Here is a 57,671-nt window from a genome sequence, read left to right as displayed (position 1 = left end):
TCGCTCTATGACCGAGCTTGCTAAGCTGCACCATATCAGGGTGATACTGTGTGCTTACCTGCCTGTATTTGATTATCCATGGCGCAAAGGCATTGAACCTGCCGGTAAGATCATGGCGCTCAATAAGCTCATCAAAGCCTACGTTGCCGAAAATAACCTGACCCTGCTGGATTATTTCAGTCCCCTTGTTGATGAGCGCAACGGACAAAAGCCCGAACTCACTACCGATGGGGTACACCCCAACGCCGCAGGTTACCGGGTGATGGCTACAGTTACGGAGCAGGCCATTGCCAAAGCTTTAAAATAGCTATTGCAGTACAGGCTGGTAGGCCGCGTTGTTCTGTTTACGGAATGCTGAAGGATTGATGCCCTTGTGCTTTTTGAACAGGCGGTTCAGGTGACTTTCGTCGGTAAAGCCCAGCTCCCGAACGATCTCATTGATACGCATATCACTGTGCTGCAGACGGGTTTCTACCAGTTTAAGTTTGTAGCTGGAGATGTATTGCTGCAAGCTTTCGCCGGTATGTTTTTTGAAATAACGACCCAGGTAGGCCTGTGCTATCCCAAAATGATCGCTGATGAGTTCGGTACGCAGCTTTTCGGGCTCGTAAATATTTTCCTGTATATAGCGGATAATATCCACCGCAGGCTCATTGCTCAGTCCGGTGACCTGGCAAGAGCTGACAGGCATCATGGTCATATTGCGGGCCACAATAGTGAGTATGGTGTTCACCAGTTGTTTGATTAATTCGGTATAATGGGCCTCGCGATTTACCTGTTCGCGAATGATGCTTTCAACCAGTGTTTTTACCAGTGGCTTATCACCATTGTTACACAATAAACAACCCGGCTGGTGACTGGCATGTTGTAAAATAAATTCCATTTGTTGCAGCCAGTCGTTCTTGGCTTTGCGGTCCTGTTGCTGGTTGCGGATATAGATATCGTTAAAGCGGATAAAGAAAAAGCCCGTTGTGGTTTTGATCTCGAAGGAGTGGCAATCCTGCGGGGTTATCAAAAATAAATGTCCCTGGTGATAATCGAAAGTGTTCTTATTGATGCATTGTGTACCCGTGCCGCTAACAATATAAATCAGCTCAAAAAAACTATGCTGATGCGCCTTTTGAGGGTTTTCATTAAGTTCTTTATAAACTATCTCAAACTCCTGGTGTAAGTTTTCCTGATACATATACACAAATGTACAGCATTTGGTATTATTTGTACAAATAATGAACTGTGTCATCTGTATAATTTTGTACCATAAAATTAAAAAAGAACATGAAAGCGATCATATTAAAAGGATTTGAAGGTGCTGATGATTTACAGATAGCCGAAGTACCGGTTCCTGAAATTGCAGATAACGAAGTATTGGTACAAGTAAAAGCCATCAGCGTAAATCCTGTCGATGTAAAAACAACTATTGGTAAAGGTATGTCGGGCCGTTTAAAAAATGAAGACCCGCTTATCCTGGGTTGGGATATATCTGGCATTGTAACCCAAAAGGGCAGCGCGGTTACCGGGTTTGAAGTAGGCGACGCCGTATTTGGCATGGTGAATTTTCCGGGCCATGGCAGGGCCTATGCCGAATATGTAGCCGCTCCGGCCAATCACCTGGCGCTAAAACCTACCAATATCAGTCATGAAGAAGCCGCCGCCGCAACCCTGGCCACACTTACAGCTTTACAGGGTTTAACCCATAAAGCCAATGTACAGCCTGGTCAAAAAGTGCTGGTACATGCCGCGGCTGGTGGGGTTGGTAATTATGTGGTACAGATAGCTAAACACCTGGGTGCTTATGTGATCGGGACTTCATCTGTTGCCAATAAGGATTTTGTGCTGAGCCTGGGTGCCGACGAGCATATCGACTATAAAGCCGTACGTTTTGAGGAGGTGCTGCACGATATCGACCTGGTGTTTGATGCCATCGGCGGGGATAACATCGATCGTTCTATCGAGGTAACCAAAAAAGGCGGTACGGTAATCAGCATACCATCGGGCATCGGCGAAACTGTGACCGAAAAAGCAAAGGCCAGGGGAATTCATGGGTACTTTTTCCTGGTTGAATCAAACGGCGATGATATGAAACAAATAGCCCAATGGCTGGAGCAGGGTATCATCAAATCCTATGTATCGCAGGTGTTTCCGTTTGATCAGATGGCTGCGGCTCATCAACAAATTGCCAGCGGTAGAACCCGGGGTAAAGTAGTGGTGACCGTTTAAAAGAATTAAATAACCATGCTATCGGGTAGTGCGGTTATTCAAGCCTATTTCCCCAGCACCGGCAATATCAGCCTGCTGGGGTATTGGCATTATGGTAGTTTGAACCATAAATTTACAACAATTATAACCGACCGGAAACGAACAATATAATGTATCAAAATAGCACACGTTTAAATAAATTATCGTTTTAATACATTGATAATCAATTAAATAAAACGATGGCATTTGCTTTGATATCAATTATGCAAGTAGTGAGGTTATTATGAAACAGCGTAAATATTTGGAGCGACGTACGTTTAACCAGGATCGTTTTGATATTTTAATAAAACGACAAAAAAGCGGGAAAGCCACCTTTAACGAGCTTACAGAATTGGACGCCATTGTGAACCGCGACCCTACCATACGTGAAAGTATTTTAGAAGAAATGCAAGGGGTAAATGAGCCTCCGGATGAGCCGAAACAAGAGGATATACTAACTGCTACTCCCGTAAAAACTCAAACCTTGCTGGATAGGATCACTTCTTTTTTTAAGCGCTTATTTACGCATATGGGCGATCCAAACCCTGCTTTATTGGCTTGAAATAATGGTTTATAATGTCGACTTGATCTTTTTGCGGTATTCATTAGGCGAGCTCCCCATCAATTTGGTAAACATCCTCGAAAAGTAATACTGGTCCTCGATCCCCAGGCTAATAGCTATATTTTTGATAGACATAGCTGTAAACGAAATGTACTGACATGCTTTTTGCACCTTAAGTTGATTAAAATATTCGATAGGGGCATAGCCGGTTTTGGCCCTGAAAAGCGCCGAAAAATGCGAGGTTGATAAATTGGCAAACGTAGAAAGATCATCAAGCCGGAGGATCTTGCTGATGTTATCCTGCATAAAACTGATAGTTTTCTCGACCACATTGTTATCCGTATTTTCTTCCAGCTGATTGAATTTATCTTCATAGATCAACGAGGATAAGAAATGCGAAAATATCATGTTCACATAGCGTAAAGTATCGCCGCTGTAGCCTTTCTCAAGGTTATGGCAAATATCCTCAAATAGCTTGATACGGTTCTCGTTGTAAGACAAGTAGGGTTTGTAGTTCTCGGAGTTTTGGAGGATCAGATCAATAATAAAAGCCGATATTTCGCCTTTAAAGTGTATCCAGTAAATGGTCCAGGGTTTATCCATATTAGCGGCGTACTTATGGGGAGTATTGGCCGGTATGGCTATAAATTGTGATGGCGATACTTCTACCTTCTTTTTATTGATCTCCAGCCAGCCATAACCTTCTGTGCAATAGATGATAATATGCTGGTTGATACCATTGGGCCGTTCGGCATAATGATGACTGGCTTTTGGGTAATACCCTATATCAGTAATATACACCTGTTTGGTTACAGGGTCTTTACTTAAAAAGTTGGCTATGATCTTTTTGGGCAACACAATAAGTTTTTGCCCTTCAAAACCTTCGCGCCTTCTTAACGCTGTGCTTTTTATCATTTTTTGCAGGGATATATAGGGTATTTTAACTGGTTTGGAATATGGTACACAACATTACTCAAAAAAAACAAAAACACCATAAAATATTTCATTTTACGGAGGATGGTATTGTACGACGAACAGGTGGCAGATGTTTTATCTGCCTGTTGTTTATATCCTAAAGCAGAAAATTGCTAAACCAAAGGTTAAATGTTTATTCTACATCAATTATGGTGGTTGTCATAAAAAAGTCCATCATTATCGTAACATTAACTATTTTTTAATCTGTTTTAATCTGTGAGATTTACATCGTAACCAATTGAACGTAGTATCCATATTTAAGAGTGCCTGCCCCGCCGGATTGTAGATGACGGTCTGCCTGTTAACGATTGATAATATGATTTACCGGTATAAACTATGATGAAAAGATTACTCCGCCCCTTTACTATTGTCGTTTTATTAATATGTGGTCAATGGGCATCCGCGCAAAAGACCATTACCACGCTGGATAAGTTGGAAGTGACCACCGGCCACGTGACTATTAAATTGGATGCTCATACCGGTATGGTGAATTATGTATTCCCCAGCGGCATCCGGATCGAAAATACAGTAGCCTACATCAATGACTTAAAATCGGGAATTACCTCATCGGCCGATTTTACCGATCATCAATATACTACCGCCGAGGTTCATGATAATATAGGCACCGGCCGGCAGATAACTATTACGCATAGCGATCATAAGCACTCATTTATACTGGAGCAGCGTTTTACCAATTATGAGGGTCATCCTTATACCCTGATCAGTTTAATCGCTAAAAATAAAGACTCGAAAGCGGCTCCCTTAGAAACCCGCGATATTAGTCCTATAGCCGTGCTTCCTCAATATAAAGGCAAGTTATATATTCCCGGTACCGAGCCCCGCATACTGGATATGCCTTTTGATAATGACGACTGGACACCGACATTAGAAAGAAGCTGGCCCAAAGTAGGGGGGCCTAAAACCACAGGTATTACTTATGAGTTCGCAGCCATTTATGATATGCTGAAAAACTCGGGCCTGGTTATCGGCAGTGTAAAGCACGATTTCTGGAAAACGGGCCTGGCTTATCAAACCTCAACAGAATTGGGTTATGTGGATTCGCTCCGGGTTTTTGGTGGCGCATCTACCCCCGATGATCCTAAACTACAGCCAGCCTATGGTGGTAACGACGGCACGCATGACCTGGTGGCACATGGTACCGCGGTTGGGCAGTCGGTTAGCTCGCCTACTATATTTTTATGCGCGATGGATGATCTGCATGAGGCTTTTACACAGTACGGACAGGTAAATTCGGCCATCAATGGGAAACAAACCTGGAATGATAATGCCCCGGTATACTGGAATAGCTTTGGGGTGGAAGGCGTGCTAGGCTATGAGGGTGTGATGATGCCGCCCGCTGTTGAAAAGATCTCTGATTTTGTGCATACGCTAACCAATTTCAGTGGCTATTCTAAACCGGTGATGAGTATTGACTCTTATGATCAGGGTATTTACTCGACCGAAGTTTTGGCCAATCTGGGTAAATATTTCGCTAAAAATAACCAGCAAATGGGCTTTTACTTTATCCCTTTTGCTATGTGGAACTGGAAGGATGATATTGATGGAAAAAAGATAGCCGGATCAAATTATCTGCTCAAAGATGTACTACTGCATGATAACGAGGGTAAACCTATTATGTATAAAGATGGCAAATGGGGGGCTTACGCGATGGATCCCACGCATCCGGCTGTTCGCCTGTATATCATACAGCAATTGAAAAAAGCCAAAGCCATCAACGCTAAATTTCTAAAAATAGATTTTCTGACAGGTGGTGCGCTGGAAAGTACCACCCGCTATAATAAAAATATCCGCACAGGTATGCAGGCTTATGATTATGGTATGAAAACACTGCGCCACCTGGTTGATTCTATCTTAGGAAAAGATATTTTTATTAGCCAGGCCATATCGCCTATGTTCCCGCATCAGTACGCGCACACCCGTTTTATATCAACAGATGTGTATTCGCACTTGAGGGATGATCAGCCGGGCTTCCCGCATTATGGTAGTACCGGGGCTTCACTGGCTACAGGCTCACACATGGGTTGGGTGCAGGGTACTTTGTTTCCATATACCAATCTGGATGTGAGCATCATGAAAAATTTTCAGAAAAACCCCGACCTGAGTGAGCAGGATATCAAGGTAAGGTTATATGCTATGATGGTGATGGGAAGTATCCTGGGCGATGGTTCCGATTTCAGGCACCCGCTGGCGGCAACCCGCGCGCAGACATTTTTAAACAATAAGCAGATAGCCACGTTTTTTAGTCACCCTAAAGCATTTATACCGTTGAAAGCTGCAGATGGCGAAACGCTGGATCAGCAATTGTCATTTTACCTGCCCGGTGAAAATACTTTGTTGGCCCTGTTCAATTTCGACAGGCAAAGGAATTTTGAGCAGGTTTTAACCCGCTCGGCCCTGCACCTGGATGCCGGCAAAGCTTATCAGTTTAAAGATCTGCTGACCGATGCTGTAATAGGTGAATTAAAAAAGGGCGATACCGAATTTAAACTGAGCGCTGCACCTATCGATGCGGTGATGATAAAATTAGTCGCGATAGATAAAGCGACTAAATAATACCGATATTATGCTTAAACCAGTAAAACATATCCTAAACAATGAGTAGTTCAAAAACATTCAATAGTAGTTATATTATCGGGATCTCCTTTATTTCGGCCCTGGGCGGATACCTTTTTGGGTTCGACTTTGCCGTGATCTCGGGCGCTTTACCATTCCTGCGTACCCAATTCGCGCTCGACCCGGTGTGGGAAGGATTTTTGACCGGCTCATTAGCATTAGGATGTATTGTAGGCTGCCTCCTTGCTGGTAACATGGCAGATAAGTATGGCCGTAAACCGGGACTGATGGTAGCCGCCCTGATCTTCGCGGTATCGTCCATCGGCATAGCCTTTGCGCAAACCCTTACTTATTTTATTGTGCTGCGTTTTGCAGCGGGTATAGGCGTAGGCATGGCTTCCATGCTTTGCCCCATGTACATTGCCGAAGTTTCACCAGCCGAAGTGCGTGGCCGTAATGTGGCTATCAATCAGCTTACGGTGGTGATTGGTATATTGATAACCAACCTGGTCAATTATTTCCTGGCTGATCATGGTCATGATGCCTGGCGTTGGATGTTTGGCTTAGGTGCTGTGCCCTCTGCCGTGTTCCTGATCGGGGTAACCTGGCTGCCGGAAAGCCCGAGATGGCTCATGAAATCGGGTCAGGTGGCCAAAGCCCAACAAGTGCTCAACAAAATAGGATCGGTAGATTTTGCCGATACTACCATGAAAGCCATTGAAAAATCATTGGCAGGAAGTACGGCCAAGCAATCCTACAAAATGGTGTTCGAAAAAGCCGTTCGCCCGGCGGTGGTGGTGGGTATTACGCTGGCTGTGTTTCAGCAGTTTTGCGGTATTAATGTGGTATTCAACTATACCTCCACCATATTTGAGTCGGTAGGGGCTAATCTGAATCGTCAGCTGCTGGAAACCGTATCTATTGGCGTAGTGAACCTGGTATTTACCCTTTTAGCTATGTGGCAGGTGGATAAGTTGGGCCGTCGTCCATTGATGCTGGTAGGTTCGTTGGGCTTATCCATATTGTACATTGTGCTGGCCGTTGCCCTGCAAAATCATTTCCCGGCGGGATTGGTATCCATATTTGTGTTACTGGCTATCAGTACCTATGCCATTTCATTGGCTCCGGTTACTTGGGTACTTATTTCAGAGATATTTCCTAACAAGATCAGGGGTGTAGCCTCCTCGGTAGCTATTGTGTCGCTATGGGGCGCTTACTTTATATTGGTTTTCACGTTCCCTATACTGGCCAAAAAGTTAGGTACCTATGGGCCATTTTACCTGTATGCGGGTATCTGTTTCCTGGGTTTCCTGTTTGTAAAAGCGCGTGTTAAAGAAACCAAGGGCCAAACCCTCGAAGAACTGGAAGAAAATTTAATCAGACATTAATCATCAAAAAAATATATATGCATCATTCTAATGTATCCGTTTGGGAAGAAAAAGTTGTGATCCCTACGTATGGTGTGGGCAAACCCGATAAAAACCCGATGTTTTTTGAAAAACGCGTTTACCAGGGCAGCAGTGGCGTAGTATACCCCAATCCGGTGATCGAAAAAATTGCCGACGAAAAAGAAGATAAAGAATACACAGGCCTGTTTTTGGAGAATAAATACCTGAAAATAATGATCCTGCCGGAACTGGGCGGACGAATCCAGATGGCTTTCGACAAGATCAAACAGCGTCATTTTATATACTATAACCAGGTGATCAAACCGGCGCTGGTAGGTTTAACCGGTCCGTGGATCTCTGGTGGTATTGAGTTTAACTGGCCGCAGCATCATCGCCCAAGCACTTTTGATCCCATTGATTATACTTTAGAAGAGCACGCCGACGGCAGTAAAACTGTTTGGGTGAACGAGGTAGAACGCATGTTCCATACCAAGGGGATGGCTGGTTTTACGCTTCGCCCGGATACGGCATATATTGAGATCAAAGCCAAATTGTTTAACCGATCCTCCTTACCACAAACTTTCCTGTGGTGGGCAAACCCGGCGGTGAAGGTGAACGATTATTACCAGTCGGTTTTCCCGCCCGATGTGAACGCGGTATTTGATCACGGTAAACGCGATGTATCTGATTTTCCTATCGCTACCGGTACCTATTACAAGGTTGATTATTCGCCGGGTACCGATATTTCGATGTATAAGAATATTCCGGTGCCCACCTCATACATGGCTATCAACTCGGAATATGATTTTGTGGGTGGTTATGAGCACGATTCACAAGGTGGTTTGCTGCACGTGGCTAATCATCATGTATCGCCCGGTAAAAAACAGTGGACCTGGGGTCATAGTGATTTTGGCCAGGCCTGGGACAGGAACCTCACCGACGAGGACGGCCCTTATATAGAATTAATGACAGGTGTATTCACCGATAACCAGCCCGATTTTAGCTGGCTGATGCCTTACGAAGAGAAAACTTTTACGCAGTATTTTCTGCCTTACCGCGAACTGGGTATGGTAAAAAATGCCAGCAAAGATATCCTGCTGGCGCTAAGCAAAGATGGTGATCAAATAACCATCAAAGTACAGGTAACTTCCGCACAAAGCGGTTTGAACATCAGCCTGAGTTACAAAGGGGAAACATTGTTTGCCCATACAACTGATATTAACCCTGAACAGGTTTTCGTACAGGAAGTACTCGTTAAAGGCAATGTGAATGAGAACGAATTATTGCTGATCATCACCAACAGTAGTAAACAGGAGGTATTACGTTACGAACCTGCCAAAAACAAAAAGAACGAGATGCCTTTACCTGCAAAACCCGCACTGCCCCCGGCTGATGTGGAGAGTGTAGAACAACTGTTTTTAACCGCGCAGCACCTGGAACAGTATCGCCATGCTACATACAGCCCTATCCCGTATTATGAGGAGGCCTTACGCCGGGAACCCACAGATATTCGCAATAATAATGCGCTGGGTAAATGGTATATCCGCAAGGGGCAATTTGCCAAAGCCGAGCCTTATTTGCGCCAGGCGGTGGAAACCAGCATACAACGTAACCCTAATCCTTATGACAGTGAGCCTTATTATAACCTCGGTCTTTGCCTGAAATTTTTAGGCAGAGCCGATGAGGCGTACACCGTTTTCTACAAATCAACCTGGAGTAATGCCTGGAAAGATACCGGCTTTTTCTGCGTGGCGCAGATAGATATGGCGCGTGGTCATTATGCGTTGGCGCTGGATCACATCAACCAATCATTGGATAGGAACGCCGCCAACAGTAAATCGTACGTGATCAAAGCGGCAGCTTATCGTAAGCTTAATCAGGTAGATAAAGCGTTGGCTACTATTGGCACCGCTTTGGAGCGTGATGGCTTTAACCTGGGCGCGATATTTGAAAAAGTACTGGCTTACAGGATAAACAATGATGCTGATAAAACAGATGAGAGCCTGAACCAATTGCTAACGCTTTCACGTCACGACGATCAGAATTTCATTGAATACGCCCTGGATTACGCCGCGGCTGGTTTATATGACGAAGCATCGCAACTATTGCAACTGGTTGTAAAGCCTGCCGAATCAAACCCCATAGTTTATTATACTTTAGGCTGGTTGAGCCATCAGAGCGGTCGCAAGGCCGAAGCTGCTGAATGGCTGGCAAAAGCTGCCAAAGCAGACCCATACCTGTGTTTTCCTAACCGTTTGGATGAGATCGGTATTCTGCAGCTGGCCATTGAACTTAACCCCGCCAATGCCAAAGCACCTTACTATTTGGGTAATTTGTTTTATGATAAACGCCAGTATGACGATGCGGTCATTTATTGGGAAAAATCGGCCAAACTGGACGATAAATTCCCGACAGTTTTCCGTAACCTGGCTATCGCTTATTTCAACAAACAAAATAACGAGCAAAAAGCCCTGGAGTATTTTGAAAAAGCGTTTGCGCTCGATAAAACAGATGCCCGTGTATTGATGGAGCTTGATCAGCTCTATAAAAGATTGAACAGATCACCAGATGAGCGTTTGAAATTCCTGGAAAATAATCTGGCTGTAGCCGATCAGCGTGATGATGTTTACCTGGAAAGGGTAACGCTGTACAATCTTTTGGGCGATCATGAAACCGCTTTGAACTTGTTGAATAGTCGCCAGTTCCATCCGTGGGAGGGCGGCGAAGGTAAGGCATCCGGTCAGTATGTATTCGGTCTAATAGAGCTGGCTAAAAAATATATGGAAGAAGGCTTGTACGAAAAAGCCATTACTTTCCTCAACAATGCTAAGACCTACCCGCATAACCTGGGCGAAGGTAAATTATACGGAACCCAGGAGAACGATATTGATTACTGGCTAGGTTGTGTCTATGAGGCAGCGGCTCAGCCGGAGCAGGCTAAAAAATACTTTGAACAGGCTACCATTGGTTTAGACGAGCCATCTGCAGCTGTGTTTTATAACGATCAACAGCCCGATAAGATCTTTTACCAGGGATTGGCCTGGAAAAAACTGGGTAATACAGAGCGCGCCAACAGCATATTTAAAAAGTTGGTTAACTACGGAGCGCAACACGCCGATGATGAGGTGAAGATCGATTACTTCGCCGTATCGTTGCCCAACCTGCTGATATTTGATGATGATCTGAACCTGCGCAACCGCATCCATACCAGTTTTTTACAGGGCCTGGGCACATTAGGACTGCATGAACTGGATATCGCGCAACAAATGTTGAACAAAGTATTGCAGCTGGATGCCACGCATGCAGGGAGCAAGATCCATTTGGATATGGCCAAACAGTCGGCAGGTGTAACCAATTAATACTATTTTAATCCCCGCGTCAATACATCTGATGCGGGGATATTGGATACAGCACAACTAAAACCGAAAAAAGATTAAGACTACGTTTCTGCGGAAACACGATCAGGTAAATGGAAATAGCCTGTACAGCTATAAAATGAATAAAACTACTAGCAGAATAACCTGCCAACATTGGGGCGAGTATACAGGCGAACCTGTGTATCTTTTTAAAATGGAAAATGCAGATGGCGCCTATGTGGAACTAAGCAATTACGGGGCCACGCTGGTTTCGGCCGTAGTGCCAGATATGCATGGCGTATGTAGTAACGTGGTTTTGGGATTCCCATCGTTGCAAGCCTATCTGGATGATGACTGTTATATTGGTTCAACCATTGGCCGTTATGCCAATCGGATAGGAGGGGCCAGTTTTAAGCTCGATGGTACAACCTGGCACCTGGAAAATAATGATGGTGAAAATACCAACCATGGGGGTAGTAATGGTTTTAATACCCGGGTATTCAAATATGCGGTTACCGCCGAAGGCCTATTTTTTACTATCCGTAGCTCCGACGGTGATGGGGGATATCCCGGTAGCCTTGAACTCACCGTGCATTATATGTGGACGGATCTGAATGAGTTGATCATCAGTTATTACGCGTCGACAGATAAAAGAACGATTGCCAATTTTACCAATCATGCCTACTTTAATTTGTCAAATGACGGGACTAAAATATTCGACCATACATTGACCATCCATGCCGGTAGTGTGCTGCAAAACGACGCGGATTATATACCTACCGGCGTTGTTGAACCTGTGGGGAACAGGAGACTTTCAGACACATCCATCAAAAATAAAATGATGATGAATGAAACTCATATTACGGGATTAAACGATTGCTATATATTGGATGAGCAACCCGGTACTTATCATAAACTGGCGGCCGAGCTAACCGAAAAAAGGTCGGGCCGTAAGTTGGAGATATTTACCACTTACCCAGCCCTGATGGTTTATACCGGCGATTATTTACAAAGTGGACATTTAGGGCATCACCAAAATCCATACAGACCCTTTGATGGTATATGCCTGGAATGCCAGCATTATCCGGATAGCCCCAACCATTCCAACTTTCCTACAACAGTTTTAAACCCTGGTGATACTTATCATGAAAGTATCATTTACAAGTTTGGTATTATAACGCTCTAAGGGCCTCACCCGCAATTTTTTATAGCTGGTTTATAGTAAGGAATATATAATGGACAAAACCACGCTTGAGTTGTAAATTCATAAAATTGTCCATCTTTTTTGAAAGTTTATCCATTTTTAAATGCGATGCTTCCACTTACATTTACAATACCAATTGTAAACTAAACCAAATATGTATGTAAAAACTCGACTACCACATCAGCGGGAAAGCGAACGCCGATATAGCCTTAATTCAGGTGATCTGGTAATCCTATATGCTTAATTATTAGGTGATTGTTATTAAAAGTCTTGGACTCAAAAAAAGACTTAACAGGATTTCTATGGCCTGTTTGGAACTGATAATGATCAAACCCAAAGCATCGGATTGTACCAGATCAAAACCTGGCTTTTTGTATCAGAAAAATGCCGTTGAAGCGGCAATCACAGTTCGCAAATTTCCACAAGCTATCCGGTGAATAACACAAATCCAATTTGATTAAACCCTGATTAAGTAAAATAATTTTTATGAACCAAATTTTATGAAGCAATCTTACATTTTTAGTAAAGCACTTTTTAAAAAGTATGAGAGGCCCGGGCGGTTTTTGATAAGATATTGCTTAGTGTTTTTAACATTAGCCTTATTTTATGGTACAGCTCACGCGCAAACAAAAATTACGGTTACCGGTGCCGTGTCCGATAGCGCCCATGTTAAGTTACCTGGTGTAACTATCTCTGTGGTGGGTAATTCCCGTGTTGGTACTGTAACAGATGGCAACGGAAGGTTCATCCTGGATGTTGACGACGGTGCAGTATTGAGGATCTCTTTTGTGGGCTTCAAGGCACAAACATTTACCGTATCGGCACAGAACAAGATCTTCAATGTAGCCCTTAAGGAAGACAAGCTGCTTGCCGACGAAGTAGTGGTTACCGCTTTTGGTAAAAAGGAGCGCAAAGAGGCCCTGGTAGGGTCGGTTACCAGTATAAAACCCGGGGAGTTGAAAATTCCGGCGAGTAACCTCACTGCCGCACTTGCCGGGCAGGCGGCGGGTATTATAGCCTACCAGCGTAGCGGTCAGCCGGGGCAGGATAATGCCTCGTTCTTTGTGCGTGGGGTAACCACCTTCGGTTACAAACAGGATCCGTTAATCCTGATCGATAATGTGGAGCTCACCACCACAGACCTGGCCCGTTTGCAGGTTGATGATATTGCCAGCTTTGTGATATTGAAGGATGCCAGCGCCACCGCGCTTTATGGAGCAAGGGGTGCCAATGGCGTTATTTTGGTGAGTACAAAAGAAGGTAAGGAAGGTCCGGCTAAGATCAATTTCCGCTCTGAGTATTCCTCCTCGCAGTCAACACAAACGCCTCAATTGGTTGATCCTATCCAGTACATGAACCTGTATGATGAGGCCTCCTTAACCCGAGACCCCACATTGCCATTGCCATTTACGCAAACGCAGATCAATAATACCCAAAACACCATTAATCATGGTCCGGGTAACAATCCCTATGTATACCCGGCTGTCGACTGGCTGAAGATGTTATTTAAAAAGAACGCTACCACCATGCGTAACAACATGAGTGTGAGTGGTGGTACGGGTTTGGCTAAATACTATATCACAGGTACTTATAATGTGGATAACGGGGTGTTAAATACCGATATCCGCAATAACAATAACAACAACGTCAAATTCAGGAATTACCAGTTGCGCTCAAACGTGAACATCAACCTCACCAAAACAACCGAGATCATCGTACGGTTATGGGGTAATTTTAACGAGTATAACGGCCCGATCACGAGCGATGGTTCTTTTGCTTCCGATTTATATAATGTGGCCATACATACCAGCCCGGTATTATTCCCGGCTTATTTTGAGCCCGATGCCGCCAATTTAAACGCGCAGCATATTCTGTTTGGTAACGTAGGCGGTGTGGATGGTACCAGCAGCAACCGGATCTTATATAATAACCCTTATGCCGCTTTATTGCGCGGGCATAAAAATTCGTCGGAGTCACGGATGCAGGCACAATTGGAGCTGAACCAGAACCTGGGCTTTTTGACCGATGGGTTAAAATTCAGGAGTATATTCAGTACCAACAGGCACTCTTATTTTGATTCGCAGTTAGCCTACAGCCCTTTTTATTATAACGTAGGTTCCTATGATAAACAAACCAATAACTACTCACTAACCTGGCTTAACCCGCAGCCTACCGGCTCTAATGTAGCGCAGGAATATCTGTCATATTCCAGGAGCACGCCCAATGCCGATACTTTTTTCTATCTGCAAACCTCGCTTGATTATAATAAACAGTTAGGTAGCCATAACATCAATGCCACGCTGATCGGTACTGCTCAGCAAACTGTTTATTCAAACGCTATAGATCCAAAAACCAACCAGATCTCCTTACAGTATTCGCTGCCTTACCGTAACTTAGGTTTAGCTGGCCGTGCAACATACGGCTACAAAAGCAAGTACTTTGCCGAGTTTAACTTTGGCTATAATGGTTCCGAACGTTTTTCAGACAGTCACCGTTATGGGTTTTTCCCAACCATTGGTGCCTCATGGGTGGTATCCAACGAAAAATTCTGGAATCCTTCATTTATCGATCGCTTAAAGTTCCGCGCAAGTTATGGTTTGGTTGGTAACGATGCTATCGGCGCGCAGCGTTTTTATTACCTGTCTGATGTGCACTTTAATGAGGGTTATAATTATGCCCAATTCGGGTTTAATAACTCTTATGAGCGTAAGGGTTTAACCATAGTAAGTTATGATAATAATAACATCACCTGGGAAACTTCAAGGCAACTCAACGCTGCCGTTGAAATCACCTTGTTGAAAAACCTGAACATTACCGCGGAGTTTTATAAAAATCATCGTTACAACATCCTGCGTGATCGTGTGGTGCCGGCAACCGAGGGTTTCGAAACTTCTATAGCCACCAACTTAGGCCAGGTTGATTCAAAAGGTATCGACTTATCTGCCGATTATAAACAAAACTTCAGCAATGGTTTGTGGGCATCATTCAGGGGGAACTTTACTTACTCTACCAACAAATATAAATACATAGAGGAGCCCAATTATGCCGAGCCATGGCGCCATTTTATTGGTCAGCCTATCAATCGTGGTTATGGTTATGTGGCCGAACGGTTATTTGTTGATGACCAGGAAGCCCGCAATTCACCAACCCAGTTAATGACAACTACCGATGCTTATGGTAATACCATTACTGGTTTGCCGCCAAAAGGTGGGGATATCAAATACCGGGATCTTAACCATGATGGTAAAATAGACAATCTCGACCTTACCTTCCTGGGTTATCCGCAAGTGCCCGAGATTGTGTATGGTTTTGGTTTCTCAACCGGTTTTAAAGGCTTTGACCTTTCCGCGTTCTTCCAGGGACAGGCAAGGGTATCATTCTTTATCGATCCTACCAGGGTAAGTCCTTTTATACCCAGCCCTGATAAATATATTTATGGCAACACACAAGTGCTGCAAGCCTTTGCTGATAGCCATTGGTCCGAAGAAAACCAGGATCTGTATGCCTTATATCCAAGGCTTGGTGTAAATACCGCCCCCATAACCAATAACCTGCAACCCAGCACCTGGTGGCTGCGCAGCGGGAGTTTTTTGAGGCTTAAATCCTTAGAGGTGGGGTATACGCTGCCGGCACGCATATCAAAAGCCATGAAGCTGTCTAACTGCCGCGTATATTTTAACGGGTTGAACCTGCTTACCTGGAGCCCCTTCAAGTTATGGGATCCGGAGCAGGGCGGAAACGGATTTGCTTACCCTATCCAGAAAGTATTTAACGTAGGTCTGAATGTGAATTTATAATTACAAACCGATTTAAAAAGAGAACGATATGAGATCATATTATAAATTATTACTGGCAATAACGCTTTGTACAACAGGGGTATCCTGCAAGAAATATCTTGACGTTACCCCCAGCAATGTTGGTACGCTTGATTATGCCTTCCGGAACCGTAACGAAGCCGAAAATTACCTGTTTGCCTGCTACTCCACCATGCAGCAAACCTCAAACGTAATTTACAACGCGGGCTTTACAGCTTCGGCCGAGATTGTTTATCCCAATAACCTAACCGCCAACTTTTTCAGCCAGCAGGGTTTCGATCTGATCCGTGGTGTACAAACTACCGGTAACCCTATATTAAACTACTGGGGCAACAGTAATGGCGGCGCGGCTATTTTTCAGGCCATCCGCAGGTGTAACATCATGCTGGAGAATATTAATAAACCGATAGACCTTTCGGCCGATGAAAAAAAGAGATGGATAGCCGAAGTGAAATTCCTGAAGGCATTCTATCATTATTACCTCATCAGGATGTACGGCCCCATCGTTTTAATCAAAGACAGTTACCCTATTGATGCTCCGCCAGATACTTTAAAGCGTAAAAGGGCATCGGTTGATGAATCATTTAGCTACGTAGTGTCGTTATTGGATGAGGCCATACCTGATTTGCCGCCAACCATCCAGAACCAGGCACAGGAGTTTGGCCGTATTACCAAATTTATAGCCATGAGTGTAAAGGCCGAGGTTTTAACCACAGCCGCCAGTCCTTTATTTAACGGTAACCCCGATTATCAAAGCTTCAAGGATAAAACAGGTAAAAGTTTATTTTCTGCTGCTTATGATGCTTCCAAATGGCAAAAAGCCGCCGATGCCTGCAAAGCTGCCATCACCGAATGCGAGGCGCAGGGCATCAAATTATATACGCTGCAACCAACCGGCAACATCAACGTGTCTGATGAGCTGAAACAAATTTTAACCCTGCAATTGGCAGTAACCGATAAATGGGAGCAGAACCCGGAGCTGATATGGGCTTTGAATTACACCTTTAGTTACCAGGGCTATGTGATACCTAAATTAACCAGCCAGTCGGTGGGTATGGCAAATACTTATCCATCCAACTGGGCTGTGCCATTGGCCGAATCGGAGTTGTTTTATACCAATAACGGCGTGCCCTTAACGGAGGATAAAAATTTTGATTATAGCAACCGCTTTACACCCCTGGTTGGTGATGAAGCCAATCAGCATTATATTGAACAAGGATACGAAACCGCCCGGGAGAATTTTAACCGTGAAAGAAGGTTTTACGCTTCTATAGGTTTTGATGGCGGCATTTGGTTTGGTAATGGTGTAACCGATGAAAGCAAGGCGTACTATGTGCAGGCTCGCGGTATTTTTGGTTTGGCAGGCCCTAAAAGCTTTAACTCTACTAATATCACCGGTATATGGCCAAAAAAACTGGGCAATTACCTCACCGTAATGGATCAAACCTTTACTACGGTTGATTATCACCTGCCATTGATCCGCTTATCCGGTTTGTATCTTTTATATGCCGAAGCTTTAAACGAGGCACAGGGCCCAACAGCTGATGTGTACAACTACATTGATAAAGTGCGGACAAGAGCCGGATTGAAAGGCGTGCAGGAATCATGGAGCAATTTCTCAAAAAATCCGTCAAAGCCTGCTTCAAAAGAAGGTTTACGCCAGATCATACACCAGGAAAGAAGAATAGAGCTGGCCTTTGAAGGACAGATAGGCTGGGATCTGCGCAGATGGAAAGAATTACAGGAAGTTTTAAGCCGGCCGATACAAGGCTGGAATATTAACCAGGGTACATCTGCCAATTATTACCGCCCAACAAATGTGATCACCCCGGTTTTTGGTTTGCGTGATTATTTATGGCCTATCAGCTCAACAGACCTGGTGGTAAATGAAAACCTTACCCAAAACCCATACTGGTAGAAGCATCAGTTATGAAGACATTATTTATAGTAATTAATATAACATATCAATTATGAAAAAAATTAATAACGGCAGATACGCATTATCGATACTTTATGTACCGGTTTTGTTCATCATGCTTTTAACTTCCTGTAAAAAAGGTGAGTCGAGCGTTGAGGTAGTATCCAACGATAAAACTAAACCGGGGGTGGTTACCAATGTAAAGGTCGAAAACCTGAACGGTTCGGCCCGTATAACTTATACGCTGCCCAGCTCCCAAAACCTGTTATATGTTTTGGCAACCTATAACATCAATGATAAAGTAGTAAGGCAAACCAAATCAAGCTATTATACCGATACCATAATGGTTGACGGCTTTGCCAAAGCTAAAGAGTACACGGTTACCTTAAACGCGGTAAGCCGGGCCAATATCATGTCTGATGCGATAACGGTAAAGGTTAATCCTAAAATACCTAACTATTTGCTCATTAATGATAACCTGGCTATTACGCCAGATTTTGGCGGGGCCAACTTTTATGGTTTCAATCCCAATAAAACCCCGGTGGCCATACATATTTTATCCTATAACGATGCTACCAAAGGTTATGACGAGCAGGATCCGCAGTATTTAAGCAACGATACGGTAAATATATCGGTGCGTGGCTTTTCGGTAAAGAATACCAGGTTCGCGGTTTTTACTACGGATAGGTTCGGCAACGTGTCTGACACGGTAACCAAGGAATTAACGCCTTTGTTTGAGACCCAGTTGGACAAGACCAAATTCTTTACCTATCACCTGGGTACCGATAGCCCGATAGGATATGGCTGGGAATTCAAATACTTTTTTGATGGCAGCCTGGGCGATCCCGGATGGCATACCCTGAGCGCTCCTTTAAAAATAGGCAGCTTTGGCATTGGGCAGTTATCAAAAATAAGCCGTGTAGTGTTGTATAACAGGCTACCCGATATATGGGGTTACCAAAATAGCCGTCAGTTTACCATTTGGGGCTCTACTAAAGATAACCCGGCCGATTATCCATCATGGCCTGCTAGCGTTACGGCTGTGGGTACTGTGCTGGGCGATTGGATAAACCTGGGCAATTTTGTAGTGCCATTGCCACCATCGGGCGCACCGCCAAACCAGGCAACTGATGCCGACAAAAACACCGCGGGTACCAATGGCTTTAGCTTTAATATGCCAAATGTAAGCCAGATGCCTGCCGTTAAATATGTGCGTTTCCAGTGTACACAAACCTGGGCCGGACTTGATTATGTGCATGCCAAGGAGATCACCTTGTTTGGCGCGCCTGTACAATAAACCGTTAATTAAAAAATTAAAGAAATGAAAATAGCATTCAACCTTACTGTTTTCTTATTCATGTGTTTGGCAATTGTCGGTTGCAAAAAATATGATACGGATTATAAGTCATTTTTAGATAATCATGAGATAACCTATCCAGGGCTGGCATCCGGGTTTACTTACCATGCTGGTAATTTGCGTACCGTGTTGGTTTGGCATCCCAGCCCTGATCCCAGCATTAAAACATACGTGGTAAAATGGAACAATGGTCGTGATTCATTAAAACTGGATGCCACCAGTCACGATCCGGCAGATTCCATACAGCTGAGTATCCCTAATCTGCAGGAGTATGTGTACAGCTTTCATCTGCTCACTTATGATGATAAGGGCAACCCCTCTATCGGTCAGGACCTGAATAACGTGCGCGTTTATGGGCCCGCCTATCAGTCTACCTTATTAAACAGGGCCTATAACACAGCTAATCCTTATGTTATCCATAATGATGGCTCCGTAACCCTTAACTTTAATAAGGCCGATACCGGAAATGTGGCTACCACTGTAAAGTACACCAATAAACTGGGAGCCAGCGAAGAACGCTCCTTTGTGGCCGACAGTAGCTCGATCACCCTGCCCGACTATAAGTTTGGAACGGAGGTTCAATACCGGTCATCATACATCCCGGTAAAAAATGCTGCCGATATATTTAACGCCCTGACTTATGATAAGTTCCCAACAATTATCGGCGTTGCAGAGATGGATAAGAGCCTGTTTAAGGCAGTTTACCTGCCAACGGATGTAGGCTCGGCCTATGGCTGGGAACTTTATTTCTTATGGGATAAGAGCACCAATGAGCCGGGCTTCCATACACCAGGTACCGACTTCCCCATCTGGTTTACCATCGACCTGGGACAATCGGCCTCCTTATCACAATTAAAGCTGTGGCAAAGGATGTCGGCCCTGTATGATGTAGGCAATGCCAAACGCTTCGAGGTATGGGGAACCAACAACACGCCAGATCCATCTGGTAGTTGGAACGGCTGGACCCAGTTAGCCAGTTTTACTTCTTATAAACCTTCGGGCTTACCTCGGGGACAAAATTCAGACGACGATAAAAAGTTTGCTGAAGCCGGCGAACCTTTCAACTTCCCGGCAAATGGCCTTACGGTACGTTACATCAGGTTTAAGATCCTGGAAACATGGGGCGAAACCAATTATTTCCACGCCATTGAAATATCAGTATTTAAGCAATTAAAATAGTTTAGAAATCTTAAAAAAGGAGTAGCTGTTATCAGCTACTCCTTTTTTATTGAAGAATACCCGATGAAGTGACCGCTATCTTAAAAAGGGTGTCATGCTGAGCTTGTCGAAGCATGGTGGGCGGGCCTCTGCGCTCTACCCTTCGACAAGCTCAGGATGACGCCCCCTTTTTGTTTTTTTATTGAGCATACCCATCAAAAGCCCCACTCAATAGCTACTTTTGGCTTAACATAAATTAATGAAAGAAGTATTTTCAAGGTCTGGCGAGTATCTGATCGGGTTAAAAAACGCGGATACCGATTTGCTGAGCTCACCGGCTCAATTCTCAGAATATACGATCTTATTTATTCCCGAAGGCGATGGCGTTTATCATGCCGATTTTGGCAAGTTTAATTACGCAGGGCCTATTCTTTTATTCTCAACACCCTTACAGGTTATTTACCTGGAACATAACAAACCCCAGCCACTAACCATGCTGCAGTTTCACTCCGATTTTTATTGTATTGAATATCACCGGGAAGAAGTGGCCTGCAATGGCTTGTTGTTCAATAATCTTTACATACAACCCTGTGTTAAATTAACCCAGAGCGATGCCCGGGTATTTGAGCAATTGTTAGCCGAGGTAGATAAGGAGTTTGGACAGGAGTCACCCTCTGAGATCGTGCTTCGGGCCTATTTGCAGCTGTTCCTGGCTAAATCAAGCAATATTAAAGTTAAGCTGATAGCCGGTAACCAGGACCGGAAAGAAAAGGATGAGCAAATGGAGCAATTCAGCAAGTTGCTGGATCAGCATTATCTTACCCTGCACAAACCCAATGATTACGCGCAACTATTGGCTATAACGCCCAATAGCTTTAGTAAGCGTTGTATGCGGTATTTCAAAAAAACACCCTCGCAACTGATCCAGGAGCGGTTGATGCTGGAGGCCAAAAAGCGGCTGCACCTAACCCGGCAAAGCATCAAGGAAATAGCCTACGCGCTCAAATTTCAGGATGAATTTTATTTTAGCCGCGTTTTTAAAAAGCTAACCAAGGTATCGCCTCAAACCTTTCGCGATAAAACAGGTATCTCCATCGTGGCAGATTTGTCCAAGCAATAGCCATATTCGTCCATGTTGGGGGAGGGATAACTGAGGTAGATTTGACTCAACAAATTTAATATCATGAAAACAATACAAGTTCCGACAAGAGATCAGGTAAGCACCGGATCGCAGGTTATATTTGATCAGTATCAGAAACGCATGGGCAAAGTGCCCAACCTGTATGCCACTATGGGCTATTCAGAAAACGCCTTAAAAGGCTTTGTGGATTTTGAAACCGCTTTAAACCATGGTGCGTTTCGTCCCAAGGAAAGGGAGGCCATTGCCCTGGTGGTGTCAGAAATAAATGGGTGTGCTTATTGTTTGGCCGGGCATACTTTGGCTGCCATCAAAAACGGCTTTACCAAAGAAGAAACTTTGGACCTGAGAAGAGGTAAAACTAATGATGATAAGCTGAATGCCATATTACAATTAGCCAAATCGGTAACCATTAACAAAGGCCATGCAGATCAGGAAGCCCTGGATAATTTTTATGCCGCCGGTTTTGATGAAGCCGCCTTAATAGAACTGATAGGTCTGGTTACCGTGCGTGTGTTTACCAACTATGTTTTTGCAGCAACAGGTATTCCAGTCGATTTCCCTTTAGCCGAACCATTAAACTAAGCCGCAATGAAAACTGATGAACAAAATAGTAATCTGCCATCTGATGAAGACAAATTGCAGCTGGCCAATACTTTTATTACCTCGTTAAAAAGCAACAACTGGGACACCATGCGATCCATATTGGCTGCTGATGCCAGCTGGACGCTGCCCGGCACAAGCTTGCTATCCGGCTATGCCAATGGTGCCGAAGCCATTATCAAGCGGGCACAGGGCCTCAAACATTTCGGGGTTAATTTTGATCTGAAATATATCCTGATCGGCCTCAACGGTTTCACCTTGTCTTTACGCAACACGGCAAACAGGGGCGAACTGATATTGGACGAACAGGTGGCCATTGTTTTTGAAGTAGGCGATGGAAAGATAACCGGCATGGCTACTTATCTTTCTGATGTGCCGGGTATCAATGCTTTTTTTATTGCGGGGATATAAACTATCTTGCCGCAAAATTAAAACACATGGCTGATCATAAACTGGAGGCTGCCAAAGCCGCGTTTAAATTTATAAAAACAGGTGAAACAATAGGTTTAGGTGCCGGCACAACTGTTCTACACCTGGCCAACATGATCGGGCAGGATGAGGATCTGGCCCGATCTGTTGTTTTGGTATCGTCGTCATTCAAAACAAATACTTACCTGCAGGAGCAGGGCTTAAATGTAAAGCCGGCATCGGCTACCAAGCACCTGGATATCTATTTTGATGGCTGCGATCAGTTCGATCAGCAACTGAATGCCCTGAAAAGCGGCGGTGGTATCCACACCACCGAAAAGATCCTGGCCTCTATGGCTACCGAGTTTATTTTAATGGGCGATGACACCAAGTTTGTACCACAGCTGAATGCCACCTACCCGTTGGTGATCGAAATTTTACCCCAGGCTTTACAGATCGTATTGGACAGGTTACGGTTGGTCTATCCCGATGCGGATATCAAATTACGCATGTGCGATCAGAAAGATGGGGCTGTTATTTCTGATAACGGTAACCTGCTAGCCGATATTCGTTTTACTGCTCCACCGCAATGGCAACAGCTCAATATCGATGTAAAAATGATCCCCGGTATTGTGGAGCATTCTTTGTTTTATGGTATGGCAACCAAAGTTATTATTGCCGGGGAAAGCGGTATACGGATAATTACCCCGATAAGATAAAGGTTGGTTTATGTTTGGTCGGCAAAATATTTTATCTTTAAAGCCTAACCTAAAAATTCATAAAATGATCTTCCCGCTAAAATCCAAACGCGCCTGTTCGTTACTGTTGGTACTTTTATTTTTGATCACGGGTGTAAAAACCTACGCCACAGGGCCGGTTATTAAACCTGATTCGCTGTTGCAAAAAGCATATATACTCAACATCATGCAGCGGGTTGCCGATTGGCAGATCAACGACTGGAATACCAATGGCTTTAAACATGCCAAGGTCGACTGGACAAACGCTGCTTGTTATACCGGGATTTACGCGCTGGGATCTATCAAAAACAACGAAAAATATTTAACCACGCTGGTGAACATAGGCAACGACCTGGGCTGGAATACCGGGCGCGACCGCTTCATGGCCGATGATTACTGTATAGGCCAAACCTACTCATTGCTGTATACCAAATACAAGGACAAAAAAATGATTGCCCCGTTTATTTCGCTGGGCGACAGTATTGTCAGCAAGCCGCACGATGAATCGTTGGAATGGAAGAATCATATAGCTTCGCGGGAATGGGCCTGGTGCGATGCCTTGTTTATGGGGCCTACAGCCTTGAGTTATTTAAGCACCGCTACCGGGAATGCCCAATATTTAAATACCGCCACCAAACTCTGGTGGAAAACAACCGATTACCTGTATGACCCGACCGAACACCTGTACTTTAGAGACGGTAGTTACTTTGATAAAAAAGAAAAGAACGGCAAAAAAGTATTTTGGGCAAGGGGCAACGGATGGGTGCTGGCCGGATTAGTAAGGGTAATGGAAAACATGCCGGCCAACCATTCCGAAAAAAAGAAATTTGAAAAACTATACCGCGATATGGCCGCTAAGATAGCCTCGCTGCAACAACCCGATGGCAGCTGGCACGCCTCCCTGCTTGATCCGGAAAGCTACCCGGTTAAAGAAACAAGCGGTACCGGCTTTTATTGCTATGCCCTGCTATGGGGTCTTAACCATGGACTGCTGGATAATAAAACCTACTGGCCCGTTGTGAAAAAGGCCTGGGAGGTACTGGTAGCTTCGGTTCATGCCGATGGGATGCTGGGCTATGTACAACGTATCGGTGCCGGTCCGGACGCGGTTACTGAGGACAGTACCGAAGTATATGGTGTAGGCGCCTTCTTGCTTACAGGAGCCCAGCTATATCAGTACCTGGGTACGCATCCGGCTGCTGCAAAAAACTGAAATTGAATATTCTTATAAAAACAAAGGGAGGCCCAAAGCCTCCCTTTGTTTTTATACTCTCTCTGCTATCTGCATTAGGCTTTCAGCTTTCACATGCGTAAAACTACGTATCAGATACAGTAAATCCCGAAGGCTATTTCAGTAGTAACCCTGCCTGTGCTTTGGCGCTATCCAAATATCTTTGACTATACAAAAACTAAAGGATATTTATGAAAAACCAGTACTACTTCAATCTACTACACTACAGCTCATTAATGCTAACCGTTATCAATAAGTTCATGAACCTGTAATAACAGGATAAAGATAATAAGTTATAAATTAGGGATAATAACTTAGGAGCAGCCGCTTACAGCAATGTAGCGGCTGTTGTTTGTTTATGGCGGATTTTCTTTTAAAAGCATTGGCCCAGGTGCGATTTTGATGTTCATCTTTTATCCCCCTCAATAACAATAATTTAACAAAAAAATGGCATGGGTGTTGTGTAATAATTGCTAAAAATATTAGTAATTTAGCGATATATTTACAGCAATCAACATGACAACCCTGGCCGACCGTCGTTTTATATCCCATCTGGATCTCGATACATTTTTTGTGAGCGTGGCCCGGCTGGATAACAGCAAGCTGCTGGGCAAGCCTGTGATTGTTGGCGGTTTAAGCGACAGGGGCATTGTGGCTTCCTGCAGTTATGAAACCCGTGCCTTTGGCGTGCACACCGCTATGCCCATGAAAATAGCCCGCCGTCTTTGCCCTGCTGCCGAAATTATAAGCGGCGATTTCGACCGTTATAGCCAGCTTTCCCGCGATGTTACTGAGATCATTCGCGAGCAGGTGCCTTTATATGAGAAAACCGGTATTGATGAATTTTATGCCGACCTCACCGGGATGGACCGCTACTTTGGCTGTAGCCTATTCATGAGCGAACTGAAGCAGCGGATCGCCAAGCAAACAGGTTTACCTATATCTTATGCCCTGGCTTCTAACAAACTGATATCAAAAGTAGCCACCAACGAAAACAAACCCAACGGTCATAAAGAAGTGCCTTTTGGTACCGAGCGGGAATACCTGGCCCCCTTGGTGGTGCAGAAGTTGCCGGGTGTTGGCGAAAAAACATCGTCGTTGCTGAGGCAGATGGGGGTAACTACCATTAAAATTTTAAGCGAGATACCACAGCCCATGATGCAGAGCCGTTTTGGCAAGCCGGGTATCGAAATGCACCGCCGCTCGCATGGTATTGATGAAAGTCCGGTAGTGCCATATTCCGAGCAAAAAAGCATCGGCACCGAAGAGATCTTTGAGAACGATACCATCGATATCCAGTTTCTACACCGCGAACTGGTACGGATGACCGAAAAGGTAAGCTTTCAGCTCCGGCAGCAAAAAAAACTGTGTGGCTGCGTCACCATCAAGCTGCGGTACTCCGATTTTAATACCGAAACCAAACAGGCGGTGATCAGCTATACCTCATCTGATGATGTGCTGCTGCAAACCGCTAAAGAGCTTTTTAAAAAAGTGTACGACCGCCGCCAGCTGGTGCGCTTGCTGGGGGTGCGCTTAAGTCACCTGGTGCAGGGGCAATACCAGATCAACCTGTTTAATGATACGGTCGAAAATATCCGGCTTTACCAGGCGATGGATCATATCCGCAAGCGTTTTGGCGAGGATGCTGTACACCGCTCTATAGCCCAGCAGCTAAATACCATAGAAAAGGAGCGTTATGTACGTTAATTGCAAAACATGGTTCAGCTACCGGTATGGTACGTATGAAACCAAAGCCTTAATAGCGCAGGCAAAGGCAATGGGCATTAGCTCCCTGGCCCTCACCAATATTAACGGCAACCCCGATGCCTGGGACTTTGTACATTATTGCCGCGAAGCGGATATCAAACCCATTTTAGGCTGCGAAATTCATAATGATAGGCGCTTTTGTTACCTGCTGATAGCCCGGAATGACCAGGGATTGATGCAGATCAACCGTTTTGTGTCCCGGTATAAAATGACCGATCAGCCCTTTCCGGCAAGGCCAGTTTTTGATCAGGATGTTTTTATTATTTATGCCCTGGGCGCGTTACAAGTCCGGGAGCTGCAAGATAATGAACTGATCGGTGTGCGGGCAAGCGAGGTAAACAAGCTATTTAGCGTACCCGTAAAAGATCATCCCGAAAAATTCATCATTCGCCAGCCGGTAACTTTTCAAAGCAAAAAGCATTTTAATCTGCACCGGCTTTTAAGAGCCATCGACGGGAATACGCTGCTGTCGAAATTATCACCCGATGAGGTAGCATCGCCCGATGAAATGTTCATGACCGAAGAGGAACTGATGGACAAATTCAGCGCGTACCCGGCTATCATCAGGCGAACACAACAGTTGATAGCAGCATGCGGTACAGCGATGGTCATCGACCCCAAATCAGATAAAAACAAACAAACCTATACCGATTCCTTAGAGGGGGACCGCCTGTTATTGGAGCAGCTGGCCTTAACCGGGATGAAAGAGCGTTACCCCGATGATCCGGTGATTGAAGCAAGGGTACAAAAGGAACTAAAAGTGGTTAACGACCTGCGGTTTAACTCCTACTTTTTAATTGTGTGGGATGTGGTGAACTTTGCTCGTAGCAAAGGTTTTTACTATGTGGGCCGGGGGAGCGGCGCCAATTCTATTATCGCCTATAATTTAAAAATAACAGATGTGGATCCTATCAAGCTGGATCTGTATTTTGAACGTTTTCTGAATAAATTCCGCACCTCCCCGCCCGATTTTGATATGGATTTTAGCCATAAGGACAGGAACGAGATCATCCGGTATATTTTTGACAAGTATGGTGCAAACCATGTGGCCCTGCTGGGTATGCACGGTACTTTTCAGCGCCGGGCTGCCATCCGCGAATTGGCTAAAGTACTGGGGCTGCCTAAGGAAGAAATAGATACCCTGGTTAAAAACAGGAATGCGACTTTGAAGGAAGACAGCATACAGAAAGTTATCCTGAAATATGCCGCCCTCATGCAGGATTTTCCCAACCACCTGAGCATACATGCCGGCGGGATGCTGATATCCGAAGAACCTATCTACCAATACACCGCGCTGGAAATGCCCCCGAAAGGTTTTGCGACCTCACAGATAGATATGTTTGGGGCCGAGCGTGTAGGGCTTATTAAGCTGGATATCCTGAGTCAGCGGGGATTGGGGCACATTAAGGATACTATACAACTGGTTAAACAAAACAAGGGTATCGACATAGATATTACCCGGGTGGATGATTTTATGAAAGACCCGCTGGTGGCCGACAGGATTCGCCGGGCCGATACCATAGGCTGTTTTTATATCGAAAGCCCGGCCATGCGCCAGTTACTCATGAAGCTGGAATGTGATGATTACCTCACGCTGGTGGCGGCCAGTTCTATCATCAGGCCGGGTGTGTCGCAATCGGGTATGATGAAGGCCTATATTTACAATTACCACAACCAGGATAAAGTACAATACCTGCACCCCAAAATGGAGGAATTGCTGAAAGAAACCTTTGGCATTATGGTGTACCAGGAGGATGTGATCAAGATAGCCCACCATTTTGGCGGCCTGGATATGGCCGAGGCGGATATCCTGCGCAGGGCCATGTCGGGCAAGTACCGGGGTAACGAGGAAATGATCAGGATTGAGGGTAAATTCTTTAGCAATTGTAAAGAGAAAGGTTATCCGCCCCACATCAGCAGGGAGGTTTGGCGGCAGATAGCCAGTTTTAGCGGTTATTCGTTCAGTAAGGCGCATTCGGCCAGTTTCGCGGTAGAAAGCTACCAAAGCCTTTACCTCAAAACTTATTTCCCCATGGAGTTTATGGTAGGGGTGATCAATAATTTTGGCGGATTTTATCGTACCCCCTTTTATTTTCATGAGTTAAAAAGGGCCGGAGCTCGCCTGCATGCACCCTGCGTAAATCAAAGCGATACCTATACCAATATTAAAGGCACAGATGTGTATGTGGGCCTGGTGCATATTGAACGACTAACCGCCGGCCTGCTGAAGGCCATTATTACCGAACGCCAACATCATGGCCCATACCTTACGATGGAAGATTTTATGGAACGTACCCAGCCCGGTATGGAGCAGCTGAATATCCTGATCCGCATTGGGGCGCTGCGCTTTACCGGCACCAGCAAGCAGGAATTGTTGTGGCGTGCCAACTTTTTTCAGAAACAGCAGGAAGATCAGCCCATTACCGTGGCCCTGTTTCATGAACCTGTTGCCGATTTTAAACTCCCGGTACTGAGCAGTCGCCCGTTGCAGGATGCTTTTGATGAGATCGAGATCCTGGGTTTTGCCCTTACAGATACCTTCCCGATGGTTGATGACGATCAGCAGGGGCTCACTTATGTAAAAGACCTGCCCAACAGACTGGGGCAAACGGTGAAGATATTGGGCCAACTGGTGGCCATCAAAGAATCAAATACCATTAAGCACGAGATCATGAATTTTGGTACTTTCCTTGATCCCCAGGGCGACTGGCTCGACACTGTACATTGGCCCGAATCATTAAAACGCTACACTTTCCAGGGCGACGGCTTTTACCGGATGACCGGCAAAGTAGTAGAAGAATTTGGCGTATACGCCGTGGAAGTATGGGAGATGCACAAAATAGGCTTCAAAATGGAAATGCTGCAATGGGGGTAGATGGGGAGAGGCAAGAGGTTAGAAGCAAGAATCAAGAAGAAAGAAAAAAACTCGTCATGCCGAACTTGTTTTGGCATCCCATAAGCAAGGTATATAACAAGCTGGTTACTTATCCCGTGAGATGCCGAAACAAGTTCGGCATGACTTCCATTCCCTCCCCACGGGAGGGGTGCGGCTGGCTTGTACGCAAAAGCAGGGAGGGGTTTATGCGCTATATAGGGATAAAAGGGCTGTCATGGTGAGCCCGTCGAACCATGGTGGGCAGGCCTCTGCGCACGAGTCTTCGACAAGCTCAGACTGACAGGCTTTGCACATCTATTCACAACATGTCATTGCGAGGAGGAACGACGAAGCAATCTCCTCGCGCTCCTCTACTAATGATGAGATTGCCACGCTACGCAATGACATAGTTTTTAGACCCCTTGCTCATTCAAGCGTCCCCCGGCAGTCGCTCGGCTCCAGCCGGGTGACGGATATTTCCCGGCCTCCGGCCGCTGTACAGTAAGAAATCGATCACCCAGCCCATTCAATATTCAGCAAATGTGGAATTAAATTCAGCTTATTTTTTAATTTTTCGCAATCGATTGTGAAAAATAATTACCTTGGCATTGTCAGTGTAAATGCGGTATTGCTATACCTGATAACCAATAAATCATATTATATTAAAAATCGATGGATTGCTTTAATCAATTTCCTAAACTATTTGGGCGGAAAAAGTTTTGGATAGCGTGTTTTTGCCTATTGGGTTATCAGCAACTCTGGGCGCAAAACGCGGTACCTCTTCATGATCTTTCTTTTTTCGATAACCCTTCATCAAACTGGAAAATTGCAGCCGGCGCACAGGCCGATATTACGCAGGATGAAGTTTTAACTGTTAAAGATGGTGCCGGAATTTTGGTAAACCTGCCCGGTAAAAAGGGCGCGAAAGACTTGTTTACCAAAACTGTTTATGGTGATGCCGATCTGGAGCTTGATTATATGATGGCCAAAGGATCAAACTCGGGCATCTATTTGCAGGGCCGTTATGAAATTCAGCTTTTGGATAGTTGGGGAACAGTAAACCCTAAATCGGGCGATAATGGGGGTATTTACGAGCGCTGGGATGATAGCAAACCAGATGGGCAGCAAGGTTATGATGGCCATGCGCCAAGGCAAAATGCCAGTCGCGCGCCGGGTTTGTGGCAGCACATGAAAATTTCGTTCCAGGCACCGCGCTTTGATAGCAAGGGGCAAAAGATCTCCAATGCCAAAGTGCTTTACGTTTGGTTAAATGGTGTTTTGATCCAGGATAATGTAGAGCTGAGCGGGCCAACCCGGGGGGCTTTTGATAAGGGGGAAACCGCAACCGGTCCGCTGCGTTTGCAGGGTGATCATGGCGCGGTAGCTTTCCGCAATATCAGCATAATCAGTTATGACAAACCGCAGCCAACGCTTTCAAACCTGAAATATTGGGTTTACAAAGGTGGTGATATTACCATAGAGGGATATAAAAAGCTAAAGCCCGAGTCAGAAGGGACTTCGCCTGTATTATCATCAAATCAAAGTAAACTCAATAACGATTTTTTAATGAGGTACACCGGTAATATCCAGGTTAAGGAAGCCGGCGAGTATGCTTTTAACCTGAGTGTGCCCGGAGGGAAAGGTACATTTCGTATTAACGGTACCGATGCTGTCGCATTGACCGAGAACGGGGGCAAGGGTAAAATACAACTGCAGGCCGGTGATCAGCCCTTTGAGTTATTTTATTCAAAAACTGTGGATTGGGCTAAACCAGCTTTGGGGCTTACTGTAGCAGGTCCGGGCGTACGTGAGTACTTGCTAAGCGATGCCAACGTAAGTAACAATGACCCGGTTGATCCTATTATAATCAACGCTGCTTCAACTCCGATAGTCCGCAGTTTTTCCGATCTGCCGGGAGGCATCAGGGTTACCCATGGCGTAAATGTAGGTAGTACTGGATTGTTGAATTATACTTACGACCTGGATAAAGGGATGATCGTTGCGATATGGCGCGGCGGTTTTTTGGATGCTACACCGATGTGGCACGACAGGGGCGATGGCTCATCCCGCCCGGCTGGTTCTGTTCAATACCTGGGTAAGCCGGTACCGGCTATCGAAAAACTCCATGATGCACCTGCCGCCTGGGTTTTGGATACCGTAGGCACGGGTTATAAACCTAAAGGCTATGTATTAAATGCCGACGATGTGCCTGCCTTTAAATATATTATTTATGGTGTGCCGGTAAACGATGCCAGTACTTTGATGGATAAGGGAGAAGGCATCCACCGGGAAATAACGCTTGCAACTGCTGTAGATGGCCTGTTTTATCACCTGGCTTCGGGTAATATCGAAACGCTTGGAAACGGATTATATGCTATTGATGATCAATCATATTACATCCGTATTGATGACGCGGGCGGGGCCAAAGCCCTTGTTCGTGATGCCGGCGGGAAGCAGGAGCTCATCATTCCTATTCAGAAGAAATTAACCTATTCTATCATTCTTTAAGCTGCCTTGATCATGTATAATACTTTAAAACAAATGATAAAAAGAGGCGCGTTTTTATTTACGCTTGTCATTATCGCGCTGTTAAGCGATATCAAAAATACCTTCGCCCAGGCCGAATCGCCTAAAGAAGATGATTTTTTTAAGATCATGAAAGTGCCCGCACCCGAAGGTACCATACTGGAGGTTGGCGGTTTGTGTACCCTGCCAAATGGTACTTTGGCTGTAACCACCCGTCGCGGGGATATTTTTATGGTCGAAAACCCTACCGGCCAACATCCTTTCTTCCGCAAGTTTGCTTCTGGTTTGCATGAGGTACTGGGCGCAGCCTGGAAAGATGGCGCTTTATACGTTGTTCAACGCGGTGAATTGACCAAACTGGTTGATACCAATATGGATGGCAAGGCCGATGTTTTTGAAACCATTTATGCATGGCCATTATCGGGCAATTACCACGAATACAGTTTCGGACCTAAAATTGCGCCGGATGGTTCATTTTTTGTAACCCTGAACCTGGGTTTCCCGCCCGACTGGTGGCACCCTAAAAGTTTTGTACCATGGCGTGGCTGGGCCTTAAATATTAAGGAGGATGGTACAGTTACACCCTGGGCAGCCGGATTTCGCTCGCCATGTGGTATCAGTATGATTGATGGCGAACTTTGGTATGCCGATAACCAGGGCGATTGGGTTGGATCGGGCAGTATTATGCCCATCAAAAAAGGGGCTTTTATGGGGCATCCTTCGAGCCTGGTTTGGACAGGCTTGCCTAACTCACCGCTAAAGCTTACGCCGGAGCAGTTTTTTGCCAAAAATAATCCTCGAATTGAGTTTGATAAAAATGGGCAGCCTGTAAAACCGCAGGATGTATTAAATGAAAAATTCAAGACCGAGTTTGAGGCTAAAAAAGAAATTCCGGACTTACAGTTGCCTGCGGTTTGGTTACCCCATGGCATCTTAGGGATCTCCAACTCCGAAATTGTGAAGATACCCGAAGGTGCATTTGGCCCATTTTCGGGGCAGCTGCTGATCTGCGATCAGGGGCAGAGTATGATCGACCGGATCTTTTTGGAAAAAGTTAACGGCGAATATCAAGGTGCGGCCTGGGCTTTCAGAAGCGGTTTTCAATCGGGCATAGTAAGACTGGCCTGGCTGCCCGACGGCTCATTGGCTGCCGGTGAAACTAACCGTGGCTGGGGATCGGCAGGGGAGGCTACCATGGGCTTGCAGCGTTTGGTATGGAATAATCGGGTTCCGTTTGAAATGCGTGCCATTAGGGCCATGCCCGATGGTTTTGAAATAGAATTTACCAAACCGGTTGATAAAAAGGTAGCGGCCGACATTGCATCCTACTCCGTAGAAAGTTTTATTTATAAATATCATGGCGTATATGGAAGTCCGCCGGTGAATACCGAAAAATGCCCGATAGCAGGCGTTAAAGTATCTGAGGATGGCTTAAAGGCAAGGCTTATCGTTAATAATCTGCGCAGGTATTATATCCATACCATTACACTTGCCGCGATCAGGGATAAGGAGAGTTATTTTAACCTGGTGCATCCCACAGCCTATTACACCCTGAACAATATCCCCGAAGGGCAAAAACTTTCCATGAATGAAGTAAGTACCCTAAACTCGGCTAAAGCAGCGGCTTCGGTAGGTGTTAAAAAAGCGGGGGGCGTTAAAAAAGGCGCAGCGGTAAAATCCGGAATGTTGGTAAACGCTGTTCCTACCTATGCTGATGTGCAGCCTCTTTTGCTGAAAAATACCTGTCTATCGTGCCATAATGCTACAAAAAGGCAGGTTGGCCCGGCATATATGGATGTGGCTAAACGGAAATACAGCGTGGCCGAATTGATACAACTGATTCATAACCCTAAGCCCGAGCACTGGCCCGATTATTCGACACCGATGCCGCCGATGCCACAGGTGCCTAAAGAAGACGCGCGCAAGATAGCGCTATGGATCAAATCGCTGGCCAAATAAATTGGAGTTTGATCCCGCACTCCGCGTTTAAATTGCGGACTTAAATGCGTATATTTGTATATACCAACAGCCCGGTTTTCCTGATCAAAAAGGAGAACCGGGCTGTTTAGTTAAGGGAGAAAAAGGCCCTAAAATTGGCTGTTTTTTATGTAGTTATTTGACAGCCAATAAATTAATACTTTTTAAAGTTTTAAAAACATGTTAAAACCGTGTTAAAATTTGTTAAAAAGTGTTAAAATCGATGTTTTTCGAACGTTTTTGAGCCTGTTTTGCCCCTTTTTTGAGCAGAAAAGTGTTAAAATTCAAGGTTTAAAAAGTTTTTTTGGATGGATAGGCCCAGAAATTGTTAAGATCTTATGTCTTGATTCTCATCTCTTGATTCTACCTCCCGCCCCTACATCACCTCTCATGCCTGGTTTTGATGTACGCGGTTTATAAAAATCATTTAGTTTTATGGCTTCAATTCAAAACCATATTTTAAACCATGATCAGCCGTACAGGTCCCCGGAAAATTGCAGCACTGGCCATTGCTATATGTGCCGTATGTTTTAGTTTGTATAGCGCCAAAGCACAGGGCGCCAAGCCAAAATTTAAGGTACTAGCCTTTTATACAGGACGTAACGATAAGGCGCATATCAGCTTTATGCACGAAGCCAACCGGTGGTTTCCGGCCATGGCCAAGAAGTATAATTTCGCCTACGATTCTACCAACAACTGGAGTAATATGAATCCTGAATTTCTGGCCAAATACCAGGTGGTGATATTTTTAGATACCCGGGCAGATGATCCAGCGCAAAGGGCTGCCTTTGAGCAATATATGAAAAAGGGCGGGGGCTGGATGGGCTTCCACTTCGCGGCTTTTGCGCTTACGCCTTCAGATTATCCTCAAAATTGGGACTGGTATCATAATGAGTTCCTGGGATCGGGACAGTATAAAAGTAATACCTGGCACCCTACATCGGCTATTTTGCGGGTGGAGGATCGTAAACACCCGGTTACCAAAGGTTTGCCGGTTACCTTCAAAGCATCGCCCAATGAGTGGTACCGCTGGGAAAAAGACTTGCGTACCAACCCGGATATCAAAATATTGCTGTCTATAGATTCTACCAGTTTTCCGCTGGGTACGGGGCCAAAACCCTATGAAATATGGCATAGCGGCTACTACCCGGTGGTTTGGACAAACAAAAACTACCGCATGGTTTACTTTAACATGGGGCACAATGCCATTGACTATGATGGCGGCACCAACAAGGAGCAATCGCAAACATTTGATAACGATATCCAGAACAAGCTGATCCTGAATACCCTGCTATGGCTGGGGAGTGGTAAAAAGTAAAGATCTTTAATTCTTCTTAATGGTGTCATTTTTTTAGAAAGTCGCTCTGTACAGGGTGGCTTTTTGCATCCGGTTTATACCTTTGGAGATACCAATCTGCACCTATGAAGAAAATAAAAGAAATTTTTACCCGGGTAAAAGAATTACAACACGCTGATCATGAAGATATAACGGATCAGCTTTGGCAACTCATTTGCTATTCACCGAAATTTCCGTTAAGGTTACAACAGCAGCAATTATTGGATGAAGCAACGCCGTTTACATTGGAGGTGGACGACCCACATTTTAGTCATTCGGTATTAAAATTTAATGGTTTTATATGGGGCAATGGTAGTCGTAAGGTGTTGATCACCCATGGCTGGAGCTCAAAAGGCGCTGATTTTATCGACCTGATCACCGCACTCAGAACCGTTGAAAACCTGCAGATAATCGCTTTTGATGCGCCGGGTAATGGCAGTTCGGAAGGGGAGTTATCAAACCTGCTGCTTTTTGCCAAAGCAACTGAGGCTGTGATCAAAACTTATGGCGCGCCGGATGTGATGATCGGGCATTCCTTAGGGGTAGTGGCCAATACTATCGCTATTCAGCAGACAGGCATCAAACCTTCGTTACTGATCAACATAACGCCTATGGTGAACTTAAAGGAAAACTTTATAACCACCATGAATAGCGCCGATGTGCCAAAGGCCGCGCAGGATAAGTTTTTTGAGAGTTTTAATAAAATATTTGATGTGCCTACATCTTATTTTAACCTTGCCGATATATACCAGGAAGGGGTGGCCGTAAAACACTGGCTTGCTTACGATAAGGATGATAAAATGACGCCTTTTGCTTATATGCAGGAGCTTTTAAACAGGCACCCGGTTATCACATCAAAAGAATATCCGGATGCAACCCATGAAAGGATCATTAAGGATCCGAGGCTGATAGAAGATATTTTGGAGTTGGTGAGGAAGCAATAGAACAGTAGGGCCTGTCAGTCTGAGCCTGTCGAAGACTCGTGCGGAGAGGCCTTTGCCCGCCATGCTTCGACGGCGCTCAGCATGACATCCATATCTATTTAGAGCGGGCTCACTTCACTCTGCACCCCCGAATAATATTTCAGTTCAATGAGGTCATGCGGCAGTGGTTTGGTGTTCCAGGCCTGGTGAATGGCCAATGCCGTACCTACCGCGGTGGCTTGTGCCATGGATGCCGCATATACTTCCAGGTGCGGGAAAGCGAAGGCCAGCAGGTGCATAAATACGGTGTTTTTACTGAATCCGCCATCTACAAAGATCCGTTGCACTTTGGAGCCCTGCAATACATACCCGGTTGATATGGCTTGCTGCTGTACAATATCCATCATCAATTGATGATAAGCTTCGGTATCCGTTTTAAAGTCATGCAGGTCGCGCTGTTCAAAAACTGATTTTTGCAGCTCGCCTTCCTGAGGTTTGTTCTGTATCGCTGTTTGAGTTTGTAACTGGGCAACAATAGCCGGTTCGAAAGGCATGATGCGATATTTGATCGCATCATGGTTAAAGTGGGTAGCGATGCGCTTTACCTGCTCCTCATAATCGTAACCACTAAATAAACGCGACGCTTTAACCGGGCTGCCCTTGTATTGCAGATAGTTAAGACAATCATGTTTCAGTTCATCTTCGGTAAGCGGTGTTTGATTAAAAGGGTTCAGACTGATAGACCATGTGCCTGTTGATATGAGCACAAAGGGCATATTAAAGCTCACCAAATAGGGGATAAGCGCTGCCGAACTATCATGCAGCCCAATACCCACGCTATAAGTACTCCCCGGAAATATCGCCGGAAGTACCGCGTCAGCAGGTTGAAGCGGCGCCATTTTGGGCAGGATGCTCTCCTGATCAACCCAGTGGTGATAGTTGTTTTTGCTGAAATCCCAAAGGGCAGTATGGCAGCCAATGCTGGTGAGGTCGGCTACCATCTGGCCGCTGAGCAGGTAGCTCATATATTGTGGCAAGTGCAGGGCATATTTTATCTTTTTAAATACCTCTGGTTGCTGGTATTTAAGCCGGTAAAGCTGTAGGCCTGAGTTCAGGTTGCCTAAAACAGGTGAGGCGGTTTCACGAGCAAACCGGGCTTCATCGCCGTAGGTTTCATAAAATTGCCTGCCTAGTTCGGGCGGATATGGTTTAAGGTAATTATACAAGGGTGTGAGCGGATTACCGCTGTCATCAACGTATACAAAACTGGCCCCGTAGGTGGAGAAGTTAACCGCTTTGAGGTCAAACTCTTTATGCTTGAAGATCTCGCGTAGCGAATCAAATACCGATAACCGCAGACTGTCCAGGTTTTCGCAGGCGTCGCCATCCTCGTCGTGGGTTTCGGTAAAGCGGGCCGTTCTTTCAAAAACTATTTTATAGTTCTCGTCAAAAAGGAACAACTTTTTATTGGTTTTACCCACATCAAAAACAGCTATAACGGGTATCGGTGCCATATTATAAACCTGTTGATACTGCTAATGCGCCGCGTTCGCTGATCAGTTGTTTGCGTACCGCCTGTTGACGGTATACCTCCAATGGTTGCAGTGCTCCACCTGCTCTTAAACGTGATTCGGCCAACAGCGGACGTACATCGGTGCGGTAGGCATGCTGTAAAATTTCCTGGGCCAGTACCACATCATTTTGCTGTTGAGCCTGTTTCAATGCCTGCTGATCAACCAACAATGCCTGGGTATAGGCTATTTTGATGGCTTCTACAGATTGTAACAGGTCCTCCACCGGGTCTTTGATATTGTGCGACGCGTCGATCATCCAGCCAATGCCGGTGGCATGGTTCATGCCCCGGGCGTCCATACCTTCAACCAGCTCATTAAATATCAGGAACAATTGGTATGGGTTAATACTGCCCACGGTAAGGTCGTCATCACCGTATTTGGAATCATTGAAATGGAATCCGGCCAGCTTGCCTTCCATAAGCAGCAGGGATACAATTTGCTCAATATTGGCGCCTTGTAGATGGTGACCGAGATCAACCAGTGTTTGTGCTTTGTTACCCAGTTTAGAGGCCAGCAGGTACGATTGTCCCCAATCGCCAATAGTGGTGGAATAAAAGTTAGGCTCGTAGGGCTTGTATTCTATCCAGATCTTCCAATCGGTAGGTAGGGCTTCGTAGATTTCCTGGAGGCTTTCCAATGTACGTTCAAACGCGCCGCGCATATTGAGCTGCCCCGGGAAGTTTGATCCGTCGGATAACCAAAGCGATAAGGCTTTAGAATTTAGCTCAACACCGTAATTGATCACCTCGATATTATGTTCAATAGCCTGCTTGCGCACGGCTTTATCTACATGGTGCAAGGATCCGTATTTATAGCTATGTTGCTGCGATGGCTGATCCTGGAAGGTATTGGAATTTACTGCGTCAAAATGTAAACCAAGTTGGGCAGCCAGCGCTTTTATGGAAGCTGCATTGTCGGGAATATCCCAGGGGATATGCAGGGATATGGAGTTGCTGCTTTTGTTTAAAGCATGTATCAAACCAACGTCTTCTATTTTTTCTTCCAGGCAGCGCGGCTCGCCGCCACCCGAGAAACGACCAAAACGGGTTCCTCCGGTACCTAATGCCCAACTGGGTATAGCTACCTGGAAATCGCTCAGTTTTTTGAGGATAGTACCTAATTCTTTTATATCGGCAGCCACAAAATCAAATTGGCGCTGGTGAGCGGCTTGTTGTTTGTGGTTGGCTTCTTCAATAATGCTCTTCTCTAATTGCATGATTATTGGTTTATAATATGTATTACTAAAACCATGTCATTGCGAGGAGGAACGACGAAGCAATCGCGAACTGAGCAGATTTGCCCTGTATAGTTCGCGATTGCCACGCTTCGCTCGCAATGACATGGCTGGTTTTATCTTTTGTCATTTATCTCCAAATCCTTGCTCCAAAAATTACCTCACAAAAGCCATCGCCACGCCGCCATCCACATTCAGCACATTCCCGGTTGATTTGCTGAGCAGCCCGCCGGTAAAGGCAAAGCAGGCATCGGCAATATCAGCGGGGAGAATGATCTGGTTTAGCAGGGTACGTTTAGCATAGTAGGCCGGTAACTCTTCAACCGTAATACCATAAGCTTTAGCGCGACCTTCGGCCCATCCGCCGGCCCAAATATTACTGTCGCTGATCACCGCATCCGGGTTCACTACATTTACGCGAATCCCGTCGGCACCCAGTTCAGCAGCATTCAGCCTGCTCAGGTGCAACTGTGCCGCCTTCGCCGAGCCATAACCCGCGTTATTAGGCCCGCTTACCAGGGCATTCTTGCTGACTATATTGATAACGTCACCGCCAATATCTTGTTTTTTCATCACGGCTACAGCGGCCTGGGTAATAAAAAACTGACCCTTTACCAGTACGTCATACAATAGGTCCCAATCCTTTTCGGTATGGTCGGCAATGGATTTGGATATGGATAAGCCTGCGTTGTTCACCACAATATCCACCCCGCCAAAAGCTAAGGCTGCGGTTTCTAAAGCGGCATTAATCTGCCCGGCATTGGTAACATCGAGCACTGCTGTAGTGTAGGAATCCTTGCCATATTGTTTTTTAAACTCTTCGCCGGCGCTGTTCAGGCGCTCGGTGTTCATATCATTCAAGATCACTACGGCGCCTTCGTCCACAAATTTTTTGGCGATGGCTTTACCTATACCGCCCGCGCTGCCTGTGATCAGGGCTATTTTACCGGATAGTGCCTTTGGTTTCGGCATCCGCTGTAGTTTGGCTTCTTCCAGTAACCAGTATTCGATATCAAAAGCTTCCTGGCGTGGTAAGGAGGTGTATTCAGAAATGGCCTCAGCGCCCTTCATTACGTTGATGGCGTTGGTATAAAACTCGGCTGCTACACGTGCGGTCTGCTTGTCTTTAGAGAACGAGAATAGACCAATACCCGGGTACAGGATGATCACCGGGTTGGTATCCCTGATAGCCGGGCTATTATCATGTTTGCAGGTATTGTAATAGTCGGTATACATCTGGCGATAAGCAGCAAATGCCGGTGCAAGACGTTCCTGTAAGGTTTTTACATCGCTCAGATCCTCATTAGGTTGCAGATCCAAAACCAGCGGACTGATCTTGGTACGCAAAAAGTGATCGGGACAGCTGGTTCCCAAAGGAGCTAAGCGGTCAAGATCATTGGAGTTGATAAATTCCAGTACACGTGCATCATCCGTAAAATGACCGATCATGTGCCTTTCGCTGGAGCAAAAACCGCGCAGGATAGGGGCAATGGCAGCAGCCTGTTTTTTACGGTCGACTTCATCCAAACTCTGTATTTTTTGCCCGCCAAACACAGGACCCTTTTTGCCATAGTTTTCTTCCAGGTATTCGGCACAGCGCTCAATAACTTCCAATGTGTTGATGTAGCTTTCATAAGCGGTATCGCCCCAGGTAAATAAGCCGTGCGAACCCAGCATAATACCACGGATACCTGGATTTTCATCCAGGCATTGTTTGAGCTGCAAACCAAGCTCAAAGCCTGGTTTTTTCCATTCCACCCAGCCAATGGTACCGTTAAACAGTTCCTGGGTTATTTTTTTACCATCCTTGGCTGCGGCAATAGCAATGGCTGCGTCCGGGTGCAGGTGGTCGATATGTTTAAAGGGCAAAAAGCCATGCAGCGGGGTATCAATTGATGGCGCTTTGGAGGCCAGGTCGTATATGCAATGGTTAAAAAGCTCTACCATTTCATCCTCATAGGCTACACCACGATAAACGTTTTTGAGGCTACGCAGACGGTCGACGTACAATGCTGCCAGTCCGCTTTTTTTGAGGGTGCCGATGTCGCCACCAGAGCCTTTTATCCACATCACCTCTACCTCAGTGCCGGTGAGCGGGTCTTTTGACATGACCTTGCATGAAGTATTGCCCCCGCCGTAATTGGTGAGGCGCAGATCGGCTCCTAACAGGTTCGAACGGTATATTAACAGGGCAACTTCATCCCCCTCCAACCTGGCGGCTTCGGCATCATCCCACAAATAGCTTACGTGTTTGAATGGTGTTGTTCTGACAGACATATATTTTTAATTATTGAATTATTGAGTTGGTGAATTAGTGATTTGAATTACTGAATGTTTTTATGATTTTTTTACTTGAGTGAATTACCATAGCCTACTACCAGTACCGATAGTATTATGACCGCTATACCGGTTATTACGGTGGCGAAAGCTTTTTTACTTACGCCTTTCCATTCTTTTAATATCAGTCCCCACATGTTGGCTATCAGGATAATGAAGGCCATGTGCAGGATCCAGGAGCTGGCGCCGTTGCCCATTTTGCTTTCGCCCATGCCGTAAAAAAAGAACTGCAAAAACCAGGTAGTCCCTGCCAGCGCCGCGAATAGATAGTTTTTAAGCAGTGGTGTTTTTTGATCGGTATAATTGCCAAAAGTTTTGTTGCGGGCATTTAATACCATACACCATATAAAGTTGGTAGTTAAGCCTCCCCAGAGTATAATAATATAGGTAACGTTATTTTGAAACAGGAAATTACCCTGGGCCGGATGTGCAGCCTGCCAGAGTTGATTGGCGGTATCGGCCATGCTTTTACCTGCCTCTATACCAAAATTAAAGCAGGCACTTAGTACGCCGGATACAATAGCCACCACTATACCCAGACCAAAGCGATAATCTTTATTTTCCTGTGCTATAGCCCCATTGGCAGATAGTTCTTTTTCTTTGATCATACCCGCTTTACCACATATTACAATGCCCGCTACACATAATAAAACGCCTAATAGCACCATTTGCCCCCAGGAAGAGTGCAGCATCATGCTAAAAGTGTCCTTGCCGGCTTTTGGAAAAATATCATAATAGATCGACGGAATCAGGGCGCCAAAAACGGAACAAAGACCCAATATAATAGTACTGCCTAATGATACGCCGAGATATCGTACCCCTAAACCATAAGTGAGGCCCCCGATGCCCCAGAGCAAGCCCATGAGGTACGTCCAACCGATAACAGAGCCTTCGGTATGGCCGATAATATCTGCAAAACCCGGAATGGTTAGCCATGCAGCCAGCGGCGGTACGATGAACCAGGAGAAAATACCGCCCACTATCCAGTAGCTTTCCCAAGCCCAGCCCTTAATTTTTTTATAAGGGATGTAAAAGCTCCCCGAGGCAAAGCCACCGATAAAATGGAAGAAAACTCCAAAGATTATTTGCATATACTAACAGGTTTATATTGGTACAGCTAATTTAGGGAATAATTGGGCTGGAACTGTCATGGACTGTCATGGATAACCTCATCCAACCCTCTCCTTTGGAGAGGGCTTTACAAGTATGCTGGATGTGGATAGTTAAAAAAACGACTCACCCCGCCCGCGCTCTGCCGGGCGATCTTCTCTTTGCCTACGGCAGAAAGAGGTAAACACCATCCCATAAAAAATACGTCATTGCGAGGTACGAAGCAATCTCTATGCTATACAGAGCAAATAACTATGTCATCAACCTGAATGGTTGACCCGCCTATGTAGAGATTATTAATGCTGTGTTTATTTTAACCGAATTAATGAGCTCCCTTTGGTCTGTTGTCTTCGTACCTCGCAATGACGCGTGGATGGATTTTTCTTTTCTCTAGTTACGCTTGTTTGTAACGAGCACAAGGATATGGAGGCCATTTTGTTAAAAATTATGGTTTACACTGTAAACCGTTTTTTTATAGAAAAATAAAATTAATTTATTGATTATCAATTAATTAAATAAGTGTAAACCATAAAAAGTGTAAACCATGTAAACCCAATTATAGCATTTTGGACTTCCCAATATTTGTTGATTACAAATCAACGCAAATAGGAACGTGTTTGTCTTTTATCCTTTCGTCCCTTGTCTTTTTATCCTAAATTAGGCACTCATATGCAATCATACATTTTAGGTATAGATATAGGGACAGGCAGCACCAAAGCGGTAGCTGTTGCTTTAACCGGGAAAGCTTTGGGCGTGGTACAAAACCATTATCCCATTAACAGCCCCGAGCCGGGCTACAGTGAGCAGGACCCATTATTGATCTGGGATGCCTTTGTAAAATGCGTGCGTGATATTACCGTAAAAATAGGTTATGCACCTGCTGCGATAAGTTTTAGCAGTGCTATGCATAGTATTATCCCGGTTGATGAAATGGGAGCACCGTTATCGCCCATGATCACCTGGGCCGACTCACGAAGCGAAAATATTGCACAGGAACTGAGGGCTTCTGCGCAGGGTGCTGAAATATATCGTATTACCGGTACGCCGATACATGCCATGTCGCCATTATGTAAGCTCATCTGGCTGCGTACCAATAAACCGGAGTTGTTTATACAGGCAACTCAATTTATATCGATCAAGGAGTTTATATGGTTTAAATTGTTTGGGAGTTTTGAGATTGATTATTCCATTGCCTCGGCTACGGGTTTGTTTGATATATTAAAATTGGACTGGAGTGCTGAAGCCTGTGCGCTGGCAGGTATCAGGGCCGATAAATTGTCAACTCCCAGGAACACCACCTATTATCGCAATAACCTGAACCCGGATACAGCTGCTTTGCTGAATATCTCCCCACAGACCAGTTTTGTTATTGGCGCGAGCGATGGATGTTGTGCCAACTTGGGTAGTCATACCACCGGACCGGGAATCGCGGCGCTTACTATTGGTACCAGTGGAGCGGTACGCATCGCCAGTCCCAAGCCGGTATACAATTTTGAAGGGATGACCTTCAATTATTTGCTTAACCAGGATACTTTTGTGTGTGGCGGCGCGGTAAATAATGGAGGTATAGCCATTAACTGGCTGCTGCAAAACTTTCTGCAAAAAGAAAAACTAACTTCGGCAGATTACGATGAGTTGTTTGCTTCGATAGATACCATCCCGGCAGCAAGCGAGGGATTGATCTTTTTGCCTTATTTATACGGTGAACGTGCGCCGCTTTGGGATACTAAAACCAGTGGCGCGTTTTTAAATATAAAGCCAGCCCACACCCAGGCCCATTTTTTAAGGGCAGCGTTGGAAGGCGTTTGTTTTGCCTTGTATGATGTCTTGAAAACGGTGGAGGATGCCTCGGTAAATATTACCCAGGTGAACATTAGCGGGGGCTTTGTAAGTTCGGCTACATGGACGCAGATCCTGGCCGATATTACTGGCAAAAAGTTGGTCGTATTACAGCCCGAAGATGCATCGGCAGTGGGGGCTATTTACCTGGCTATGCAGGTGCTGCACCCCGAAAGTTATGATCAGCTTACACATGTAGATAATCAAATAGTTATTGAACCCAATGCTCAAAACCATGAGCGGTACAGCAAATTATTTCCAACATTTAAAAAGCTGTACCGTGATCTCATGGATTCTATGCACCGACTGCATGAATTAGATATTTAGATAGGGTATTTAATTGTTAAAAGGATCAGCGAAGGCTTTTCCGGCTAAAAGATCCAGAAATTCGGCATCGGTGATCAGGCAACTGTTTAGCTCCTGCATTAATTTTTCCTTATTCATGTGCTCACCTATAAAAACCAGTTCGTTATGACGGTCGCCAAATTCTTTCGACCAGTTTTTTTCGATCAGTTCGCGGTTCTCTACAAAATCATGAAATTTGATGCGTTTTTGATAAGGCATGCTGGCCCACCAAACGCCGGCGTTCTCCAAGCGTGACGAACCACCGGCCTGCGAAAAGTTTAAGGCATCATCCGGAGCAGAAGCTATCCAGAACAAACCTTTGGAGCGGATAATATTTTGCGGAAAATCATGGTGCAGATAATGATAAAACCTTTCGGGATGAAATGGTTTTTTCGACCGGAAAACGGTGGAGCTGATACCATATTCTTCGGTTTCGGGCGTATGTTCGCCGTTTAGTTCCTTTATCCACCCGGCGGATTGGGATGCTTTATCAAAATCAAATAAGCCGGTGTTCAGGATCTCGGCTGGATCGATCCGTCCAAATTGGGTATGCAATATTTTAGCGCCAGGATTTAATTTGGTGATCACTGCCTCCAATACATTTACCTCTTTGGGTGAAACCAAATCGGTTTTGTTGAGCAGGATCACATCGGCAAATTCAATCTGGTCAGTAAGCAGGTTAACTATGGTACGGCGATCGTTTGGATCATCCACAAGATCGCGGTTTATCAATAACTCAGAGCTGCCAAAATCCTTATAAAAATTAAAGCAATCCACCACGGTAACCATGGTGTCCAGTACCGAAAATCGACTCAGATCGATACCCGCTTCTTCATCCGCAAAATTAAACGTTTGGGCAATGGGGATTGGTTCAGAAATACCTGTACTTTCAATCAGCAAATAATCAAACCTGCCTTCTTTTGCCAGTTTTTCTACCTCAATCATCAGGTCCTCACGCAAGGTACAACAGATACATCCATTGCTCATTTCTACCAGCTTTTCTTCGGTACGGGATAACGTTTTTTGATTCGCCACCAGTTGGGCATCAATGTTTACCTCGCTCATGTCATTAACTATAACTGCTACCTTTAAGTTCTGCTTGTTATGTAGTATGTGGTTGAGTAGGGTTGTTTTGCCGCTGCCTAAAAAACCGCTGAGCACGGTTACCGGTAATTTCTTTTCCATCGCTTATTATTTAAGGCAAATATAATCGATTTCTTATTAAATGCAATTATGTTGCATTTAATAAATGAAACATAAAATTTCTATAAAGAATGTTAACTTCTAATGATTACAGGTCAAAAGCCCGGGCAAAACGGTAGCAACAATAAACTATTACCGGAGCGGCCAATACATCCAGTGTGTAATGAATGTGTTGTACAAGGAGTAAAGACATTACTATTAAGGCAGCAATAAAGGCGATAATCTTATCCCGTTTTTTATCAAGATGAAGATAGATAAGCACCATCGTTGAAGTGTGCCCGGAAAAGAAGAGATCTTTAGTGATGGCAGCATGTCCATAAAAATAACTGGTGAGCGGATCAACCAGGGGAACCAGGCCCGGCGGAGGATCGAGCTTTACCAAAGTGAGCGATAGGAAACGGGCAATACAAACAAATATCATCGTCCAGATGTAGGTAGTGCAAACGGCCGGTTTATAAAAAGCCCTTACGGCCATCAGGATCCCCATGCCCCATATCAAGGCAAAAATAGGTATGGAAACATCATAAGCAGGTAAATGGGTAAGCACCCAATCATTAAGTACTGCACCATTCCGGCTTTCAATTCCCCTGAAAAAGCCAGGCATAATATTGATAATAGCTGTTATGAGGATACTGCCAATGAGTAATTTTACACGTTTTAAACTGGTATCATAAGCGGTTGACCAGTTTTGTTTTAATTTATAGAGAGCGGTATTGGGCACGGTTTATATACAGATAATGTGTTCAAAAATAAATGATTGACGTTAATATTAAGCAGTTGTTACTAAATAGTTAAAATAAATCTTGTAAAAATATGAAATTAAACTGATGCAATGATGTTGCGTTTTGTTTTATATTTGCACATGAGTATTCCAAAAAACGCATCCCGGCTTGATCATATCGGAATAACAGCATCAACTTTGTGTGCTATACATTGCGCTATAGTGCCGGTGTTGTTTACCAGTTTGCCATTATTAGGTTTGGGTTTTTTGGCCAGTGTTTGGATAGAATGGGGGATGATCCTGCTGGCATTAGCCATCGGAACGTATTCTATAGGTTTGTCTTATCTGCGCATACACAAACGGTTGCTGCCTTTATGCTTACTGATACTGGGCTTTGCAATTATTTTGCTGGGGCATGTTTTTGTAAGTGGCTGGCCCGAAGTAATTATAGTACCAACCGGCGGCTTGCTGATTGCGGCAGCGCATTTTGTAAACTATAAATACACAGGAAGCTGCAGATATTTAATAAAAGAGAATGATCAAATGCCGGTATACTGAATGATAGGCAACAATCTTAAACTTTTACCAATTAGCCAAACCTTATTTTAAACCATTAGTTATTCTTGCTAAATTTGCAGGCTTATATTATACCCTAATTAAATGGCACAAACCCGCAATAATTTTCATTTTGAAGATTTGCTGAACAAGCATCATTTAAAAAAAACTGCGCCAAGGCTCAGGGTTTTATCGATGATGTCATCAAGGAGTGCAGCCACTTCCCAGCCAGATCTGGAAAGTGTAATGAGCGACATTGACCGTGTTACGCTTTATCGCATCCTGAACGCCTTTGAAGAAAAGGGTATTATCCATAAGGTATTTGATTTAAATGGCACAGCTAATTATGCCCTATGTACCTCCAATTGCGATGAGGGCCATCATCACGACGAACATTTACATTTTAATTGTACCAACTGTAAAAACGTTTATTGTCTTGACGACCTGCATCTGCCAACAATAACCCTTCCACCTGGATTTGAACCCAGTGGTTTTACTTTGTATGCTACAGGCTTATGCCCAAAATGCAGTAAAAAAGCGGCTAAAAAATGATCTTAGATAAAAAGCTTTTCTACATTATCGTAAACTGCGGACTGTTATTTTTATTTCTTAGTCTTTGTTCGTTTACCCCCGGTAGGGATACCATTCCGGCTACTTCTACTTTTAAGTTTAAAACCATTATTATTGATGCCGGTCACGGTGGTAAAGATCCCGGTGCCCGTGGATCATACTCTAACGAAAAAACGGTAACATTGGCCATTGCCCAAAGATTAAAGGCAGCTATTGATTCGCAGATCATCAGCGTTAAAACCATCATGACGCGTACCGACGATACCTTTATTCCGCTTAATCAACGATCGGCTATTGCCAACCAAAGTCATGGTAACCTGTTTATCTCTATACACTGTAATTCATCGCCCGAGGGTAACGCGGCCGTAGCACATAAACGTAAAGGGGTATTATTGCTGGTTTATGGTTTCCACCGCTTAAAGGAGCAGGAAGAAGCTGTACGCGAAAACTCCTCTATATTTATTGAAAAAGATTACAAGCAAAATTATGAGAGTTATGACGAAAGCGATCCCTCTAACCTCATTATCCTGAATGCTTATATCCAAAAATATCGTAAGCAAAGCATCCTTTTTGGCGATTTGCTGAATACCGAGTTTGTAGACACCAATGGCCGCGAAAGTAATGGAGTAAAGGAGCAAGGGGTGTTGGTACTGGCCCACAGCGCCATGCCGGCCGTACTCATCGAAACAGGTTTTATCAATAATCCGGAGGAGGAAGATTACCTGAACTCGCCTGAGGGGCAAAACGAGATCGTTCAGTCTATCATTAAGGCGATTAATAACTATCGCAAAGCGATCGGGGCGCTGTAATCTGAAAATGATTTAAGCGGAAAAAAGAACACACCCCTGCCATTACACATCCTGCCGCGCCCCCTCTAAAGAGGGGAATTTTAACAGCAGATTTTCACCATAAACAGCTATATTCGGCTTTAACAACTCCATGCCGATGATCAATACCTGCACCGTCGTTTTAAAACATATCCGTTATACTTTATACTTTTGTTTATTGATGAATGTGGTAAATGCCCAGGTTAAAGAACAGGGAATTATACCGCAGCCATTTAAAGTGCAAAAAAGTAAAGAGGTATTCAATTTTGACCTGTCGACCAGTATATGGCTTGGCCCAGGTATCAGTATTGATAACCTGGACTTCTTTGAGCAGTATTTCAATTCTATCGCGGGGTATAGTTTACCGCCAGGCAAAAAATTAACTTATCAATCCTTTTTATTAAATATTGATTCTGCTAAAGTTACACAGCCAGAGGGTTATCGATTGTCAGTAACTGCAAAACAGATCAGCATTATTGGGCATGATGAGGCCGGCGTATTTTATGGTTTACAATCACTGATACAATTACTGCATAAATCAAATGGAAAAGTAATTGTGCAGGGTTGTACTATCGAAGATCATCCGCGGTTTGCCTACCGGGGAATGCATTTGGATGTGAGTCGCCATTTTTTCAAAGTGGATGCAATTAAAAAATGGATCGATCTGCTGGCCTTATACAAGATCAATACTTTTCACTGGCACCTGACCGACGACCAGGGCTGGCGTATCGAGATCAAAAAATATCCGCTGCTGCAAAGTATTTCCGCTTATCGTGATGAAACCATTATTGGTCATAAAAAGGATAGTCCGCATCGCTTTGATGGCAAACGTTACGGCGGCTATTATACACAAGAGGAAGTTAAAGCTGTTGTGAAATATGCTATGGAAAGGCATATCAGCATCATTCCCGAAATAGAAATGCCGGGTCATGCGTTAGCCGCATTGGCAGCCTATCCCGAATTGGGATGTACCGGAGGGCCATACAAAGCAGCCACCTATTGGGGGATCTTTGACGATGTATATTGTGCCGGTAACGAGCAAACCTTTACCTTTTTACAAAATGTACTGGATGAAGTTTTACCGCTTTTCCCATCTAAATATATCCATATCGGCGGGGATGAATGTCCTAAAACCAAATGGAAAACCTGCCCGAAATGTCAGCAGCGTATTAAAGATGAGCATTTGAAGGATGAGCACGAATTGCAGAGCTATTTCATCGGTCGGATGGAAAAATACCTCAACAGCAAAGGTCGCCAGATCATTGGCTGGGACGAGATACTGGAGGGTGGACTTGCCCCAGGTGCCACTGTAATGAGCTGGACAGGTGAGGAGGGTGGCATTGCCGCGGCAAAACTTCACCACAACGCCATCATGACACCCGAAAAATACGTTTACCTGGATTATTACCAATCCCTATATCCTAGCGAACCGTTGGCAGGCGGCGGGTATACACCATTAAGTAAAGTTTATAATTATGAACCCATAACCAAAGAATTGAGTGGCGATGAGGCTAAATATATTAAAGGTGTGCAAGCCAACGCCTGGAGCGAATACCTGGCCAGCACCGCGCAAGCTGAGCATCAGATATTCCCGCGGATACTGGCTTTGGCCGAAATTGGATGGACAGACAAAGGGAATAAAAGCTACCCCAATTTTTTGAGGCGACTACGCTATGAACAACCACTCCTTAAACAACTAAACATTAACGCGGCTAACACCTTTGACGAAATTACTGATAGTGTAAACGAGTCGGCAGATCAGCAGGTACAGTTGGCTTTAAACAGTACACTACCCGGTAGTCATATCTATTATACAACCGATGGAACTGAGCCCGGGTTAAAAAGTAAAAAGTATTATAAGCCGTTTCTGATCAGCACATCAGGTAAAGTAAAGGCAGCAGTATTTAGCGGAGTAAAGCGGTACGGGCACATTTATGAAAAAGATTTTTACCTCCATAAAGCCATTGGTAAAACAGTAACTCTCGCCAATCAGCCACAAGGCGGATATAACCCGGGCAATACATTCGGCTTGGTGAACGGAGTTTTTGGCAGCAAACTGTATAACGACGGGCAATGGTATGGTTTCAACGGTGATGATCTCGAAGCTGTGGTTGATCTGGGAAAAGTTCAGTCCGTATCACAGCTGGGTATTAATATTTTAAAATATCATTGGCAAAAAATGTGGGAACCTACACTGCTCACCTTTGAAACATCGGCTGATGGTAAAAACTATACCGAGGTTTATCGCCAAACTACCTTTAACAATAATGGGATCAACACGGTAAGGGCGAGTATAAAACCTGCGCAAGCCAGGTACATCCGTGTAAAAGGAACCAACAAAGGCATCATTCCACCCGGCGAATACATTGCCGGAGCTAAGGCATGGTTGATGGTGGATGAGTTGGTCGTGAATTAGGTCGTCTGAATCAGAATTTACAGAATTTGAGGATTTTCAGAATTGACATTAAAAATTTTATTAATTCTAAAATTCTGTAAATTCTGATTCAGACAGCCATCCATATTTTTTTTCCTAATTTTATACCAAACACTAATGCGTGCGTTATGTTGAAATAATATAATGTTTAATATGAAGTTATTTTACACAGAAAGCACCGCGAGGACAATTACTCCATGAGCAAAGTATTTACAATAACCGAGGGTTTGGAGAATATGGGCGCTTTACGAACGGGCGGCCAGGGCTCAGTTTACAAAGGCAGGCGCTACGGCCCCATCATTACCGCGGTAAAGTTATTACCTACCCCTATCCATACCGAAAGCACCGACGATAAGAATTTTCGTAATTTTCAAAATGAGGTTGAAAAATTAAAAAAGGTAAACGAAGAACCTAACCCTAATGTAGTTAAGATATTAAACTCAGGTATTACAGAAAGTGGTTCGTTCCCATTTATCGAAATGGAATTTATTGATGGCCCCGACCTGGAGGACCTATTGAAACCGCCGCACGAGCCCATCTTCACGATTAAAGAGATCATTAAACTGGCTGATCAGCTGGCGAATGCTTTGTCGCATTGTCATAAGGTCTCTGTAAAACATGGCGATATCAAGAGCAATAACGTAAAATTCAATATCCATACCGGTAATTATGTACTGTTGGATTTTGGTCTTTCTGCCATGTCTGATGATCAGCGCCGTACCAGTATCCGTCATGCCGGGGCTATAGAATTTATGGCGCCGGAACAAAACGAAGGTCTGATGTATTTTCAGACCGATGTGTATAGCTATGGCGTTATCCTGTATGAGTTGATAGCAGGGCAGGTACCGTTCCCGCTGCGCGACAACGGCGAAACTGCACGCAATGCCGTCATGCTGGCCCACATGGAATCTCTTGTGCCCGATGTGATGGAGCTACGCAAAAACAATCTGCCAGAAAGCTGGGCCGATAAGAAAAAAGAGCACGAAATGCTGGTACCAGCCTGGCTGTTGCAAATAGTGGCCAAATGCCTTAAAAAGGATCCGGATGACCGCTTTGTAGATGGTATTGAGTTACAGGAAACCCTGATGCACAGTAGCATATCCGCGGTAAGTAATAACCAGGTGGATGATACCTGGAACTCATCGGTATTACTTAAAGAGAACGAGCGTTTGCAAGGTCTGCTCTTATATTACCAGGAAGCCGAAAATAATAAGCCTGTTCAAGCGGTGATCACGGAAGGTGCTGATATACCTGTAGATAACGGAAAGCAAGTGCGCATGTCAAAGCCAATTTTTATATTTTTTATGCTCATGCTTTGCGGTTTTACTGTGTTTTCGGCAGTGGTGTTAAGCAAGTATGGCGACAGGATATATCACGGTGTTTATAACCGGCTTTTTAAGCCGAAAAAGCCGGTGGATTCTGCCAGGAACGTTATCCTCCCTCAGCAAAAAAAGGAACCCGAGAAACAACAGGATACAAGCCCGGTTAATGATGAATCGGGTATACCACCAGAGGTTGATTCGCAAACCGACTCTATACTCAAGGGTATGAAATATAAAAAAACAAATACACAGGAACCTCAGTTTTATCGCGACAGCGCCAAAACCAAGGATACCTCCAATTTGAACTTTTAGCTTTGAATAGATCAAGGATTAAGGGAGTAAAAATCAAGGATTTATAATTTAGGTTTTAGAGTTTAGTATTTAGAACTTAGAGTTTAGAATTTATTATTTAGAATTTAATAAAGAATGGAACCAAAATCTACATTCTGGCAAAAAATAGGGCTGCAGGATTGGTTTTTGCCAAACGGGAAACCAGCCAATGCCGCGGCCGCAAGTATAAAAGCGCTTACTCCAGATGATGTTTATTTATACATCATCGAAAAATTTAAAGAATCGATCGGTCAGCTTTCATTTGCTGATCGGGTGGTGTTTTACCACGAGTTCATCATCAGTTTTAACGAGGAAGACTACCAGGAATTTATCAATAATCGCTCCGGTCTTTTTGGTATCATTGTTAATGAATCGGTAAAAAAATTCTACGAGTTGCTGCGCGAATATCAGGAAGTAGGTAAAAAAGTTGAACCTTCCAGCTCCAAATGGGTGTTCCGGCTGGTTTCACATCCTGATTATGCCAAAGGTGATAAGGGCTTTATCGGCAAGCTGTTGCCGGGTAGCGATAAAAAAGAAGAAAACTTGCGGGTAACTTTTATCCCTCGTCATACAGGTGTGGCTCAGACTCTCGATATCAGCAACGATATCCTGAAGGGCTTTACTTATTACAGCGAAGGTTATTATGAACTGCCATATGCTTATGATCTGAACCATAAAGAAAAAGAAATTGACCGGCCAGGCGATAAGATTCTGGCCCGCCTGGATACCATTATGCCAGATAAACAGTTTGTGGGCCGTAAAGTGGAGTTCCTGGTAATGGATGATGATATTGTGGTATCAGGCAACGAGGAAACCCGGGAAGAGCGTGCCGTATTCAAAGTGCCCAGCGATTGGGTGAATACCCCGCATCTACGCATCCGTCTTAATAAAGCCGATGGTAAATTTTACCTGGCATCTTTTGGTGAGCGTACGCTGATCAATGAGCAGGAGGTTGTACGCAGCGATGTAAACGCGCCGCAATGGGTGGATCTGCCCTTCAACTCCAAAATATTACTCAACGGCATCATTGGCATCAACATATTTAAACCCGAAGCATAATGTCACAAATATTATCATTCGGGCTGTTGGCAATAGGCGTTTTATTATTAATGGCCCATTTTATCGACATCAAAAATTCCAGTAAAAACCATGACAAATAATTTTTTCGGAATAACAGATATTGGCCGGCAGCGGGATAATAATGAGGATACCTTTATTGCCCAAAAATCCGGTGACGGCAATTTTATTATTGCCTGTGTAATTGACGGCGTAGGTGGTTATGTAGGTGGTGAAGTGGCTGCCGATATAGCGCGCGACTGTATCCTTGAGCAGCTCTCTTATATTGCCGGTGATGTAGTGCCGCTGCTGGTAAATAGTATAATTATAGCCAACCAAAAAATATACGATAAAAAAAAGACAGACAAGCAACTGGAAAACATGGCCTGTGTGCTTACGCTGGCCGTGATCGACATTCAAAATAATCAGTTTTATTATGCACACGTAGGTGATACCCGCTTGTATCTACTGCGCGATTATACCCTTATCAAGATATCTAAGGATCATTCTTTTGTAGGCTTCCTGGAAGATTCTGGACGGTTAACCGAAGAGGCAGCCATGGATCATCCTAAACGCAACGAGATCAATAAGGCACTTGGTTTTAACCCCGGAATATCCAAAGATCCGGATTTTGTAGAGACTGGTCATTCTCCATTTCTTCCCGGCGATACCCTGCTGGTTTGCAGCGATGGTTTGACCGACCTGGTCGACAAAAACCTCATTACCGGTATACTGACCGATAATAATCCTATAGAAGAAAAAGGCAAAAAATTAATAGACGCGGCCAATAGCAAAGGTGGAAAAGATAATGTAACGGTGGTGTTGGTTCACAATGATAAAGCCCCTCGGCAGCATAGCGCTACCCGTCCGGCAGCACCAGCAGCCAAAGTTACGGACGAGATCGTTGATCCGCTGGCGCAACCCAAATTACCAGATGGCCCCGAAACTATACCGGTAAGGCAAAAGAGTACAAGAGGCAGTATGATTGTGCTGTTTATATTGCTGGCCCTGGCATTGGCGGGTTTTTTATGGCAGTTTTGGCTTAACTATCAGTTGAAGCAAACTCCTGTAAAGGTGCATGTAACTCCCGTGAAAATAAAAAATGCCCAGGAAACCAAATTGCAGGATACCATCAACAAGCTAAAAGGAAAAACGCTAATCTTATCTGCTGCTGATTATCCGCAGCCTATTGTTTTAACCGATAGCCTGCATATTGATGGTGACAGCCTGTATATTAAAGCAAAAGGAAACATCCTGTTTAAGCGCGACTCATTATACCACGGACCTGCACTTACATTAGCGGCTACCTGCAAATTCATCGTGCTGGACAGCGTAGCTTTTGAAGGTTTTAAAGTAGCTATTACTACGCATAATGATGCCCTGGTATTAAAGCATGTGGTATTTAATGATTGCCTGGTGCCGGTGCAAACATCGTATAGTTTTCCGGCTAACAAACAAGTGTCGGGCAGGTTATTTGGCGGCATCTTCAAAATTGATACCTTACCAGGAGCTAAGATGCAAGAATCAGGAATCAAGAAAAAATAATGATGTGATGAGATATTTCCCTAATTCCAAAATATTAGCTCTTGACTCTTGGTTCTTGACTTTTGATTCTCTCTTTAATTCTCAAAATGGATAAGGGTACACCGAAGTCACCGGGCAGGGGAATGGAGCGGCTATTTTTATTGCTGACTGGTATTATACTGGTCGCACTTTTTGGCAAGCTTTATTTTGTGCTGCAACAGAAGTTTGTTGATGTAGATAAGCGGCTACAGGACGGTACCATCGTTAATCTCAACACGCCCAACACCGCCCGTAATGTGGCCTCCCTGTTGCAAAAAGGTTATTATTTTGATGACCCTAAGGATGTTGACTATATCAAGTCTACTATAGCTTCAAAAGTAAATATTGGTGAAGAGATTGATAACGCAGGCGAGTTGAACAAACGCCGTTATTATGTCAATGCCGACGATGCTTTTGCCAATGGCGGCGAGTCGTTCAAAAAAAGAGTGCTGGTTTCACGCTCTTTATTAGGTTATACGGGTGATGATTCCATCCGGTTTACGCAAGAACGTGTTCATCCCCCGCAATTACCGGTGCAAACTGATCTGGGCTTGGGCGAATATAGCATATCGGGAACCATTCATCATAAAGAGCAAGCTATTGGCGGTGTATTAGTACGACTGAACATGATACTGCCGCAGGATAGTATCTATAGTGATGAAGAAACCACATCAAGAGGAGCTACCACGCAAGCCTCAGCCGGATACAAAAAGGTTTATGTGGTTAATGCTGATAAAAAACGTCAGCTGCAATCATTAACCGCCTTTACCCGTACAGATGCGGAGGGGCATTATGCATTTAAAAACCTGCCTACGGGCAAAGCTTTTGAAGTATTGCCATTGCAACCGGGTTTTGAATTTGGCCGCTCGCAGGGTGTAGTAGAACTGGATAAAGATAAAACACTCAATTTTGTCCAGGCACCGCATACTATAAAGCTATTATCCACCCGCGATTTTAATATCCTGAAAAAGGAGGGAGCTTTCATTGTACGTACACACGAGGAGTTTAATGATTGGTATTGGATCATTGTAGGAAGCTTTTTTGCCGGGTTTGTGATCATACACCTGCTGCTTAGCAGCCGTTACCAGCAAGCCGATCAGTTGATATTACCCTTGATCATGCTACTCACGGGTATTTCCATATTGACGCTATTGAGTTTACAAGATCCTTTGCGCGACCGTTTTTTAGCTAAGGATACGTTAATGTATTTAGGCATTGGTGTAGGCGGTATCTGCATTATGCAGTTCTTCAACCTGCGCCGTTTTAATGCCGATTCTACCTTGTACCGGTTATTGTTTTTTAAAGGCGCCCGTAGCGCGGCCAACGGCTGGCCCTGGGCCTTGGTGGCTATGGCCTTATTATTTGGTACCATTTTATTTGGTACCGGGCCCGAAGGCAGCGGGGTAAAAGTGAACCTGTTGGGTGTGCAGCCCAGCGAGATCGTGAAATATTTGATCATGATATTTTTAGCTGGCTTTTTTGCTGCTAATGAAAAATTCATTAGTCAGTATGCCAGTTGGGGTAAACGTTGGTCGTTCTTTTCCTTCGCGCTCATCGCCACGGTTATCACCTTGTTGCTGTTTTTAGTGCTGGGTGATCTGGGCCCGGCAATGGTGATCTGTTTTACGTTTATTATCCTGTTCTCCTTTTCGCGCGGCGATTTTATGCATATGGCCGCTTATGTGATACTGTTTGTACTGGCCACCTGGGTTTTTGAAAATGTCTGGATCAGCGCGGCCATCACCTTTGGCGTATGGGGCATTGTAGGGTTCTTAAAACCCCGCTTGCTGAGCGAATCGTCGTTTATGGCTTTAATCGTGATCACTGCCTTTTTAACCATCGATAAGATTCCCGGTCTGGACAAGATCATTCCCGGCCCTGTTGAACGATTAACAGAACGTAAAGCCATCTGGCAGGACCCCTGGAACAATGAAGTGTATGGAGGCGACCAGGTAGCTAACGGACTTTGGGCCATGGCCAGTGGTGGCTTAAGCGGTACAGGCGTAGGACAGGGTTTTGCCAAAACCATTCCCGAAGCACATACCGATATGATCCTGCCATCCATCGGCGAGGAATTTGGTTGGGCGGGTATGGCGGCTATATTTATACTGTTCTTACTTTATTTACATCGCTCCATCATCATAGGTCGGCAAACCGGTACGCCGCTGTTGTTTTATCTCAGCGCAGGTATTGGTGTTTGTAGTTTTGTGCAGTTCATCCTGATAGCTGGTGGGTCGATAGGAGCTTTGCCTTTATCCGGTGTGTCCCTGCCATTTGAAAGCTATGGCGGTTCGTCATTGGTGATCAATATGGTGGCGGCAGGTTTTCTGCTATCTGTGTCTTCTGTAAAAGGGACGCAGATACAAATGAGTTTTATCACCAAGCAGCAGGATAAAAACCTGGTACCGGCCCTCGCTGCTGCTTTGGCGGCAGTAGTTTTGCTTACAGTAAATGTTTCGCGTTATAGCGCCGACAATAAGCATTGGGTGGTAAAACCGGCTTTGGTGGCTGATAAAAGCGGTCTGCGCATGTTTAGCTATAATCCACGTATCGCCATATTGATGAATAAATTGCAGGCGGGCTCATTG

At 44.7% G+C, this 57,671-nt stretch carries 39 protein-coding genes (2 of these 39 running past the window's edge); 31 read left to right on the top strand and 8 right to left on the bottom strand.

The window, feature by feature from the left end:
* Positions 1-307, top strand: the 3' portion of a protein-coding gene (locus BLR84_RS07770; protein ID WP_090466633.1) for an SGNH/GDSL hydrolase family protein. It extends 434 nt beyond the left edge of the window; 307 of the gene's 741 nt are visible here — the last part of the coding sequence; its start codon lies beyond the left edge, outside the window; the stop codon is at positions 305-307.
* Here the strand turns inward: BLR84_RS07770 and BLR84_RS07765 are convergent, their stop codons facing one another.
* The gene (locus BLR84_RS07765) at positions 308-1,240 is read right to left on the bottom strand and encodes an AraC family transcriptional regulator (protein ID WP_255366879.1); all 933 of its coding nucleotides are present in this window, start codon (positions 1,238-1,240) and stop codon (positions 308-310) included.
* 35 nt (positions 1,241-1,275) lie between these two features.
* Here BLR84_RS07765 and BLR84_RS07760 point away from each other — a divergent pair, with 35 nt between their 5' ends.
* Both BLR84_RS07760 and BLR84_RS07755 read left to right on the top strand, forming a co-directional pair.
* Positions 1,276-2,217, top strand: a complete 942-nt coding sequence (locus BLR84_RS07760; protein WP_090466629.1) for an NADP-dependent oxidoreductase — start codon at positions 1,276-1,278, stop codon at positions 2,215-2,217.
* 262 nt (positions 2,218-2,479) lie between these two features.
* A complete protein-coding gene (locus tag BLR84_RS07755; RefSeq protein WP_090466627.1) occupies positions 2,480-2,797 on the top strand; it encodes a hypothetical protein in 318 nt (105 codons plus the stop codon).
* A gap of 9 nt (positions 2,798-2,806) precedes the next feature.
* On the opposite strand, the gene BLR84_RS07750 is transcribed toward BLR84_RS07755, so the two are convergent.
* Positions 2,807-3,712 (bottom strand): AraC family transcriptional regulator, encoded by a 906-nt coding sequence (locus tag BLR84_RS07750; protein ID WP_218128248.1) that lies wholly within the window; start codon positions 3,710-3,712, stop codon positions 2,807-2,809.
* 396 nt (positions 3,713-4,108) lie between these two features.
* On the opposite strand from BLR84_RS07750, the gene BLR84_RS07745 reads away from it, so the two are divergent.
* The 19 genes from BLR84_RS07745 to BLR84_RS07650 all read left to right on the top strand — a co-directional run bounded on the left by BLR84_RS07745 (position 4,109) and on the right by BLR84_RS07650 (position 36,084).
* A complete protein-coding gene (locus BLR84_RS07745; RefSeq protein ID WP_143013860.1) occupies positions 4,109-6,346 on the top strand; it encodes an alpha-amylase family protein in 2,238 nt (745 codons plus the stop codon).
* 41 nt (positions 6,347-6,387) lie between these two features.
* Entirely contained in the window at positions 6,388-7,734 is a 1,347-nt protein-coding gene (locus tag BLR84_RS07740; protein ID WP_090466624.1) for a sugar porter family MFS transporter, read from the top strand.
* Positions 7,735-7,751: 17 nt separating this feature from the next.
* Positions 7,752-11,093, top strand: a complete 3,342-nt coding sequence (locus tag BLR84_RS07735) for a DUF5107 domain-containing protein (RefSeq protein WP_090466623.1) — start codon at positions 7,752-7,754, stop codon at positions 11,091-11,093.
* Positions 11,094-11,229: 136 nt separating this feature from the next.
* On the top strand, positions 11,230-12,276 hold the full coding sequence (locus BLR84_RS07730; RefSeq protein WP_090466622.1) for an aldose epimerase family protein: 1,047 nt from the start codon (positions 11,230-11,232) through the stop codon (positions 12,274-12,276).
* A 599-nt stretch (positions 12,277-12,875) separates the two neighbouring features.
* A complete protein-coding gene (locus tag BLR84_RS07725) occupies positions 12,876-16,091 on the top strand; it encodes a SusC/RagA family TonB-linked outer membrane protein (RefSeq protein ID WP_255366878.1) in 3,216 nt (1,071 codons plus the stop codon).
* A 28-nt stretch (positions 16,092-16,119) separates the two neighbouring features.
* Positions 16,120-18,027, top strand: a complete 1,908-nt coding sequence (locus tag BLR84_RS07720) for a RagB/SusD family nutrient uptake outer membrane protein (RefSeq protein ID WP_090466618.1) — start codon at positions 16,120-16,122, stop codon at positions 18,025-18,027.
* A 52-nt stretch (positions 18,028-18,079) separates the two neighbouring features.
* Entirely contained in the window at positions 18,080-19,324 is a 1,245-nt protein-coding gene (locus tag BLR84_RS07715) for a DUF4959 domain-containing protein (protein ID WP_090466616.1), read from the top strand.
* Between the two features lie 24 nt (positions 19,325-19,348).
* Positions 19,349-20,563, top strand: coding sequence for a DUF4998 domain-containing protein (locus tag BLR84_RS07710; protein ID WP_090466614.1), 1,215 nt, complete (start codon positions 19,349-19,351; stop codon positions 20,561-20,563).
* 238 nt (positions 20,564-20,801) lie between these two features.
* On the top strand, positions 20,802-21,662 hold the full coding sequence (locus BLR84_RS07705; RefSeq protein ID WP_090466612.1) for a helix-turn-helix domain-containing protein: 861 nt from the start codon (positions 20,802-20,804) through the stop codon (positions 21,660-21,662).
* Positions 21,663-21,725: 63 nt separating this feature from the next.
* Positions 21,726-22,265 carry a carboxymuconolactone decarboxylase family protein gene (locus tag BLR84_RS07700; protein WP_090466610.1) on the top strand — a complete coding sequence of 180 codons (540 nt, stop codon included), beginning with the start codon at positions 21,726-21,728 and terminating at the stop codon, positions 22,263-22,265.
* A gap of 6 nt (positions 22,266-22,271) precedes the next feature.
* A complete protein-coding gene (locus BLR84_RS07695; RefSeq protein WP_090466608.1) occupies positions 22,272-22,694 on the top strand; it encodes a nuclear transport factor 2 family protein in 423 nt (140 codons plus the stop codon).
* A 26-nt stretch (positions 22,695-22,720) separates the two neighbouring features.
* On the top strand, positions 22,721-23,410 hold the full coding sequence (gene rpiA / locus BLR84_RS07690) for a ribose 5-phosphate isomerase A (RefSeq protein WP_090466606.1): 690 nt from the start codon (positions 22,721-22,723) through the stop codon (positions 23,408-23,410).
* Positions 23,411-23,474: 64 nt separating this feature from the next.
* Complete coding sequence (locus BLR84_RS07685) at positions 23,475-24,641, top strand: glycoside hydrolase family 88/105 protein (RefSeq protein WP_090467635.1); 1,167 nt, start codon at positions 23,475-23,477, stop codon at positions 24,639-24,641.
* Positions 24,642-25,175: 534 nt separating this feature from the next.
* On the top strand, positions 25,176-26,366 hold the full coding sequence (gene dinB, locus BLR84_RS07680; protein WP_090466604.1) for a DNA polymerase IV: 1,191 nt from the start codon (positions 25,176-25,178) through the stop codon (positions 26,364-26,366).
* Complete coding sequence (locus tag BLR84_RS07675; protein ID WP_090466601.1) at positions 26,356-29,301, top strand: DNA polymerase III subunit alpha; 2,946 nt, start codon at positions 26,356-26,358, stop codon at positions 29,299-29,301. Before dinB ends, BLR84_RS07675 begins: the two co-directional genes overlap by 11 nt.
* Before the next feature lie 672 nt (positions 29,302-29,973).
* On the top strand, positions 29,974-31,809 hold the full coding sequence (locus BLR84_RS07665) for a 3-keto-disaccharide hydrolase (RefSeq protein WP_090466598.1): 1,836 nt from the start codon (positions 29,974-29,976) through the stop codon (positions 31,807-31,809).
* A gap of 33 nt (positions 31,810-31,842) precedes the next feature.
* Positions 31,843-33,786 carry a c-type cytochrome gene (locus BLR84_RS07660; RefSeq protein WP_218128246.1) on the top strand — a complete coding sequence of 648 codons (1,944 nt, stop codon included), beginning with the start codon at positions 31,843-31,845 and terminating at the stop codon, positions 33,784-33,786.
* Between the two features lie 484 nt (positions 33,787-34,270).
* On the top strand, positions 34,271-35,122 hold the full coding sequence (locus tag BLR84_RS07655; RefSeq protein ID WP_090466596.1) for a ThuA domain-containing protein: 852 nt from the start codon (positions 34,271-34,273) through the stop codon (positions 35,120-35,122).
* Between the two features lie 104 nt (positions 35,123-35,226).
* Entirely contained in the window at positions 35,227-36,084 is an 858-nt protein-coding gene (locus BLR84_RS07650; protein WP_090466594.1) for an alpha/beta fold hydrolase, read from the top strand.
* Between the two features lie 98 nt (positions 36,085-36,182).
* Here BLR84_RS07650 and BLR84_RS07645 read toward each other — a convergent pair whose 3' ends face one another.
* From BLR84_RS07645 to rhaT, 4 genes are all read right to left on the bottom strand, one after another.
* Complete coding sequence (locus tag BLR84_RS07645) at positions 36,183-37,577, bottom strand: FGGY-family carbohydrate kinase (RefSeq protein WP_090466592.1); 1,395 nt, start codon at positions 37,575-37,577, stop codon at positions 36,183-36,185.
* Between the two features lies 1 nt (position 37,578).
* Positions 37,579-38,853: a sugar isomerase gene (locus BLR84_RS07640; RefSeq protein ID WP_090466590.1), complete on the bottom strand. Its 1,275-nt coding sequence runs from the start codon at positions 38,851-38,853 to the stop codon at positions 37,579-37,581.
* Between the two features lie 174 nt (positions 38,854-39,027).
* Positions 39,028-41,148, bottom strand: coding sequence for a bifunctional aldolase/short-chain dehydrogenase (locus BLR84_RS07635; RefSeq protein ID WP_090466588.1), 2,121 nt, complete (start codon positions 41,146-41,148; stop codon positions 39,028-39,030).
* A 71-nt stretch (positions 41,149-41,219) separates the two neighbouring features.
* The gene (rhaT, locus tag BLR84_RS07630; RefSeq protein WP_090466586.1) at positions 41,220-42,299 is read right to left on the bottom strand and encodes an L-rhamnose/proton symporter RhaT; all 1,080 of its coding nucleotides are present in this window, start codon (positions 42,297-42,299) and stop codon (positions 41,220-41,222) included.
* Between the two features lie 688 nt (positions 42,300-42,987).
* On the opposite strand from rhaT, the gene BLR84_RS07625 reads away from it, so the two are divergent.
* A complete protein-coding gene (locus tag BLR84_RS07625; protein ID WP_090466584.1) occupies positions 42,988-44,484 on the top strand; it encodes a gluconokinase in 1,497 nt (498 codons plus the stop codon).
* 9 nt (positions 44,485-44,493) lie between these two features.
* Here BLR84_RS07625 and BLR84_RS07620 read toward each other — a convergent pair whose 3' ends face one another.
* Positions 44,494-45,687: a GTP-binding protein gene (locus tag BLR84_RS07620; RefSeq protein ID WP_090466582.1), complete on the bottom strand. Its 1,194-nt coding sequence runs from the start codon at positions 45,685-45,687 to the stop codon at positions 44,494-44,496.
* 106 nt (positions 45,688-45,793) lie between these two features.
* Positions 45,794-46,426, bottom strand: coding sequence for a phosphatase PAP2-related protein (locus tag BLR84_RS07615; protein ID WP_090466580.1), 633 nt, complete (start codon positions 46,424-46,426; stop codon positions 45,794-45,796).
* Positions 46,427-46,567: 141 nt separating this feature from the next.
* On the opposite strand from BLR84_RS07615, the gene BLR84_RS07610 reads away from it, so the two are divergent.
* The 8 genes from BLR84_RS07610 to BLR84_RS07575 form a co-directional block, all read left to right on the top strand.
* The gene (locus tag BLR84_RS07610) at positions 46,568-46,984 is read left to right on the top strand and encodes a MerC domain-containing protein (RefSeq protein ID WP_090466578.1); all 417 of its coding nucleotides are present in this window, start codon (positions 46,568-46,570) and stop codon (positions 46,982-46,984) included.
* A 102-nt stretch (positions 46,985-47,086) separates the two neighbouring features.
* A complete protein-coding gene (locus tag BLR84_RS07605; RefSeq protein WP_090466576.1) occupies positions 47,087-47,533 on the top strand; it encodes a Fur family transcriptional regulator in 447 nt (148 codons plus the stop codon).
* Positions 47,530-48,360, top strand: coding sequence for an N-acetylmuramoyl-L-alanine amidase family protein (locus BLR84_RS07600; protein WP_090466574.1), 831 nt, complete (start codon positions 47,530-47,532; stop codon positions 48,358-48,360). Before BLR84_RS07605 ends, BLR84_RS07600 begins: the two co-directional genes overlap by 4 nt.
* 136 nt (positions 48,361-48,496) lie before the next feature.
* Positions 48,497-50,794 carry a glycoside hydrolase family 20 protein gene (locus BLR84_RS07595; protein ID WP_255366877.1) on the top strand — a complete coding sequence of 766 codons (2,298 nt, stop codon included), beginning with the start codon at positions 48,497-48,499 and terminating at the stop codon, positions 50,792-50,794.
* Positions 50,795-51,009: 215 nt separating this feature from the next.
* The gene (locus BLR84_RS07590; RefSeq protein ID WP_090466572.1) at positions 51,010-52,446 is read left to right on the top strand and encodes a serine/threonine protein kinase; all 1,437 of its coding nucleotides are present in this window, start codon (positions 51,010-51,012) and stop codon (positions 52,444-52,446) included.
* A gap of 114 nt (positions 52,447-52,560) precedes the next feature.
* Entirely contained in the window at positions 52,561-53,523 is a 963-nt protein-coding gene (locus BLR84_RS07585) for a hypothetical protein (protein ID WP_090466570.1), read from the top strand.
* Positions 53,524-53,613: 90 nt separating this feature from the next.
* Positions 53,614-55,065 carry a PP2C family protein-serine/threonine phosphatase gene (locus BLR84_RS07580; protein ID WP_090466569.1) on the top strand — a complete coding sequence of 484 codons (1,452 nt, stop codon included), beginning with the start codon at positions 53,614-53,616 and terminating at the stop codon, positions 55,063-55,065.
* 86 nt (positions 55,066-55,151) lie between these two features.
* Positions 55,152-57,671, top strand: partial view of an FtsW/RodA/SpoVE family cell cycle protein gene (locus BLR84_RS07575; RefSeq protein ID WP_090466567.1) — the 5' portion only. Its footprint extends 1,608 nt past the window's final position; the window shows 2,520 of its 4,128 coding nt (coding positions 1-2,520); its start codon is at positions 55,152-55,154; the stop codon falls past the right edge of the window.

It is taken from the genome of Mucilaginibacter sp. OK268 (assembly GCF_900103125.1).
Taxonomy (GTDB): Bacteria; Bacteroidota; Bacteroidia; order Sphingobacteriales; family Sphingobacteriaceae; genus Mucilaginibacter.
This window is presented reverse-complemented; position numbering and strand designations above follow the sequence as displayed.

Bases quoted from the DNA above. Each gene is read 5' to 3' on its own strand.
- BLR84_RS07765 (WP_255366879.1), bottom strand. From the start codon at position 1,240: ATGACACAGTTCATTATTTGTACAAATAATACCAAATGCTGTACATTT.
- BLR84_RS07760 (WP_090466629.1), top strand. From the start codon at position 1,276: ATGAAAGCGATCATATTAAAAGGATTTGAAGGTGCTGATGATTTACAG.
- BLR84_RS07755 (WP_090466627.1), top strand. From the start codon at position 2,480: ATGAAACAGCGTAAATATTTGGAGCGACGTACGTTTAACCAGGATCGT.
- BLR84_RS07750 (WP_218128248.1), bottom strand. From the start codon at position 3,712: ATGATAAAAAGCACAGCGTTAAGAAGGCGCGAAGGTTTTGAAGGGCAA.
- BLR84_RS07745 (WP_143013860.1), top strand. From the start codon at position 4,109: ATGATGAAAAGATTACTCCGCCCCTTTACTATTGTCGTTTTATTAATA.
- BLR84_RS07740 (WP_090466624.1), top strand. From the start codon at position 6,388: ATGAGTAGTTCAAAAACATTCAATAGTAGTTATATTATCGGGATCTCC.
- BLR84_RS07735 (WP_090466623.1), top strand. From the start codon at position 7,752: ATGCATCATTCTAATGTATCCGTTTGGGAAGAAAAAGTTGTGATCCCT.
- BLR84_RS07730 (WP_090466622.1), top strand. From the start codon at position 11,230: ATGAATAAAACTACTAGCAGAATAACCTGCCAACATTGGGGCGAGTAT.
- BLR84_RS07720 (WP_090466618.1), top strand. From the start codon at position 16,120: ATGAGATCATATTATAAATTATTACTGGCAATAACGCTTTGTACAACA.
- BLR84_RS07715 (WP_090466616.1), top strand. From the start codon at position 18,080: ATGAAAAAAATTAATAACGGCAGATACGCATTATCGATACTTTATGTA.
- BLR84_RS07710 (WP_090466614.1), top strand. From the start codon at position 19,349: ATGAAAATAGCATTCAACCTTACTGTTTTCTTATTCATGTGTTTGGCA.
- BLR84_RS07705 (WP_090466612.1), top strand. From the start codon at position 20,802: ATGAAAGAAGTATTTTCAAGGTCTGGCGAGTATCTGATCGGGTTAAAA.
- BLR84_RS07700 (WP_090466610.1), top strand. From the start codon at position 21,726: ATGAAAACAATACAAGTTCCGACAAGAGATCAGGTAAGCACCGGATCG.
- BLR84_RS07695 (WP_090466608.1), top strand. From the start codon at position 22,272: ATGAAAACTGATGAACAAAATAGTAATCTGCCATCTGATGAAGACAAA.
- rpiA (WP_090466606.1), top strand. From the start codon at position 22,721: ATGGCTGATCATAAACTGGAGGCTGCCAAAGCCGCGTTTAAATTTATA.
- BLR84_RS07685 (WP_090467635.1), top strand. From the start codon at position 23,475: ATGATCTTCCCGCTAAAATCCAAACGCGCCTGTTCGTTACTGTTGGTA.
- dinB (WP_090466604.1), top strand. From the start codon at position 25,176: ATGACAACCCTGGCCGACCGTCGTTTTATATCCCATCTGGATCTCGAT.
- BLR84_RS07675 (WP_090466601.1), top strand. From the start codon at position 26,356: ATGTACGTTAATTGCAAAACATGGTTCAGCTACCGGTATGGTACGTAT.
- BLR84_RS07665 (WP_090466598.1), top strand. From the start codon at position 29,974: ATGGATTGCTTTAATCAATTTCCTAAACTATTTGGGCGGAAAAAGTTT.
- BLR84_RS07660 (WP_218128246.1), top strand. From the start codon at position 31,843: ATGATAAAAAGAGGCGCGTTTTTATTTACGCTTGTCATTATCGCGCTG.
- BLR84_RS07655 (WP_090466596.1), top strand. From the start codon at position 34,271: ATGATCAGCCGTACAGGTCCCCGGAAAATTGCAGCACTGGCCATTGCT.
- BLR84_RS07650 (WP_090466594.1), top strand. From the start codon at position 35,227: ATGAAGAAAATAAAAGAAATTTTTACCCGGGTAAAAGAATTACAACAC.
- BLR84_RS07645 (WP_090466592.1), bottom strand. From the start codon at position 37,577: ATGGCACCGATACCCGTTATAGCTGTTTTTGATGTGGGTAAAACCAAT.
- BLR84_RS07640 (WP_090466590.1), bottom strand. From the start codon at position 38,853: ATGCAATTAGAGAAGAGCATTATTGAAGAAGCCAACCACAAACAACAA.
- BLR84_RS07635 (WP_090466588.1), bottom strand. From the start codon at position 41,148: ATGTCTGTCAGAACAACACCATTCAAACACGTAAGCTATTTGTGGGAT.
- rhaT (WP_090466586.1), bottom strand. From the start codon at position 42,299: ATGCAAATAATCTTTGGAGTTTTCTTCCATTTTATCGGTGGCTTTGCC.
- BLR84_RS07625 (WP_090466584.1), top strand. From the start codon at position 42,988: ATGCAATCATACATTTTAGGTATAGATATAGGGACAGGCAGCACCAAA.
- BLR84_RS07620 (WP_090466582.1), bottom strand. From the start codon at position 45,687: ATGGAAAAGAAATTACCGGTAACCGTGCTCAGCGGTTTTTTAGGCAGC.
- BLR84_RS07610 (WP_090466578.1), top strand. From the start codon at position 46,568: ATGAGTATTCCAAAAAACGCATCCCGGCTTGATCATATCGGAATAACA.
- BLR84_RS07605 (WP_090466576.1), top strand. From the start codon at position 47,087: ATGGCACAAACCCGCAATAATTTTCATTTTGAAGATTTGCTGAACAAG.
- BLR84_RS07600 (WP_090466574.1), top strand. From the start codon at position 47,530: ATGATCTTAGATAAAAAGCTTTTCTACATTATCGTAAACTGCGGACTG.
- BLR84_RS07595 (WP_255366877.1), top strand. From the start codon at position 48,497: ATGATCAATACCTGCACCGTCGTTTTAAAACATATCCGTTATACTTTA.
- BLR84_RS07590 (WP_090466572.1), top strand. From the start codon at position 51,010: ATGAGCAAAGTATTTACAATAACCGAGGGTTTGGAGAATATGGGCGCT.
- BLR84_RS07585 (WP_090466570.1), top strand. From the start codon at position 52,561: ATGGAACCAAAATCTACATTCTGGCAAAAAATAGGGCTGCAGGATTGG.
- BLR84_RS07580 (WP_090466569.1), top strand. From the start codon at position 53,614: ATGACAAATAATTTTTTCGGAATAACAGATATTGGCCGGCAGCGGGAT.